At 49.7% G+C, this 57,671-nt stretch carries 55 protein-coding genes, 1 tRNA gene, 1 rRNA gene and 1 other RNA gene (1 of these 58 running past the window's edge); 37 read left to right on the forward strand and 21 right to left on the reverse strand.

Annotation, left to right across the window (positions count from 1 at the left end; all coding sequences use genetic code 11):
• Positions 1–6 precede the first annotated feature (6 nt).
• From rrf to J3L11_RS04710, 4 genes are all read left to right on the forward strand, one after another.
• Positions 7–122 (forward strand): 5S ribosomal RNA (rrf, locus tag J3L11_RS04695).
• Positions 123–177: 55 nt separating this feature from the next.
• Positions 178–254: transfer RNA gene (locus J3L11_RS04700), tRNA-Asp, on the forward strand.
• Between the two features lie 419 nt (positions 255–673).
• The gene (gene aegA / locus J3L11_RS04705) at positions 674–2,647 is read left to right on the forward strand and encodes a formate-dependent uric acid utilization protein AegA (protein ID WP_207570288.1); all 1,974 of its coding nucleotides are present in this window, start codon (positions 674–676) and stop codon (positions 2,645–2,647) included.
• A gap of 145 nt (positions 2,648–2,792) precedes the next feature.
• Complete coding sequence (locus J3L11_RS04710) at positions 2,793–4,067, forward strand: CinA family nicotinamide mononucleotide deamidase-related protein (protein WP_207570289.1); 1,275 nt, start codon at positions 2,793–2,795, stop codon at positions 4,065–4,067.
• A 40-nt stretch (positions 4,068–4,107) separates the two neighbouring features.
• On the opposite strand, the gene J3L11_RS04715 is transcribed toward J3L11_RS04710, so the two are convergent.
• From J3L11_RS04715 to argE, 3 genes are all read right to left on the reverse strand, one after another.
• Positions 4,108–4,641 (reverse strand): DUF1439 domain-containing protein, encoded by a 534-nt coding sequence (locus J3L11_RS04715; RefSeq protein ID WP_207570290.1) that lies wholly within the window; start codon positions 4,639–4,641, stop codon positions 4,108–4,110.
• Positions 4,641–7,286 (reverse strand): phosphoenolpyruvate carboxylase, encoded by a 2,646-nt coding sequence (gene ppc / locus J3L11_RS04720; RefSeq protein ID WP_207570291.1) that lies wholly within the window; start codon positions 7,284–7,286, stop codon positions 4,641–4,643. The genes J3L11_RS04715 and ppc overlap by 1 nt, the downstream gene beginning before the upstream one ends.
• 108 nt (positions 7,287–7,394) lie before the next feature.
• On the reverse strand, positions 7,395–8,546 hold the full coding sequence (gene argE, locus J3L11_RS04725) for an acetylornithine deacetylase (protein ID WP_207570292.1): 1,152 nt from the start codon (positions 8,544–8,546) through the stop codon (positions 7,395–7,397).
• 255 nt (positions 8,547–8,801) lie between these two features.
• Between argE and argC the strand changes: the two genes are divergently transcribed.
• From argC to argH, 5 genes are all read left to right on the forward strand, one after another.
• A complete protein-coding gene (gene argC / locus J3L11_RS04730) occupies positions 8,802–9,782 on the forward strand; it encodes an N-acetyl-gamma-glutamyl-phosphate reductase (RefSeq protein ID WP_207570293.1) in 981 nt (326 codons plus the stop codon).
• Positions 9,783–9,819: 37 nt separating this feature from the next.
• The gene (gene argB, locus J3L11_RS04735) at positions 9,820–10,602 is read left to right on the forward strand and encodes an acetylglutamate kinase (protein ID WP_207570294.1); all 783 of its coding nucleotides are present in this window, start codon (positions 9,820–9,822) and stop codon (positions 10,600–10,602) included.
• A gap of 13 nt (positions 10,603–10,615) precedes the next feature.
• On the forward strand, positions 10,616–11,521 hold the full coding sequence (locus tag J3L11_RS04740; RefSeq protein WP_207570295.1) for an ornithine carbamoyltransferase: 906 nt from the start codon (positions 10,616–10,618) through the stop codon (positions 11,519–11,521).
• Positions 11,522–11,554: 33 nt separating this feature from the next.
• Entirely contained in the window at positions 11,555–12,781 is a 1,227-nt protein-coding gene (locus tag J3L11_RS04745; protein WP_133040324.1) for an argininosuccinate synthase, read from the forward strand.
• A 62-nt stretch (positions 12,782–12,843) separates the two neighbouring features.
• Positions 12,844–14,208: an argininosuccinate lyase gene (gene argH, locus J3L11_RS04750; RefSeq protein WP_207570296.1), complete on the forward strand. Its 1,365-nt coding sequence runs from the start codon at positions 12,844–12,846 to the stop codon at positions 14,206–14,208.
• Between the two features lie 62 nt (positions 14,209–14,270).
• On the opposite strand, the gene J3L11_RS04755 is transcribed toward argH, so the two are convergent.
• Entirely contained in the window at positions 14,271–16,841 is a 2,571-nt protein-coding gene (locus tag J3L11_RS04755) for a PBP1A family penicillin-binding protein (protein WP_207570297.1), read from the reverse strand.
• Between the two features lie 183 nt (positions 16,842–17,024).
• Between J3L11_RS04755 and J3L11_RS04760 the strand changes: the two genes are divergently transcribed.
• The 9 genes from J3L11_RS04760 (at position 17,025) to J3L11_RS04800 (ending at position 26,108) form a co-directional block, all read left to right on the forward strand.
• A complete protein-coding gene (locus J3L11_RS04760) occupies positions 17,025–18,104 on the forward strand; it encodes a pilus assembly protein PilM (protein ID WP_207570298.1) in 1,080 nt (359 codons plus the stop codon).
• The gene (locus J3L11_RS04765; protein ID WP_133040320.1) at positions 18,092–18,685 is read left to right on the forward strand and encodes a PilN domain-containing protein; all 594 of its coding nucleotides are present in this window, start codon (positions 18,092–18,094) and stop codon (positions 18,683–18,685) included. Before J3L11_RS04760 ends, J3L11_RS04765 begins: the two co-directional genes overlap by 13 nt.
• The gene (locus tag J3L11_RS04770) at positions 18,682–19,308 is read left to right on the forward strand and encodes a type 4a pilus biogenesis protein PilO (protein WP_133040319.1); all 627 of its coding nucleotides are present in this window, start codon (positions 18,682–18,684) and stop codon (positions 19,306–19,308) included. Before J3L11_RS04765 ends, J3L11_RS04770 begins: the two co-directional genes overlap by 4 nt.
• Complete coding sequence (locus J3L11_RS04775; RefSeq protein WP_133040318.1) at positions 19,305–19,820, forward strand: pilus assembly protein PilP; 516 nt, start codon at positions 19,305–19,307, stop codon at positions 19,818–19,820. The genes J3L11_RS04770 and J3L11_RS04775 overlap by 4 nt, the downstream gene beginning before the upstream one ends.
• Before the next feature lie 21 nt (positions 19,821–19,841).
• Complete coding sequence (locus J3L11_RS04780; RefSeq protein ID WP_207570299.1) at positions 19,842–21,893, forward strand: type IV pilus secretin PilQ family protein; 2,052 nt, start codon at positions 19,842–19,844, stop codon at positions 21,891–21,893.
• A gap of 212 nt (positions 21,894–22,105) precedes the next feature.
• The gene (gene aroK, locus J3L11_RS04785; protein ID WP_133040316.1) at positions 22,106–22,621 is read left to right on the forward strand and encodes a shikimate kinase AroK; all 516 of its coding nucleotides are present in this window, start codon (positions 22,106–22,108) and stop codon (positions 22,619–22,621) included.
• A gap of 4 nt (positions 22,622–22,625) precedes the next feature.
• A complete protein-coding gene (gene aroB / locus J3L11_RS04790) occupies positions 22,626–23,708 on the forward strand; it encodes a 3-dehydroquinate synthase (RefSeq protein ID WP_207570300.1) in 1,083 nt (360 codons plus the stop codon).
• 24 nt (positions 23,709–23,732) lie between these two features.
• Positions 23,733–25,202 carry an AAA family ATPase gene (locus J3L11_RS04795; protein ID WP_207570301.1) on the forward strand — a complete coding sequence of 490 codons (1,470 nt, stop codon included), beginning with the start codon at positions 23,733–23,735 and terminating at the stop codon, positions 25,200–25,202.
• Between the two features lie 60 nt (positions 25,203–25,262).
• The gene (locus J3L11_RS04800; RefSeq protein ID WP_189618888.1) at positions 25,263–26,108 is read left to right on the forward strand and encodes a Dam family site-specific DNA-(adenine-N6)-methyltransferase; all 846 of its coding nucleotides are present in this window, start codon (positions 25,263–25,265) and stop codon (positions 26,106–26,108) included.
• A gap of 36 nt (positions 26,109–26,144) precedes the next feature.
• Here J3L11_RS04800 and J3L11_RS04805 read toward each other — a convergent pair whose 3' ends face one another.
• Positions 26,145–26,504, reverse strand: a complete 360-nt coding sequence (locus tag J3L11_RS04805; protein WP_207570302.1) for a hypothetical protein — start codon at positions 26,502–26,504, stop codon at positions 26,145–26,147.
• Between the two features lie 189 nt (positions 26,505–26,693).
• Between J3L11_RS04805 and rpe the strand changes: the two genes are divergently transcribed.
• Genes rpe through trpS form a run of 3 tightly spaced genes read left to right on the forward strand, consistent with a single transcriptional unit; the run spans position 26,694 to position 29,072 of the window.
• Positions 26,694–27,362, forward strand: a complete 669-nt coding sequence (gene rpe / locus J3L11_RS04810; RefSeq protein ID WP_189618886.1) for a ribulose-phosphate 3-epimerase — start codon at positions 26,694–26,696, stop codon at positions 27,360–27,362.
• Between the two features lie 2 nt (positions 27,363–27,364).
• On the forward strand, positions 27,365–28,045 hold the full coding sequence (locus tag J3L11_RS04815) for a phosphoglycolate phosphatase (RefSeq protein ID WP_207570303.1): 681 nt from the start codon (positions 27,365–27,367) through the stop codon (positions 28,043–28,045).
• A gap of 19 nt (positions 28,046–28,064) precedes the next feature.
• Complete coding sequence (trpS, locus tag J3L11_RS04820; protein ID WP_207570304.1) at positions 28,065–29,072, forward strand: tryptophan--tRNA ligase; 1,008 nt, start codon at positions 28,065–28,067, stop codon at positions 29,070–29,072.
• 74 nt (positions 29,073–29,146) lie between these two features.
• Here trpS and dolP read toward each other — a convergent pair whose 3' ends face one another.
• From dolP to J3L11_RS04840, 4 genes are all read right to left on the reverse strand, one after another.
• Positions 29,147–29,731, reverse strand: a complete 585-nt coding sequence (gene dolP, locus J3L11_RS04825) for a division/outer membrane stress-associated lipid-binding lipoprotein (RefSeq protein ID WP_207570305.1) — start codon at positions 29,729–29,731, stop codon at positions 29,147–29,149.
• Positions 29,728–30,321 carry a phosphoheptose isomerase gene (locus tag J3L11_RS04830; protein WP_133040307.1) on the reverse strand — a complete coding sequence of 198 codons (594 nt, stop codon included), beginning with the start codon at positions 30,319–30,321 and terminating at the stop codon, positions 29,728–29,730. Before J3L11_RS04830 ends, dolP begins: the two co-directional genes overlap by 4 nt.
• A gap of 96 nt (positions 30,322–30,417) precedes the next feature.
• On the reverse strand, positions 30,418–30,744 hold the full coding sequence (locus tag J3L11_RS04835; RefSeq protein WP_189618881.1) for a YraN family protein: 327 nt from the start codon (positions 30,742–30,744) through the stop codon (positions 30,418–30,420).
• Positions 30,745–30,759: 15 nt separating this feature from the next.
• On the reverse strand, positions 30,760–32,646 hold the full coding sequence (locus tag J3L11_RS04840; protein ID WP_207570306.1) for a penicillin-binding protein activator: 1,887 nt from the start codon (positions 32,644–32,646) through the stop codon (positions 30,760–30,762).
• Positions 32,647–32,734: 88 nt separating this feature from the next.
• On the opposite strand from J3L11_RS04840, the gene rsmI reads away from it, so the two are divergent.
• Both rsmI and rnpB read left to right on the forward strand, forming a co-directional pair.
• On the forward strand, positions 32,735–33,577 hold the full coding sequence (gene rsmI / locus J3L11_RS04845; protein WP_207570307.1) for a 16S rRNA (cytidine(1402)-2'-O)-methyltransferase: 843 nt from the start codon (positions 32,735–32,737) through the stop codon (positions 33,575–33,577).
• Positions 33,578–33,620: 43 nt separating this feature from the next.
• Positions 33,621–33,981, forward strand: an RNA gene (gene rnpB / locus J3L11_RS04850) — RNase P RNA component class A.
• 319 nt (positions 33,982–34,300) lie between these two features.
• Here the strand turns inward: rnpB and J3L11_RS04855 are convergent.
• The 3 genes from J3L11_RS04855 to J3L11_RS04865 form a co-directional block, all read right to left on the reverse strand.
• On the reverse strand, positions 34,301–35,398 hold the full coding sequence (locus J3L11_RS04855) for an NADH:flavin oxidoreductase/NADH oxidase (protein WP_207570308.1): 1,098 nt from the start codon (positions 35,396–35,398) through the stop codon (positions 34,301–34,303).
• Positions 35,399–35,502: 104 nt separating this feature from the next.
• Complete coding sequence (locus J3L11_RS04860) at positions 35,503–37,113, reverse strand: POTRA domain-containing protein (RefSeq protein WP_242695094.1); 1,611 nt, start codon at positions 37,111–37,113, stop codon at positions 35,503–35,505.
• Between the two features lie 88 nt (positions 37,114–37,201).
• Positions 37,202–38,422, reverse strand: a complete 1,221-nt coding sequence (locus tag J3L11_RS04865; protein ID WP_207570344.1) for a threonine/serine exporter family protein — start codon at positions 38,420–38,422, stop codon at positions 37,202–37,204.
• A gap of 167 nt (positions 38,423–38,589) precedes the next feature.
• Here J3L11_RS04865 and J3L11_RS04870 point away from each other — a divergent pair, with 167 nt between their 5' ends.
• Together J3L11_RS04870 and J3L11_RS04875 are read left to right on the forward strand one after the other, a co-directional pair.
• Complete coding sequence (locus tag J3L11_RS04870; RefSeq protein WP_133040102.1) at positions 38,590–38,985, forward strand: MAPEG family protein; 396 nt, start codon at positions 38,590–38,592, stop codon at positions 38,983–38,985.
• A gap of 155 nt (positions 38,986–39,140) precedes the next feature.
• Positions 39,141–41,408, forward strand: coding sequence for a YgiQ family radical SAM protein (locus J3L11_RS04875; RefSeq protein WP_207570309.1), 2,268 nt, complete (start codon positions 39,141–39,143; stop codon positions 41,406–41,408).
• Between the two features lie 22 nt (positions 41,409–41,430).
• Here the strand turns inward: J3L11_RS04875 and J3L11_RS04880 are convergent, their stop codons facing one another.
• Together J3L11_RS04880 and J3L11_RS04885 are read right to left on the reverse strand one after the other, a co-directional pair.
• Entirely contained in the window at positions 41,431–42,078 is a 648-nt protein-coding gene (locus tag J3L11_RS04880; protein ID WP_207570310.1) for a glutathione S-transferase, read from the reverse strand.
• A gap of 30 nt (positions 42,079–42,108) precedes the next feature.
• Positions 42,109–42,618 carry a GNAT family N-acetyltransferase gene (locus J3L11_RS04885; RefSeq protein ID WP_207570311.1) on the reverse strand — a complete coding sequence of 170 codons (510 nt, stop codon included), beginning with the start codon at positions 42,616–42,618 and terminating at the stop codon, positions 42,109–42,111.
• A 310-nt stretch (positions 42,619–42,928) separates the two neighbouring features.
• Between J3L11_RS04885 and J3L11_RS04890 the strand changes: the two genes are divergently transcribed.
• On the forward strand, positions 42,929–44,449 hold the full coding sequence (locus J3L11_RS04890; RefSeq protein ID WP_207570312.1) for a flavocytochrome c: 1,521 nt from the start codon (positions 42,929–42,931) through the stop codon (positions 44,447–44,449).
• A gap of 13 nt (positions 44,450–44,462) precedes the next feature.
• The gene (locus J3L11_RS04895) at positions 44,463–44,852 is read left to right on the forward strand and encodes a cytochrome c3 family protein (RefSeq protein ID WP_229800147.1); all 390 of its coding nucleotides are present in this window, start codon (positions 44,463–44,465) and stop codon (positions 44,850–44,852) included.
• Positions 44,853–44,906: 54 nt separating this feature from the next.
• Here the strand turns inward: J3L11_RS04895 and J3L11_RS04900 are convergent, their stop codons facing one another.
• A complete protein-coding gene (locus tag J3L11_RS04900) occupies positions 44,907–45,770 on the reverse strand; it encodes a LysR family transcriptional regulator (protein ID WP_207570313.1) in 864 nt (287 codons plus the stop codon).
• 108 nt (positions 45,771–45,878) lie between these two features.
• On the opposite strand from J3L11_RS04900, the gene J3L11_RS04905 reads away from it, so the two are divergent.
• The 3 genes from J3L11_RS04905 (at position 45,879) to J3L11_RS04915 (ending at position 48,252) form a co-directional block, all read left to right on the forward strand.
• A complete protein-coding gene (locus J3L11_RS04905) occupies positions 45,879–46,568 on the forward strand; it encodes a TetR/AcrR family transcriptional regulator (RefSeq protein WP_229800148.1) in 690 nt (229 codons plus the stop codon).
• 108 nt (positions 46,569–46,676) lie between these two features.
• Positions 46,677–47,006, forward strand: a complete 330-nt coding sequence (locus tag J3L11_RS04910) for a YkvA family protein (RefSeq protein WP_189619016.1) — start codon at positions 46,677–46,679, stop codon at positions 47,004–47,006.
• Between the two features lie 208 nt (positions 47,007–47,214).
• Positions 47,215–48,252, forward strand: coding sequence for an acyltransferase (locus J3L11_RS04915; RefSeq protein ID WP_189619008.1), 1,038 nt, complete (start codon positions 47,215–47,217; stop codon positions 48,250–48,252).
• Between the two features lie 48 nt (positions 48,253–48,300).
• On the opposite strand, the gene J3L11_RS04920 is transcribed toward J3L11_RS04915, so the two are convergent.
• From J3L11_RS04920 to J3L11_RS04935, 4 genes are all read right to left on the reverse strand, one after another.
• Positions 48,301–48,879 carry a lipid-binding SYLF domain-containing protein gene (locus J3L11_RS04920; RefSeq protein WP_189619009.1) on the reverse strand — a complete coding sequence of 193 codons (579 nt, stop codon included), beginning with the start codon at positions 48,877–48,879 and terminating at the stop codon, positions 48,301–48,303.
• Positions 48,880–49,070: 191 nt separating this feature from the next.
• A complete protein-coding gene (locus J3L11_RS04925; RefSeq protein WP_189619010.1) occupies positions 49,071–49,934 on the reverse strand; it encodes a hypothetical protein in 864 nt (287 codons plus the stop codon).
• Between the two features lie 67 nt (positions 49,935–50,001).
• Positions 50,002–50,376, reverse strand: a complete 375-nt coding sequence (locus tag J3L11_RS04930) for a nitrous oxide-stimulated promoter family protein (RefSeq protein ID WP_207570314.1) — start codon at positions 50,374–50,376, stop codon at positions 50,002–50,004.
• Between the two features lie 124 nt (positions 50,377–50,500).
• Positions 50,501–50,860: a DsrE family protein gene (locus J3L11_RS04935; protein WP_207570315.1), complete on the reverse strand. Its 360-nt coding sequence runs from the start codon at positions 50,858–50,860 to the stop codon at positions 50,501–50,503.
• Between the two features lie 232 nt (positions 50,861–51,092).
• Here J3L11_RS04935 and J3L11_RS04940 point away from each other — a divergent pair, with 232 nt between their 5' ends.
• The 6 genes from J3L11_RS04940 to J3L11_RS04965 all read left to right on the forward strand — a co-directional run bounded on the left by J3L11_RS04940 (position 51,093) and on the right by J3L11_RS04965 (position 55,650).
• Positions 51,093–51,785 (forward strand): hypothetical protein, encoded by a 693-nt coding sequence (locus tag J3L11_RS04940; protein ID WP_242695097.1) that lies wholly within the window; start codon positions 51,093–51,095, stop codon positions 51,783–51,785.
• 83 nt (positions 51,786–51,868) lie between these two features.
• Entirely contained in the window at positions 51,869–52,162 is a 294-nt protein-coding gene (locus tag J3L11_RS04945; RefSeq protein WP_207570316.1) for a hypothetical protein, read from the forward strand.
• Entirely contained in the window at positions 52,162–53,610 is a 1,449-nt protein-coding gene (locus J3L11_RS04950) for a protein adenylyltransferase SelO (RefSeq protein WP_207570317.1), read from the forward strand. The genes J3L11_RS04945 and J3L11_RS04950 overlap by 1 nt, the downstream gene beginning before the upstream one ends.
• A 13-nt stretch (positions 53,611–53,623) precedes the next feature.
• Positions 53,624–53,932: a DUF3630 family protein gene (locus J3L11_RS04955; RefSeq protein WP_242695098.1), complete on the forward strand. Its 309-nt coding sequence runs from the start codon at positions 53,624–53,626 to the stop codon at positions 53,930–53,932.
• Positions 53,929–54,924: a serine/threonine protein kinase gene (locus J3L11_RS04960; RefSeq protein ID WP_207570318.1), complete on the forward strand. Its 996-nt coding sequence runs from the start codon at positions 53,929–53,931 to the stop codon at positions 54,922–54,924. The genes J3L11_RS04955 and J3L11_RS04960 overlap by 4 nt, the downstream gene beginning before the upstream one ends.
• 114 nt (positions 54,925–55,038) lie before the next feature.
• Positions 55,039–55,650 (forward strand): thiol:disulfide interchange protein DsbA/DsbL, encoded by a 612-nt coding sequence (locus J3L11_RS04965; protein ID WP_133040086.1) that lies wholly within the window; start codon positions 55,039–55,041, stop codon positions 55,648–55,650.
• 46 nt (positions 55,651–55,696) lie between these two features.
• On the opposite strand, the gene J3L11_RS04970 is transcribed toward J3L11_RS04965, so the two are convergent.
• Entirely contained in the window at positions 55,697–57,016 is a 1,320-nt protein-coding gene (locus J3L11_RS04970) for an IS4 family transposase (protein ID WP_207570319.1), read from the reverse strand.
• A gap of 382 nt (positions 57,017–57,398) precedes the next feature.
• Between J3L11_RS04970 and J3L11_RS04975 the strand changes: the two genes are divergently transcribed.
• The gene (locus J3L11_RS04975) at positions 57,399–57,611 is read left to right on the forward strand and encodes a DUF1107 domain-containing protein (RefSeq protein WP_133040085.1); all 213 of its coding nucleotides are present in this window, start codon (positions 57,399–57,401) and stop codon (positions 57,609–57,611) included.
• Here the strand turns inward: J3L11_RS04975 and zapB are convergent, their stop codons facing one another.
• Positions 57,612–57,671, reverse strand: the end of a protein-coding gene (gene zapB, locus J3L11_RS04980) for a cell division protein ZapB (RefSeq protein ID WP_207570320.1). 144 nt of this gene lie beyond the right edge of the window; the window shows 60 of its 204 coding nt (coding positions 145–204); the start codon falls outside the window, past its right edge; its stop codon occupies positions 57,612–57,614.

Genomic DNA, 57,671 nt, shown 5'->3' on the forward strand with positions numbered 1-57,671 from the left:
AATTTGCTTGGTGACAATAGCATTGTGGTACCACCTGACTCCATCCCGAACTCAGAAGTGAAACACAATCGCGCCGATGGTAGTGTGGGGTCTCCCCATGTGAGAGTAGGTCATCGCCAAGCGCCTATTTAGCCAGATGCACAGCGTCTGATAGTAAGAATTGGGCTTCGGCCCAGTGGGGTGGTAGTTCAGTTGGTTAGAATACCGGCCTGTCACGCCGGGGGTCGCGGGTTCGAGTCCCGTCCATCCCGCCACTAATAGCAAGACCTCGTCAACAGACGAGGCCTTTTGCTTTTTATCTCTGAAATTCCTTTTCGTTATCAATAACTCTATAACTGCTTAAGCGCCGTGTTTCGTTTTCTAATACTGCGGAAAGCTGCGATATTCGCCGTTTGTTTTCTGTAGAACTTCGCAGCAAGATTGTCAGTTTAAATTGCTATCTCTTCCCTCTTTATAACTCCGATCCGATTGCGTTTATGTCATCGGATGAGTGCTTTTCTGCGCTTTTATCGCGCCCCAAACCGTCAGGTTCCTGTCCGGCATCAAGTTTTCACTCCAGTTTAGCAGGTTAGAATATTCAAATGTGCAACAGCTTGTTGCGCTGTTTCAGGTGAATACTGTTGGGGAACGGATATTTGCCTGAGGTGCTTAGCAGTTCTATTGGGGAGTTCTAATGAATCAGTTTGTTATCGCCAACGGCAATGATTGTATTGGTTGCCGGGCCTGTGAGATTGCCTGTGTCTTGTCGCATAATGGCGGGCGTTATCCCGATAGTGCTGAATCATTCCACCCTCGGATTAAAGTTGTCAGAGGGGCGTCACGGATCTCGGCCGCTGTCTGTCGGCATTGTGAGGATGCGCCTTGTGCTAATGCGTGCCCTGTGCGAGCACTGTCGCGTCAGGATGGTAGTATCCAACTGCAGCAAGATAAATGTATTGGCTGTAAAAGCTGTGTGCTGGCCTGTCCGTTTGGTGCCATCAATATGGTTTATGAAGAAACTAATGGCACTGAAGTTAAAGCTTATGCCCACAAGTGTGACTTATGCCATGACAGTGAACAGGGGCCTGCCTGTGTATCAGCATGTCCAACTAAAGCGTTGCGATTACTGGACGATCAAGCGTTAGTTGCGTTACGGCGGCAGAAGCAATTACGCAGTGCAGGCGTAGCATATGATTTAGGTTCTCCTCGTATTCATCGGTTGACACCGATTCTAGCCTCATTACCTCAACGGCCGCGCCAGGAAGCGCTGAAAACGCCTTTGGCCTTACGTAAAATTACCTTTGTTGAAACCTATCAGCCTTTTTCGGCGAAGCAGGTGGAGGATCAGGCCGACCGTTGCCTGAGTTGCAGTGATCGCTCTGTGTGTGAATGGACTTGTCCCCTACACAACAATATTCCTAGGTTATTGGAGTTGGCAAAACAAGGCCGTATAAATGAAGCAGTGGAGCTGTCCCATAAAACCAGTTCATTGCCGGAAGTCTGTGGCCGGGTATGCCCGCAGGATCGTTTGTGTGAAGGTTCGTGCACACTGAAAGATAAATATGGTGCGGTCACTATAGGGAACGTCGAACGTTATATCACTGATACCGCGCTAGCTAACGGTTGGAAACCTAATCTGCAACATGTGAAGGCTACTGGCAAACGGGTTGCGGTCATCGGTGCCGGACCTGCAGGCCTTGGATGTGCAGATATTCTCAGCCGCAACGGTATAAAGGCTGTGGTGTTTGATCGCCATCCCGAGATTGGCGGCATGCTGACATTTGGTATTCCGGCTTTCAAGCTGGACAAGCAGGTATTAATTAATCGCCACCAGCTGTTTGCTGACATGGGGATCGAGTTCCGTCTGGAGACCGAAGTCGGTCGTGATATTTCATTGCAACAACTGTTAGAGGAGTTTGATGCAGTGTTTGTGGGAACAGGCACTTACCAGTCGATGCAAGCGGGGTTGGAGCATGAAGATGCCCCGGGCGTCTATGAAGCGTTACCTTTTTTGATTGCCAATACCAAGCACGAGATGGGTTTACCTGCGTTAGTTGATGAACCCTATATTAATCTTGCTGGGAAAAGGGTGGTGGTATTAGGTGGTGGGGACACTGCGATGGATTGCCTGCGCACATCTTTGCGGCAGGGGGCGGCTGTTGTGACGTGTGCCTATCGTCGCGACGAGGCTAACATGCCCGGCTCCAAGAAAGAGGTAAAGAATGCCCGCGAAGAGGGAGCTGAGTTTCTCTTTAATGTGCAACCACAGTTTATCCAACTAGATGCGCAAGGGCATTTTGCGGGTATTGGCCTTATCCGTACCGAATTAGGCGAGCCTGACAGCAGTGGTCGGCGGCGACCACAGGTAGTTGCTGGCTCAGAATTTGTGCTGGAAGCTGATGCGCTGATTATTGCTTTTGGTTTCAGTGCCCACTCAATGCCTTGGTTGGACGCCGCTAAAGTGAAATGTAATCGATGGGGGCTGATAGAAGCACCCCGTAATAGTCGCTTCCCTTGCCAAACCAGTCATCCCCAAATATTCGCTGGCGGTGATATTGTCCGTGGCGCAGATCTGGTGGTGACCGCCATGTCAGACGGCCGCAAAGCGGCGTTGGGGATTATTGCCTCGCTGGGATTAGAACTGCAGTCAGCTCCCCTAATTCAATAGTGTTTAGCCTTAAACAGCCCGTAGCCACGGGCTGTTTAATTTTATTGTCAGCTATCAGCTCTTATCCGTCCTTTTCGTACCCTTATCTGTTGATTTAGCGTAATCTTGTGTACGTTGAAGGAGCTGAATAGGAACAGGTGCGTTAATGAAATTGGAGATGATTTGTACCGGTGAAGAGGTGCTCTCTGGACAGATAGTGGACACCAATGCCGCCTGGTTTGCCAATCTGATGATGGAGCACGGTATAGAAGTGCAACGCCGGGTGACGGTAGGCGACCGTATGGATGATTTGATTGCCGTTTTCCGTGAGCGCAGCATGCATGCCGATGTGATTCTGGTAAATGGTGGTTTAGGGCCGACGTCGGATGATCTGTCTGCAGAAGCGATGGCCCGAGCCAAAGAAGAACCTTTGGTAGATAACCCAATATGGCGTCAGCGTATCACCGACTGGTTTGCACGCAATAATCGTCCTATGCCTGCTAACAACCTTAAGCAGGCACTATTACCCGCATCGGCCATTATGGTTGATAATCCGGTGGGTACTGCTTGCGGATTCCGCGTTAAACTCAACCGCGCTTGGCTGTTCTTTACGCCGGGGGTGCCCTTTGAATTAAAACATATGGTGCAGCAGCAGTTCCTACCGTTTATCCGTGATGAATTTGCTATTCAATCCGATATTGCCGTAGAGAAACTGCTGACGATTGGGCATGGCGAATCGTCACTGGCGGCAAAGCTGGAACCTCTGAGTTTGCCAGACGGAATTACTCTTGGTTACCGTTCATCGATGCCTCACATCGAGATTAAGATTTTTGCCAGAGGAGCTGCCGCCATTGCACAACTTGCCGCGGTGACGGCAGAGGTTAAGCAAGCCTTGGGAACGGCTGTCGTGGCGGAAAATCGTCAATCACTGGCGGAGGAGATCCATCAGCGCTTATATCAATCTGGATTGAGTCTCAGTGTGGCCGAATCTTGTACTGGCGGCATGATCACCAGTCAGTTGGTTGCCTTCCCGGGAAGCTCCTCATATTTACATCAGGGGTTGGTCACTTATTCCAACGAAAGCAAAGTGCGGGTTCTTGGTGTTAAGCCGCAGACCCTCGATGACTACGGCGCCGTATCTATTCCGGTGGTGGAAGAGATGGCGCGCGGTGCCCGTGAGTTGCTTGGCAGCGATTTTGCCTTGGCAACCAGTGGTATAGCAGGGCCTGATGGCGGCACTGCAGAAAAACCGGTGGGAACCGTTGCCATCGCTCTGGCGACCCGTAATGCGGTATATAGCCAGATGATCCTGCTAGCTGGCCGCTCGCGAGAACTGGTACGCAGTATCAGTTCTGCGGTGGCGTATGACATGTTGCGGCGGGAATTGCTGAATGAAGCGGTCATTGTTGACTACTCCTTCATTCAGCGCTATCCAAAGTGATGCTGCGTGTGAGTAGTCACTATCAAATGGTGATAGATGACTACTCAAACTGTAACACCAGTTCGCCTCGCTCTACTTTGATGTCTTTGGTTATTTCAGCCAGTTTTGCCTGGGTGCTGTTGTGAGTATTCAGTACATAAACTGGCTGGTTTTCCAGCAACGTCCTTGCCATATCCATTAATTGCGGGGTCACTCCGCCGAGTAAGCGTTGTAGTTTTGCCGGTGTTGAGCTCAACTGTACCAGCTGCAGATCTTTGAGAAAAACACTATGGCTGGTATGGTCATATACGGGCTTAGCCTCAAATACTGCCTGTAATTCCGCCTTAATGGGGATGATGGGCGTGGCAATTTTCATTTCTGCCGCGGCCGTTACCGCCATGACCCCCGGCTTTGCCCCAAGGGTGACCGAAACGCTGCGAAAACCCAGCGACAGCGCCGACGATCCCTCCTTTACCTGATACGGTTTGGCGAGTTTATCGTTGAGATAGTGCTCGACTTGTTGTTCGCTGATGCTGTACTGGCTGGCACACCCACCTAGGTACAGAGTTGCGACTAATAACAGTAAGTATTTCATCAACCTGTGTTCCTCATCCCGGCGGCAACACCCGCAATGGTTAGCATCAAGGCGAGTTCCAGCGTGGTAGATGTCTGCTGCTCTTTACGTGTACGCGCTAACAGTTCTGCCTGCAAGAAATTCAATGGGTCGATATAGGGGTTACGTAGCTTGATGGACTCACGATTCCACGGCGTATGTGCCATCAGCGTATCGCTACCCGTGAGTTCTAGTACCACTTTTATACCCAGTTGCAGCCGGTTGATCAGTTCCTCGCCCAGGTGATGTAGTGTTGGCGGCACTAAGCAGGTTTCATAATAACGCGCCAGATTGGGTTCAGCTTTGGCGTAGACCATTTCCATCATCGAGATCCGGGTACGGAAAAATGGCCAGTGTTGCTCCATTTCCTGCAGCAAGTTCTTTTCACCACGATCGATTGCGGCTTGTAGTGATTCTCCCGCACCGAGCCAGGCAGGTAACATCAAGCGATTTTGTGACCAGGCAAAGATCCACGGGATAGCCCGCAGGCTCTCAATACCGCCATCAACACGACGTTTAGCTGGGCGACTGCCAAGGGGGAGCTTGCCGAGTTCAACTTCGGGAGTGGCTGCCCGGAAATAGGCAACAAAGTCTGGGTCTTCACGCACCACTTTACGATAAGCTGTTACCGAATCAGCGGCAATTCGCTCCATGCATTCACGCCATTGTGGTTTGGGTTCAGGTGGTGGCAGCAAGGTAGCTTCCATAACCGCTGAGGTATAGAGCGCCAGCGATTGCACCGCCTGCTTGGGCAAACCGAATTTAAAGCGGATCATCTCCCCTTGTTCCGTCACCCGAATGCGGCCATCAACGGAGCCTGGCGGTTGCGACAGAATGGCATCATGGGCTGGTGCCCCGCCGCGGCCCACCGTACCACCTCGGCCGTGGAACAAGATCAATTTGACGTCGGCATTACGACAGACAGCTACTAACTGCTCTTGTGCCCGATACTGCGCCCAAGCGGCAGCCATCACCCCGGCATCTTTGGCGGAATCGGAGTAACCGATCATCACTTCTTGTGTACCTTTGGTGTAGTTGCGATACCAGTCGATATTCAGCAGTGCTGTTATACAACTGGCGGCATGGTTCAAATCATCCAAGGTTTCAAATAGCGGTACTACCCGCATGGGATGTGGACAACCGGTTTCCTTTAACAGCAGCAGCACCGCCAGCACGTCAGAAGGTTTGCCCGCCATAGATATGACATATGAGCCCAGCGCTTTCGCCGGTTGTTGAGCGATCAGTCGACAAGTTGCCAGCACTTCGGCAACATTGTCCGATGGTTGCCAGTTGACGGGTAGCAGTGGCCGACGGTTAGTGAGTTCCTTTAGCAGAAATGCCTGTTTCTCCGACTCTCCCCAATGGGCATAGTCACCAATGCCTAGGTAACGGGTAAGTTCGCCCAACACTTCGGCATGTCTGGCGGCATCTTGGCGAATGTCCAATCTGAGCATGTGGATGCCAAAGCAGGCAAGGCGTCGCAGCATATCCAACAATAGGCCGTTGGCTATCAGCCGCATGCCGCAATCACACAAGCTGCGATACAGCAGCATCAGTGGTGCTTGTAAATCTTCTTCTTGCCAGATAATGCTGCGGTAGTCCACTTCTGGTTGGTGGCCTTCAATGCGGGCATTAAGAAAGTCGATGGTGTTGCGCAGTTTCTGCCGCAGATCCCGCAGTACATCACGATAAGGCTCACGGCTGTTGTGGGTATATGCCATCAGTTCAGCATTGGCATCTTCCATTGACAGCTCGGCCACTAACTCAACAATATCTTTCAGATGCAGCCTTGCGGCCGCGTGGCGATTGCGGTCTAGGACTTCCTGTGTCACTGTGGCGGTAACAAATGGGTTGCCATCACGATCGCCCCCCATCCAGCTGGAAAATCGCACTGGCGCGATATCAATGGGAAGCTGTTTCCCAGTGCGCTCTTCTATCTGATCATTGAGTTGTCGCAGAAAGTCCGGCACCGCTTGCCACAGCGAAGCTTCTATCGTTGCCAGCCCCCAGCGGGCTTCATCAACCGGCGTTGGCCGGATGCTGCGGATTTCGTTGGTATGCCAGATTTGTGATACTAGTTGTCGCAGTCGCAACGTTAGCTGTTTCATCTCTCGTTGGCCGAGTTTGTCGTTCTCTAGGGCTGCCAGACAATCAACCACTGCCGCATATTTCTGGATCAGTGTGCGCCGTGAGATCTCGGTGGGATGTGCCGTTAGTACCAGATCGATGTCCATGGTTTTCAGGCAGTTGAGCATCTGTTGCTGATCGATAGGTCCATTGAGCATACGCCCTAGTAACAAATCGACAGGGTCCGGCACACATACCAATTCATCACAATTACGACTGATGGTATGAAACTGCTCTGCGATGTTGGCCAGATTGAGAAATTGGTTAAAGGCTTTGGCAACTGGGACCAATTCATCGTCAGGCAATGCGTTCAGCAGTGCTAGCATCTGTGTCCGGGCCCCGCTATCACCATTCCGAGAGCGCTTGGCCAATTGCCGGATTTGTTCAACCTTCTCTAAAAAAGACTCGCCTAGATGATCACGCATGGTATCGCCAAGGATTTGCCCCAGCTTACTGACATTGGCCCGTAGTGCGGCATACATATCTGTCGTTTGTTCCATTGTGACTCCCATTCCCCAAAATGTGTGACGATACCAAAACCACTGCCTGTCACCCTACCCAGCGAGAGGCTTGGTGGTCAATGCAGTGATACCATGGTTAGGTGTATCTTATTCGATACAGGCGTGATAAATCAGCTGTTTTAACAGGGATATCGTCGGTTTGACCTGCGCCAGATCCAAAAATTCATCGGGTTGGTGGGCCTGATCGATACTGCCTGGGCCAAGGACCAGCGTATGACAACCGAGACTGCGAATATAGGGTGCCTCAGTGGCATAATTCACCACTTCCGGTGCGTTACCCGATAGTTTGGCTACCAACTGACTCCAAGCAGAATCTGCGGTATCAGCGAAAGGCTCGGCACCTGGATATAAGGTGCTGATACTGACAGCTCCCGGATATTTTTCACTAATAGGCAGCAGATACTGCTGTGTCATCAGTTGTAAATCCGCAATAGCAATGCCGGGCAAAGGGCGAATATCCAGATGTAGATCGCAGCAACCGCAGATCCGGTTAGCGGCATCACCGCCGTGGATGTGACCAAAATTCATGGTCGGGTAGGGTACGCTAAAAGCGTTTTCCCGATAATTGTCGGCCAGATGCTGCTTTAGTTTCAGTAACTGTCCGATTACCTGATACATGATGTCGATGGCATTCAGCCCTTTCGATGGATCGGACGAATGACCGCTGCGACCGGTGATTCGAATGCCTTGTGCCAGATGGCCTTTATGCATATAGACCGGACGCAGACTGGTTGGCTCTCCGATGATGGCATACTCGGGACGAATGGCAGCATTGGCTGCAAAGGTTTTTGCGCCACTCATGGTGGTTTCTTCATCCGCACTGGCGAGAATGTACAGCGGCCGTTTAAATTGCTGTAACGGCATGTCTTTCAGCGCTTCCAAAATCAGTGCGAAAAACCCTTTCATGTCGCAGGTGCCGAGCCCGTACCAGCGGCCCTCTTTTTCTGTCAGCGTAAATGGATCCTGGTGCCAGCGACCCTCATCGAACGGAACCGTATCAGTATGCCCTGCCAGTAACAGACCACCGCTGCCAGATCCCAGCGACGCCAGCAAATTATATTTATTACGACTATTGGCCACAGCCTGTTGCTGACACTGAAACCCCAATTCAGTAAACCAATTACTGAGCAGATCCAGTACCCCTTTGTTGCTCTGATCCTGTGCAGCCTCAATAGCGCTGATTGATGGTGATGCGATAAGCGCGCCGAAGCTGCACTTGAGTTCCGGTAGTTTGGTCATAATTCCGCCAAAATAGTAAATATAAATATTCACATATATTGCATAAATAAACTTATATGGTAGTCTAGCAAACAGCTAAGACTGGTGTCACCAGACAAAAGCCGACACCCGCTTAAAATACCCTGTTTTTGTTCTATATTGAGCTTAATACAGATAAAAGCTGCATATAATCCCTGCAGCGTTAAACTTGTCATCAGGCATTCTGCCCGGGCATGACTTTAGCCCTTCCTTTTGACTAGATATAGATTTGAGATCATGAAAAATATTGCCATTATCGGTGCCAGTGGCTACACCGGAGCCCAGATAACCGCGTTGATTGAAAATGACCCCGGGCTCAGTGTGCAGGGATTGTATGTCTCCGAAAACAGTCTCGACAAAGGCAAAGCGCTGGCCGACCTTTATCCTGTATACCAGCAAATCCCCTATGTATTGCAACCGCTAACAGCTGCCGCCAAAGCTCAGATCGTCGCTGAATCCGATGCGGTGGTGTTGGCAACGGAACATGCCGTGAGTCTGGAACTCGCTGCTTGGTTTTATGCGCAAGGGCTGAGTGTGTTTGATCTCAGTGGCGCCTATCGTTTTGCAGACGCTGCCCAGTATCCAAAGTGGTATGGTTTTGAACATACACAACCCGAAGTATTAGCGCAGGCCATCTATGGTCTAGCAGAGTGGAATGCGGACAAGATTGCCGCGACACGGATGATTGCGGTGCCGGGCTGCTACCCAACGGCATCTTTGCTAGCACTCAAACCTGTGAAATCACTGCTTACTACCACTTGGCCGGTGATCAATGCGGTCAGCGGTGTTACCGGTGCTGGCCGCAAGGCGCAGTTACATACCAGTTTTTGCGAAGTCAGCCTGACCCCTTATGGTGTGCTCGGACATCGTCATCAACCAGAAATCGCCACACATTTGGGGCAGCAAGTAATTTTTACGCCGCATTTGGGTAATTTTAAGCGAGGTATTCTGGCAACTATTACCGCGCAACTGCAGCCAGGGATCACCACTGAACAAGTGGCGCAAGCTTATAGTGTCTACGATGATTCACCTCTGGTAAAGGTAACGCACAACCGTTTCCCGAAAGTGGATGATGTGGTACTGACGCCTAACTGCCATATTGGCTGGAAGTTTGATGAGGCAAGTGGCTATCTGGTGGTCGCTAGCGCTATCGACAATTTGATGAAAGGTGCTGCCAGCCAAGCGCTGCAGTGCATAAAGATTCATTTTAATCTGTGAATTAACCGGCCCTTGAGGCGTTTTGAGAGTTTTCTTTATGAGCACAAATGACAGTGTGTTGGTTCTGAAAGTCGGTGGCGCGTTGATGCAGTGCGAAATGGGCATGGCACGGCTGATGGAAACGGCAGCCAAGATGTTGTCCCAGGGACAGAAGGTGGTATTGGTCCATGGTGGCGGCTATCTGGTAGATGAACAGTTGCAGGTTAATGGTATGGAAACCGTCAAGCTGGACGGCTTGCGGGTAACACCAGCCGAGCAGATGCCAATCGTGGTTGGCGTGTTGGCCGGCACTTCCAACAAAATTTTGCAGGCTGCCGCCGTAAAAGCTGGCGTGGTGGCGGTAGGGATGAGCCTGGCAGACGGCAACCTAGTAGATGCTCGTATCAAAGATGAACGCCTGGGGTTGGTGGGTGAAGTCTCTCCTAAAGACGGCGCTTATATCAACTTTGTGCTGGCACAAGGCTGGATGCCGATCGTCAGTTCCATTGCGGTGTCGGCAACTGGCGATTTGCTGAATGTGAATGCCGATGAAGCCGCTACTGTATTGGCAAAACTGGTGGGCGGTAAGTTGGTATTGCTGTCTGATGTGTCTGGGGTTTTGGATGGCAAAGGTCAATTAATTCCACAATTGAACCGGGAGCAGATCCAGCAGCTGGTGAAACAGGGCGTTATTGAAAAAGGCATGAAAGTTAAAGTAGAAGCTGCGCTAGATGTGGCGGAGCAGATGGGGCAGCCAGTACAGGTTGCCTCATGGCGGGATGCAGCCCAGTTGGCTGCCCTTGCCCGAGGAGAGAACATCGGAACTCAAATTCAACCGTAAGTAAGGATTAGTTATGAAGCACCTGTTGTCCCTTAAAGACCTGAGCCAATCGCAACTGTTGGCATTGCTGGAGCTGGCGCTAAAAATAAAAGCCAATCCAGCCGAATATCGTCACGCACTCGATGGCAAGAATGTGGTGATGCTGTTCGAAAAGCCCTCACTGCGTACCCGAGTAAGCTTTGATATCGGCATCAACAAACTCGGTGGGCACTGTGTCTACATGGATCAGCAAAATGGTGCTTTAGGTAAGCGGGAATCGGTGCGCGACTTTGCTGGCAATATCTCTCAATGGGCCGATGCCATTGTGGCGCGTACCTTCAGTCATGTGACGGTGGAAGATTTGGCAGAATACGCCACTGTGCCGGTGGTTAATGCATTATCGGATCTGTATCACCCCTGTCAGGTGCTGGCCGATTTGCTGACGCTCAAGGAAGTATTAGGAAGTTTGCAAGGTCTGAAACTGGCCTATATCGGTGACGGTAATAATGTGACCAACTCCTTGATGCTGGGTGCTGCGATTGTTGGGGCGCAGATGACGGTGATCTGTCCTGAAGGACATTTCCCTGATGGTTTCGCAGTGACTCAGGCGCAGCAATTGGCGGCTGTTCATGGCGGTAGTTTATTGCTGACGCCAGATGTGAGTGCGCTCGAAGGTGTCGATGCGGTCTACACTGATACGTGGATCTCTATGGGCGATAGCACCAAGTTGTCAGATATTGCGGCTAAATTTGCCCAATATCAGGTCTCAAAAGAATTGATGGAAAAATATAAGGTCAAGTATTTCATGCATTGCTTGCCCGCTCATCGCGGGGTGGAAGTGACGGATGAGGTAATGGACGGTGAAGGTTCGTTGATCCTGCAGCAGGCGCAAAACCGGATGTACGCCCAAAATGCGGTACTTGTCACTCTGTTAAATTGATGGCCAACGGCCTTTTAATCCAGGAAATATAAGATGTCTATTGCACAGAAAAACACTCAAGTGAAAAAAGTGGTGCTGGCTTACTCCGGTGGTTTGGACACCTCGGCCATCATCCCATGGTTGAAAGAAAACTATAACAACTGCGAAATTGTGGCCTTTTGCGCCGATATCGGCCAAGACCCCGCAGAACTGGTAGGGTTGACTGAAAAAGCCCTAGCATCAGGCGCTTCAGAATGTCATATCGTTGATTTAAAAGAAGAGTTTGTTAAAGACTACATCTACCCAACGATCGCTACCGGTGCCATTTACGAAGGTACTTACCTGTTGGGTACCTCAATGGCTCGCCCTATCATTGCTAAAGCACAGGTTGAAGTTGCCCGTAAAGTGGGTGCCGATGCACTGGCCCATGGTTGTACTGGTAAAGGTAACGACCAAGTGCGGTTTGAAGGCTGTTTCGCCGCCTTAGCTCCTGATCTGAAAGTGATTGCGCCGTGGCGTGAATGGACCATGCAGAGTCGGGAAGATCTGCTGGCCTATCTGGCGGAACGCCATATCAAAACTTCAGCATCAGCAACCAAGATCTATAGCCGTGACGCCAACGCTTGGCACATCTCTACCGAAGGCGGTGAGCTGGAAAGTCCTTGGAATGAACCCAGCAAAGCGGTGTGGACTTGGACCGTTGATCCAGAAGATGCACCAGATGCGCCTGAATATGTCACTGTAGAAGTGAAAGATTGCCGTGTGACTGCCGTTAACGGTGAGCAACTGGCACCTTATGCTGCCTTGGTGAAACTCAACGAAATCGCGGCGGCGCATGGCGTTGGCCGTGTTGATATTACCGAAAACCGCTTGGTGGGCATGAAGTCCCGTGGCTGTTATGAAACGCCCGGTGGCACCGTGATGATGGCGGCGTTGCGTGCCGTGGAAGAGCTGGTACTGGACAAGACCAGTCGCGCCTGGCGTGAACAGGTTGCAGCGCAGATGGCGCATCTGGTGTACGACGGTCGCTGGTTTACCCCACTGTGTGGTTCGTTGTTGGCTGCATCCGAAGCGCTGGCGAAAGATGTCAACGGCGAAGTGGTGATCAAGCTTTATAAAGGTCAGGCGACTCCAGTGAAAAAACGTTCGCCTAACAGCCTCTACTCGGAAGCATTTGCCACCTTTGGTGAAGATACTGTATACGACCAGAAACATGCAGAAGGCTTTATCCGCCTGTACTCTCTGGCAAGCCGTATCCGTGCCATCAACAGCAATAAGTAAGCCTGTGATTTATGGGGCGCCCCGGCGCCCCTTTTGTTTATCAGTAACAGAGGAATTTCAACATGGCATTATGGGGCGGCCGCTTCAGTGGCCCGAGCAGCGAACTTTTCCAACTCTTCAACGACTCATTGCCGGTAGATTATCGTCTGGTAGAACAGGACATTCAGGGCTCAATGGCTTGGGCGACTGCGATTGCCAAGGCTGGGGTGTTAACTGAGGCGGAACTGGCGTCATTGCAACATGCGCTGCAAGAATTACTGGTTGCAGTAAAAGATCAGCCACAGCAGATCCTGAGTTCCGGTGCTGAAGATATTCACAGTTTCGTGGAACAAAAGCTGATCGAAAAAGTCGGCGATCTCGGCAAAAAACTGCATACCGGGCGCTCTCGTAACGATCAGGTTGCCACCGATCTCAAACTGTGGTGCAAAGAAGAAGGTGAGCATTTGCTTTCTTTGCTGACCCAGTTAAAACAGGCGATGTTGGCACTGGCCGAGCGGGAACTGGACGCAGTGATGCCGGGATATACCCACCTGCAACGGGCACAGCCGATCACGATGGGACATTGGGCTTTGGCTTATGTGGAGATGTTTGAGCGCGACCTCAGTCGCTTGCAAGATACCATGACTCGCCTTAACACTTGCCCATTAGGCAGTGGTGCACTGGCAGGCACGGCTTATCCGATTGACCGTAAAGCCTTGGCGCTAAGCTTGGGGTTTGCGGCACCGACACTGAACAGTCTCGACAGTGTCTCTGATCGTGATCATGTGGTGGAGCTTTGCAGTGATGCCGCTATCAGCATGATGCACCTTAGCCGCATGGCGGAAGATATGATTTTCTTCAATTCCGGCGAAGCTAATTTCATTGAGTTGGCGGATAACGTCACTTCTGGTTCCTCCTTGATGCCGCAGAAAAAGAACCCGGATGCACTGGAGTTGATCCGCGGTAAAACCGGCCGGGTATATGGTTCCTTGACCGGTATTCTGACCACCATGAAAGCGTTGCCGCTGGCGTACAACAAGGACATGCAGGAAGACAAAGAAGGCTTGTTTGATGTGATGGACAGCTGGAGTCTGTGTCTGAGAATGGCAGCTTTGGTGCTGGAAGGCGTGAAGGTGAATCGTAATCGAGCCTTACAGGCGGCACAGCAAGGCTATGCTAATGCCACCGAATTGGCCGATTACTTGGTCTCAAAAGGCATGCCATTCCGTGAAGCACACCATGTGGTGGGTGAAGTGGTTCTAAGAGCGATTGCTGAAGCTAAACCAATAGAACAGTTGCCATTGGCGACTTTACAGTCCTATGCTGCGGTAATAGCCGAGGATGTTTATCCCAATCTCACCATTGAAGCGTGTCTCGATAAACGGAATGTACTTGGTGGCACTGCCGTGGCGCAGATCCAGGCTGCATTGGCTACCAAGAAATACTGATCAGTGCGTCCCATAAAAAACGCGCCTTTTCGGCGCGTTTTTTATAGTCATCAGTTCAAGAATCAGTGAAATAACTCTTCTGGCGATTTGCCAGAGTCCAAGAAAATATTGCCATCTTCCGTGCTGTCATTGGCATATTCTTTGGGCTCAGTTCCTTGAATAAAGTATTCAAAGTCACTGGTGTAGTCATTCTTCCTTGATAACTTGCCGGTTGCCAGATCAATACGCACCGAGACAATTCCGGGAGGGGGCGTTATTGCAATCTCTGGTGTGCCCTCTAATGCATCGTGCATAAACTCATTCCAGGCTGGCCCGGCGGTTTTAGCACCAGATTCTGCACCTGAGATCTGATCTTTGGCACCGTTTGGATTCCAGGCCACACGTCCTAATTCGCGGCTGTGGTCATCAAATCCAACCCAGGTCGTAGTGACCAGACTAGGATTAAAACCGCTGAACCAAGTGTCGCGGGATTCGTTGGTCGTCCCGGTTTTACCCGCAATATCATGGCGTTTGATGACGCGTGCGGCCCGCCAGGCAGTACCATTCCAGCCGGTACCATGATTCCAGTCGCCGCCACCCCAAATCACGCTCTTGAGCGCATCGGTGATCAGAAACGCAATCTGTTTGGATATCACTCGCTTAGCATGGCGCGCCTGAGGATTTTCACAGGTGTAAGGCAAGTTATTACCAATATCGGTGACTGGCATCGGATGGTCAGCCGCTTGTTCTAGCGTGGTGACTGTGGCAGCGGCTGGTGAGGCCGCCAAACTTTCCGTCTCGGTTGTTGAGGCTGGGGTATCACAGGCCAATGTCGGTTCGGCGCGTTCTACCGTCTTACCGTAGGCATCTTCTACTCGTTCAATAAAATAAGGCTCCAGCAACAATCCGCCGTTTGCAAAGCTTGAGAAGGCAGTCACCACTTGCAACGGTGTGACAGACGGTGAACCAAGCGCTAGTGACTCATTACGATTGAGGTCACTTGGATCAAAACCAAACTGACTTAATTTGTCGATAGCTGCATCCAGCCCGATATAACGCAATGTTCTTACTGCCATTACGTTCACGGATTGCGCTAATCCCACGCGCAATCGAGTCGGGCCGCCATAAACATCCGGCGAGTTCTTAGGACGCCAAGCGATGCCCTGGCTCAAGTCTGGTTTGTTAATGGGGGCATTATTGATCAGGGTTGCTAGGGTGTAACCTTTCTCCAACGCTGTGGCATAGAGGAACGGCTTGATATTGGAGCCCAACTGCCGTTTGGCTTGTACCACTCGATTGTATTGGCTCTGGGTGAAGCTAAAGCCGCCAACCAGCGTGCGGATCGCACCATCATGGGGATCCAATGACACCATAGCGCTGGCAACTTGCGGTACTTGCGACAGCTGCCAGCTATCGGCCATTGGTCGAACCCAGATCTGTTCACCGATTTTTACAACGTCGGCAGCTGATTTTGGTGCTGCACCCTGACGGCGATCAGTGATAAAGCTGCGTGCCCAATTCAGCCCTTGCCAGGGGATAGTGACTGTATGACCATTGGCCAGCAACACATCTGCCTGTTTATCTTCAACCTTCACCACTGCCGCGGGTTGCAATTCTTGCAGGGGATCGGTTTTTCTCAGTGTATCCAGAATTTCGCTCTGTGGCGGTGGTGTATTGGTCCACAATACGGCGACCGGACCACGGTAGCCATGTCGCTCATCGTAAGCATACACATTATTGCGCAGCGCCTTTTGCGCCTTTTGCTGTAAATCAGAGTTAATAGTGGTATAGACGTTATAGCCGCCAGTATAGGCTTCCTCTTCGCCATACTTTTGCACCATATAATCACGCGCCATCTCTGAAATATAAGGCGCGTATAGGTCGATCTCTGCACCATGATATTTCGCCGTGATGGGGGCCGCCGCCGCAGTCTGATATTCGTTCTGGGTGATATAGCCCACATCTAGCATACGTCTTAGCACTACATTACGGCGTGCCATGGCGCGTTCTGGTGAGGTAATGGGATTCACGGTTGACGGCGCTTTTGGCAAACCGGCAATCACTGCCATTTCTGCCAGTGTCAAATCCTGCACATCTTTGCCGTAATATACCTGTGCCGCAGCACCTACACCGTAAGCACGTTGGCCGAGATAGATACGATTGACATAGAGTTCCAGAATTTCATCTTTGGTCAATAGTTGTTCTATGTGAAGTGCAATAAAGATTTCTTTGATTTTTCGAATAAACTTCTTATCGCGGGTCAGGAAGAAGTTTCGCGCTACCTGCATTGTAATGGTACTGGCGCCCTGGCGTTTTTGCCCCGTGGTGATCATCACCAGTGCGGCACGTAGCACCCCAATAGGGTCAACACCGTTGTGCTCATAAAAACGAGAATCTTCTGTTGCAATAAATGCCTGTAATAACGGTTTAGGCACATCGCTCAGTTGTAATGGAATACGGCGCTTCTCGCCGAATTGCGAAATAAGTTTGCCATCACTGGAATATATCTTCAGTGGTGTCTGCAGTTTTACTGTTTTTAGTGTGGTTACGTCAGGGAGATCTGGCAAAACGTAAAAATAAGCGCCAGCAATCGCAATGATTCCCAGTAGCGCCAGACTAAAAACAGCGATGAGTATACGTTTTAACCACTTCACCGGATTATTCCATAACCTGTTGAGGGTTCAATAGTATATAAGGCGTCGCGGTCGGGGTGAAGTGAATTACAAGTATTAAAAATAAACAGTGCAAAAATGTTAATAGAATATTATATAAAGGTCACAAGTGAACTATGTTTATGCTACGCTTTGGTTCAACAATAACAATAAGGCACTGGGACAATGCTTGCTAATCTATGGAAGCGTCAAGCCCCTCAAATGGTCGGAATAGACATCGGCTCGCACGAGGTCAAGGCCGTTTTACTGGGGAAGATTGCTGAAGGTTATAAAATACAGGCTTACGCCGTGGTTCCTGTGAAAAAGGGCGCTGTCAGCGACCATGATATCCGGGACGCAGACGCTGTTATTGAATCATTGAGGCAACTTAAGCGCCAGTTACCTAAATCCTCTAAATATGCGGCAGTGGCAGTTTCCGGGTCGGCGGTAATGACCAAAGTGATCTACATGGATGCCGCGCTAACAGAAGCTGAAATGGAAGCCCAGATCGAGATTGAAGCCGATAATCTTATCCCCTATTCCCTTGACGAAGTTTCCATCGATTTCGAAACACTTAATGTTAACAAAGCTGATCCGTCCAAGGTGGAGGTATTGCTCAGTGCTTGTCGTACTGAAAATATCGATTCTCGGGTCGATGTCCTGGATGCGGTAGACCTTGAAGCTAAAGTGGTTGATGTTGAAGGCTACGCGCTGGGCCGCGCTTATGAACTTATCGCTGGCCAGCTACCGGCAGAGATTGCCAAAGGTGTGGTGGTGCTGGTGGATATTGGTGCCAATATGACAACGTTTGCGGTAGTAGAACACGGTGAAACCACCTTTATCCGCGAACAAGCCTTTGGCGGTGAAAGCTTCACCCAGTCAATTCTTTCTTTTTATGGTTTGCCGTATGAACAGGCAGAGAAGGCTAAAGTCGAAGGCGATCTGCCGCGAAACTACATGTTTGAAGTGCTCTCTCCCTTCCAGAATCAACTGCTTCAGCAGATCAAGCGTACCTTGCAGATCTATTGTACTTCTAACGGCAAAGATAAAGTTGATCAACTGGTGCTGTGTGGCGGCACCTCAAAGCTGGTCGGCATGGCCACGCTACTCACTAATGAATTGGGCGTTCCCGCGATTATCGCCGATCCTTTTAAAGGGGCTCTGTGGGCAGATGACAGTGTGCAGAAGCAACTGCAGCCTAATATCGGCAAATATATGATTGCTTGCGGTCTCGCATTAAGGAGCTATGGGCAATGGCGAACATAAACCTGCTGCCTTGGCGTGATGAAGCGAGGGAAAAGCAAAAGCGAGACTATATAGGTATCTTGGTCGCGGTATTTATTGGTGCGGCAGTGTTGGTTTACTTGGCATTGCAGTTTATTGGATTGATGACCGATGATCAGCGTGGACGTAACGCTTACCTGCAAAATGAGATTCAGCAGCTTGATAAGCAAATTGCCGAAATAAATAAGATCAAGCAACGTAAAGCCGATATTGAAAAACGCACTGAGATCATTTTGGATCTGCAGCAATCGCGCAATCTGCCTACGCATATTCTGGATGAACTCGTAAGGGTTATTCCTGCGGGGGTCTACCTGTCCAGTGTAGAGAAGAAAGGCAGCATTATATGGATTGAAGGGCGCAGTGAGTCCAATAACAATGTGGCCAATATGATGCGAAAAATAAAAGCGTCTGAATGGCTGCAGGACCCCACCATGCAGTCGATCGTATCGCAAAAGGATGACATTCGCGAGTTACAGCACTTTAGTCTCAAAATTACCATTAAAGGTGGAGAGCCAGCACCCGCAGGTCCGACCCAGACGACTAAAGGGGGAACTGCCAAATGAAATTTGATTTAAGTCAGTTCAACGATCTGGACATGGAAAATATCGGTGGCTGGCCAACACAGGTAAAAGCGGTTTTTGCACTGATATTGGCGATTCTGGTGTTTGTTGCTGGTTACTTTTTAGTTGTCTCTGACGCTATCGATGTATACAAGGTGGAGCAGGGCAAAGAGCAGCAGTTACGCGAGGATTTTCGTAGCAAGTACCAGTTGGCTGCTAATCTTGAACTTTATCGGGAGCAGTTGAAACAGATGGAGGCTCAGTTTGCAGAGTTGCTAAAGATGCTGCCTTCGCAAAATGAGATGCCGGGATTATTGGACGATCTGACCTTTGTGGCCACTGACTCAGGACTCCGTATTCGCAGCATTGACTGGGATGCCGAAATTCAGCGCGATTTCTATATTGAGTACCCTATACGCATGTCGGTGACTGGGGATTATCACCAGATGGGACACATGGTCAGTGGTGTTGCCAAGTTGCCCCGTATTGTCAGTTTGCACGATTTTGTGATTAAGCGTGAAGCCGACGGTAATCTGTCAATGGAAGTGCTAGCCAAAACCTATCGCTTTAAAGAAGGTGCTGAAGTGCCGGCAAATAATGCCAAGGCTAAGGGGAAGAGCAAATGAGATGGATATTGCCCCTGATGCTAATGATGTTGCTGGCAGGGTGTATTGGTGATCGTGCTGATTTGCAGCAGTTTGTGGCAAGTGTGAAACAACAACATGTTGCGCGTATTCCGCCTTTAAAAGAACCACCTAAATTTGAACATTTTCAGTATGCGGCCGACTTGCTGCGCAGTCCTTTTGTGCCACCATCACGGGAGCTGACTGCCGAAGCTGTGGATACCACAAAGGACTGTTTGCACCCAGATCTTAAGCGGCGTAAAGAGCGGCTAGAAGCGTATGCCTTAGATAATTTGAAAATGCGCGGCACGCTGAGTGATGGTGGTGTTATCTGGGCATTAATTGAAACCTCCGATGGTAACGTTTATCGCCTTGGGGTTGGCAACTATTTAGGGCTATTCAGTGGCCACATTACTAAGATCACTCCCAGCAGTATTGACATTACAGAATTGATTCCAGACGGTTCCGGTTGTTGGACCGAACGCAGCAGCAGTCTGGATTTGACCGGCGAATAATAAGCAAAGGAAGAGAGAACAATGAGATTTTCTTTGGTGCATAAACCCCATAAGACAGCAGGCAACTGGTGGCGAGTCGCGTTGGGCTGCGTGTTGATGGTGAATCTGGTTCCTTGTGCTTTGGCTGCGAACAAGCTCGTCGATGTCAAATACCACACTATCATAGATCACCAATTGGAGCTGGAGCTGGTATTTGACAGCCCAGTCTCTGAGCCGGAAATCAAACTCAGTGCTGATCCTGCAAGTATTAAGCTCAATTTCCGCGACACAGTCTCAGCACTGCAACAGTCGGTGCTCCCCATTAAACAGGTAGGGGTTGAGCAGTTGGCAACGGAACAGCAACCGGACGCATTACAGGTAGCACTAAAGCTAGACAAAGTCCGTCCGTATCAGGGCAAAGCTATTGGTAGCCGCTATCGCCTGACCATTAACGACGAAACTATGAATGCTGCGGATAAAGCCTCTAGCCCATTCGTCAATAAAATCAAGAATATTGATTTCCATCGCGCCGGTGATAAAGGTGGAGAATTGTTGGTTCAACTCGGAAATGCATCTGTTGCCGCAGACGTCAAACAAGTTGGGGCAAAATTGGAAGTGAAGTTTTATAACACGGATATTCCTGACGACATGCTGTACGTGATGGATGTGCAAGATTTTGCCACGCCGGTGCGCAGTTTCGAGACTTTCCGTGATGATTTGACCACCCGTTTTCTTATCGATATCAAAGGTCCGTACAAATACGATTATAAGCAGGACGGAAACCTGTTTACGCTGACCATGAGCGAGGATGAAAAAGCGACCGTGGTTGAGCCCGAGAAAAAATATACCGGGAAAAAACTATCGCTGGACTTCCAGAATATCTCTGTGCGTACCGTGTTACAGATCCTCGCGGATTACAACCACTTCAACTTAGTGACCAGCGATACGGTAGAAGGTAGCATCACCTTGCGCCTGGATAACGTACCCTGGGATCAGGCCTTGGATCTGATCCTGAAGACCAAAGGTTTGGATAAGCGCATCGAAGGTAATATTCTGATGGTAGCGCCCGCCGACGAAATCGCTATTCGTGAAAGTCAGGATTTGAAAAATAAACAGGAAGTACAGAAGTTAGCGCCATTGTACTCAGAGTATCTGCAGATCAATTACGCCAAGGCGACAGATGTTGCCAAATTACTCAAAGGTGAAGGGACCAGTTTGTTAACAGATCGTGGTTCTGTTGCGGTAGATGAGCGTACCAATACGCTGTTGGTGAAAGACACGGCTGAAACCCTAGAGAATGTTCATCGTCTGGTCGACGTATTAGATATTCCCATCAAGCAAGTGCTGATTGAATCGCGTATGGTGACTGTGAGTGATACGGTTGCACAGGATTTGGGGGTGCGCTGGGGTATCACCGATCTGCAGGGTAACAAAGGGACTTCAGGCACGCTGGAAGGTGCTTCATCGCTGGTGTCGGGGACGACACCTTCCTTGGATGATCGTCTGAATGTGAATCTGCCTGCGGGTGCTAACAACGCTGCCAGTATTGCGTTTAATGTATCTAAACTGGCCGATGGCACTATACTCGACCTAGAACTGAGCGCGCTGGAACAGGAAAACAAAGGCGAGATTATCGCCAGTCCGCGTATCACCACCTCGAACCAGAAGTCTGCCTATATTGAACAAGGGGTGGAAATCCCGTATGTTGAGTCGGCATCTAGTGGTGCGGCAACTGTACGCTTTAAAAAGGCGGTATTATCGTTGCGGGTGACTCCACAGATCACGCCGGATAACAAGGTTATTCTGGATTTGGAAATTACTCAGGACTCCAAGGGTGAAGTGGTTACAACCCCACTGGGAGAAGCCGTGTCAATCAACACTCAAAAAGTGGGGACTCAGGTGTTGGTAAACAATGGTGAAACTATCGTTCTGGGTGGGATTTATCAGCAGCAGTTAATAAATAGTGTTAACAAAGTGCCAGTATTAGGGGATATTCCGGTGCTGGGAGCGTTGTTTCGTAACACTTCAGATTCCAACGAACGTCATGAGCTGCTGATATTTGTGACTCCCAAGATTGTGACTGAAAAATTCTGATGCTGCGGTTCTATCTGGAATGCCAGTGCTAGCCACTGGCACCACTTTCAAGGAAGAATTTTGGCTTTAATGGAGGGGTGAGCTTGCCTAAAGCCTCCATTAGCTGAGATAATCCCCGGTCAAGTCTCATTAGAGCAAGGTAAAACAATCCTGTCGGTTTGACCCTAAACCGACTTTCGGCAAACTTTTCATAAGATTCAGACGTATAAGAAATGGCTGAAAAACGTAATATATTTTTGGTAGGTCCTATGGGCGCAGGCAAAAGCACTATAGGCCGTCACTTAGCACAAATGCTGCACCTGGAATTCCACGATTCTGATCAGGAAATTGAAAGTCGCACCGGCGCAGATATTGCGTGGGTTTTTGACGTAGAAGGCGAAGAGGGGTTTCGCCGTCGTGAAGCTCAGGTCATCTCCGATTTAACTGAAAAACAGGGTATTGTACTGGCGACTGGTGGTGGTTCGGTTCAGAGCAAGGATATCCGTAACTATCTCTCTGCTAGAGGTATCGTGGTTTATCTTGAAACAACTATCGACAAGCAAGTGGCGCGTACTCAACGTGACAAACGTCGACCATTGTTGCAAGTGGATAACCCACGTGAGGTTCTGGAAGAGTTAGCTGAAATACGTAATCCGCTGTATGAAGAAATTGCGGATATCGTTGTGAAAACCGATGAACAGAGCGCGAAAGTTGTCGCGAACCAGATCATTGAACAGTTAGGTTTTTAAGCTTATGACGCAACAGATCCAGGTGGAATTGGGCCAACGTAGTTACCCCATTTATATCGGCCAGGATCTGTTATTGCAGGCTGATAAACTGCTGGCAATGTTCGCTGGCAAAACACTGTTTATTGTCACCAATGACACGGTTGGTCCCCTGTATCTACAGCAGGTGACCGACGTGTTATCTAGCTTAGCCATACAGGTGCACGCAGTTGTGCTGCCTGACGGCGAACAGTTTAAAACGCTTACCCATCTGGAGACTATCTTCACCGCGCTACTGCAGCATAACTGTGGGCGAGATGTTGTCATTGTTGCACTCGGTGGCGGTGTTATAGGTGATATGGCGGGTTTTGCGGCGGCCAGTTACCAGCGTGGCGTTGCATTTGTGCAATTACCCACGACGCTATTGGCCCAGGTTGATTCTTCCGTCGGCGGTAAAACTGCGGTCAACCACCCATTAGGCAAGAATATGATCGGCGCTTTCTACCAACCGAAAGCCGTGCTGATTGATACTCATTGTTTAAAAACGCTACCGGTACGTGAATTTGCTGCCGGGATGGCCGAGGTGATCAAATACGGCATTATCTGGGACGGTGAGTTTTTTGAGTGGATTGAACAACATGCCGATGCGTTAAAGGCGTTAGCGCCCGATGCTTTGTCCTATGCCATTCGCCGTTGCTGTGAGATTAAAGCGGAAGTGGTCGCCGAGGATGAAACCGAGCATGGGGTTAGAGCGCTGCTCAATCTAGGGCATACCTTTGGTCATGCGATTGAGGCGGAGATGGGCTACGGTAACTGGCTTCATGGGGAAGCGGTTGCCGCTGGCACGGTCCTTGCTGCTGAAACGGCTAAGACTATGGGATTGCTGGATGAGTCAATTGTTTGTCGCATTCGTCAACTGCTGGCAACTTTCGAATTACCCGTTAAGGCTCCGCAATCCATGAGTTTTGACAATTATATCAAGCATATGCGGCGAGATAAGAAAGTCCTGGCTGGTCAGATTCGTTTGGTACTACCTACTGCGTTAGGGCGTGCCGGTGTCTTTGCCGACGTCAGTGATTCACTGCTGGAGCAGGTTATCCGCCAACATTAATCACACGTGTGATACGGATTAGCGGTGGCTGGCGAACAACTTCTTTTGCCTTCTCAAGAGGCACTTCTATACAGATTGCAGCACCTTGCCTGTTATGGTGAGCAACTGGTGTTGCTTACTGGGACTGTTGGGGCCGGAAAAACGACACTCATTACGGCTTTAGCTAATGAGTTGGAAGACTACAATCTGGCATTGGTGGCCTGTCCTCAGCATGCCAGCGCTGCAGAAATTCGGCGCAAAATCATTATGCAGTTGTTACCAGATCCATTATTTGATGATGAAACGCCGCTGGTGGACACCTTGTTGCGTTTTGTGCCGCAACTGCAAAAGCCACTGCACATCCTGTTGGATGATGCCGATAATCTGCCTTTGACGTTATGGGCTGAATGCTTGTTGTTAACGCAACTTCAGTGTGCGGGTATGGCCGTGACCCTGACGCTTACCGCTTCCCCGGAGTTTACCAAACAGTTGTTGCCACAGTTGCCACAACAGCAACGCCAATGGTTACTCCCCGTCAACCTCGAGCCGTTATCATTAGCGGAACGTGAAGGATTATACCAAACACTGCTGGCTCGGTCTCAGCAACAGACGTTTACCCCCAGAAGTATAGTGATAACGCAGTTGGAGCAGCAGCGTGGAACTCCTGCGGAGGTGTTGCAACTGTTACAGTTGGCACTGCAGGGTGAACCGAAAGCTGTACCGCCTAAACCTTGGCACAGGATAGTGTTGGTCGCGCTGATAGTTGTGTCAATGTTGGCCGCCGCTATCTGGTATACCGATAAGATAACAACGCCTTTACCAAAACAGCAGGTCGCCAGTTTGGTGGTAAGTAACCAAATTCCATTATCCCAAAATCTGTTGGATTGGCTGCCTCCCGCTTGGCGACCAAGCAGTAAAACAGCGGCGGTCGCTGTGACAATACCTTGGCGAGAAGGGCACATTGAGGTAACAGCGAAGGCGATAAAAACCCCTGAGACCGTGGTTGCCGCTGAAGACAGTGAATTATTGCGGGATGCTGCCGCAACCGCCGATGTTACGACGTCTGATTTACCTGTGGTAAACAATGCTCAAACAGTGGAACTGGGCGAATCATCTGCCTCCGCGCCAGTTAAAACTGTTGCCGCTCACCGACCGACGGCGATGGCCGATGCTGAGAATACCGCAGGTAGCAAACCTCGTAACACGACAGTGACAAAGGCTGCAATGCCGACGAATGCAAAAACAACGCTCCCCAAGGATGGCTACACCCTACAGATCGCCAGTGTTAAACAGTTGCAATCTGTGCCGGGACAATTATCAGTCTTACCTGAAGACAGTCAGGTCTGGCTGTGTCGTAACGGGCCGTGGTGGGTGATTTTTAACGGTCATTTCAGTTCCCGCCAGCAAGCATTAAAAGCCGCAAAAATCATACAGCAACGTGGTGGTGCTGAACCGTGGATTCGGCCTTGGAAAACCTTGCAAAATTACCAACCCCAGCCATTGCCTCAGCCGTGATATTTGCGAACAAACAGGGTACAATCCTGAGCTTTGTATGAGCTGGCATCAAACGAATAAATGAATAAAAAACAACGGGCCTTCCTCAAATGGGCGGGTGGAAAATTCAAGCTGGTTGATGCCATTACCCGTCACTTACCGCCAGGACAACGCTTGGTTGAGCCCTTTGTTGGGGCCGGCTCAGTATTCCTGAATACCGATTACCCCAATTATCTGCTGTGCGATATTAATCAGGACCTCATCGACCTGTATCAAATCATTCAGCGAGAGCCTGAACGCTACATAGGTGCGGTGGGCGAGCTGTTTATACCCGCGATGAATGCCAGCGAGGCATTCTATCGGGTGCGGGACAAGTTTAATCGTAGCCGCAGTGCTTTTGATCGTGCGGTAAGTTTCTTGTATCTCAATCGTCATGGTTTTAACGGACTTTGTCGTTACAACCGTCGCGGTGCGTTCAATGTGCCTTTCGGCTCATATAAAAAGCCTTATTTTCCAGAGCAGGAAATTCGGGCGTTTGCGCAAAAAGCCGCCCGGGCGGAGTTTGTTTGTACTGGCTATGAGCAGGCGTTTGCACAGATCCAATCTGGCGATGTGGTTTATTGCGATCCGCCCTATGCTCCGTTGTCTACCACCGCCAGTTTCACGACCTATGTCGGCGCTGGTTTCAGTTTGGATGACCAGGCAATTCTGGCGCGATGCTCTCGCACGACCGCATTGGATAAGGGGATACCCGTTGTCATTAGCAATCACGATATCGCCTTGACACGGGAACTGTATCGCGGCGCTAAAATGGAGACCGTCAGCGTTCAGCGCAATATCAGTCAGAAAGGCAGTGCCAGAAATAAAGTCAACGAATTAATCGCGTTATATGATCACACCTACCCAAGGGAGCTAGCGGAGTTGTAATCGCGATGGGGTTAATGTTGCTGCTGGTACGCAGAGTTACAGCCCAGAAGTGGAACGGCCAGTATTCCTTGGTGTCATATCATCCAATGGCTTACGTTCATGTCCATGCAATAGTTCCAGCAAATCAATAAAATGGAACTGTCCAGAACGGCTTTTACCACTGAGCCAACTGCTCCAACTGAGATCGTCATCTTGCATGGCACAGCGGTTGTTGGGATGGCTGCTGGGAAGTTTGGAATTATATTCAGTAACACTGGCACAGTTTTGCGAAAGGCTATCATCGGCGGCAGTCAACACCTGCATCACCAGCGCAGCAATACTCACAGTACCGGCAACACTTGCCAGTATCACTGCGGATTTTATGCTGGAGACGCAATGCTCAGATCTTGAGGCCATTTTCCTTTGCCGAAGATGTTACGACTTTTGGAGTATAGCAAAACTGCTGTTAAATTAAACAGCTTTTTGACAGCATAGAAAAATTCCGGCTTTGTCGGCATTTTGCCGCAGAAATAGTGTGCTTTTGCTAGAGCCGAGCGGCTACGCCGGGTAAAATGGGCGACTTCTTAAACATCCCGTGAGAATCTTATGCGACCTTTTCTGATAGCCCCTTCTATCCTGTCGGCTGACTTTGCCCGTTTAGGCGAAGAGGTTGACGCAGTGTTGGCGGCAGGAGCAGATGTCATTCACTTTGATGTGATGGATAACCATTATGTGCCCAATCTCACTTTTGGCCCGATGATCTGTAAAGCATTGCGTAAATATGGGGTTACTGCGGATATTGATGTCCATTTGATGGTAAAACCCGTCGATAGCCTGATCCCGGATTTTGCCAATGCTGGCGCTTCCATTATCACGTTTCACCCGGAAGCCACCGAACATGTCGATCGTTCATTACAACTGATCCGCTCTTATGGCTGTAAAGCCGGGTTGGTATTTAACCCCGCGACACCACTGACTTACCTTGATTATGTTATGGATAAACTGGATGTGATCATGTTGATGTCGGTGAACCCCGGCTTTGGTGGGCAATCATTTATCCCGGCGACCATGACCAAGTTGGCTCAGGTACGCAAATTGATCGATGACAGCGGCTACGATATCCGTCTGGAAGTGGATGGCGGCGTCAAGGAAGAGAATATCGCGGAGATTGCTAAAGCGGGTGCCGATATGTTTGTGGCTGGCTCGGCAATTTTTGGACAGGATAATTACCGCGCCGTGATTGAGCGGATGCGACTGGCATTAACAGGGCTGTAAGGATGACGGATTTTAGTAAGATAAAAGGGATAGCATTTGATTTGGATGGCACGCTGGTGGACAGCGTGCCTGATCTTGGCGCCGCTTGTCGGGCGACATTGCTTGAGATGGGCTTGAGTGAATGCAGTGATGCGCAGGTGCGCAACTGGGTCGGCAATGGCACCACAATGCTGATGCGGCGTGCGCTGCATAGCAGCCTCGGTGATGAACCCTCAGAAATACAAATGCAGCAGGCAATGCCTTTGTTTACGCAACACTATGAAACTTGCCTCAATCAATACAGTCAGTTGTACCCTGGCGTTGCTGACGTTTTGCCACAGCTGCATCGACAAGGCTATCAGCTAGCAGTCGTGACCAATAAGCCCTATAAATTCACTAAGCCACTGTTGGAATTTTTTGGTATTGCACCGCTGTTTTCTGTAGTACTTGGTGGTGATAGTCTGGCAAAGATGAAGCCAGATCCGTTACCGTTACAGCATGTGCAGCAGCAATGGCAACTGAGTAGCGAGCAGTTGCTGATGGTGGGTGATTCCCGCAACGATATTCGGGCGGCGAAAGCGGCAATGCTAGCCTCAGTTGGCTTGACCTACGGTTATAACTACGGTGAAGATATCAGTCTTAGCGGCCCGGATGCCGTCTGTGATCATTTTGAACAAATTCTGACGTTATTGGCGTCTAAATAAACGGAGCATATAAAACATCATGAGCAGTAACAGTAAACCTATTGTATTCAGCGGTGCTCAGCCTTCTGGCGAGTTGACTATCGGCAACTATATTGGAGCGCTGCGGCAATGGGTGAACATGCAGGAAAGTCATGATTGCATTTACTGTGTGGTGGATTTACATGCCATAACCGTTCGGCAAGATCCAGAACAGCTGCGCAAAGCTTGTCTTGATACGCTAGCGCTTTATCTGGCTTGCGGTGTCGATCCTAAAAAAAGTACGGTATTTATGCAGTCTCAGGTGCCGGAACATACCCAACTGGCCTGGGCGCTTAACTGTTATACCCAGATGGGAGAGCTGAGTCGTATGACCCAGTTCAAGGATAAATCCCAACGCCACGCCAACAATGTCAACGTTGGTCTGTTTGATTACCCAGTATTGATGGCCGCGGATATTTTGTTGTATCAGGCTAACTTGGTGCCAGTTGGGCAGGATCAGAAACAGCATCTAGAACTGACGCGTGATATTGCCATCCGCTTCAATAATGCTTACGGCGATACCTTCACGGTTCCCGAGCCATTTATTCCTGAACTGGGCGCCAAGGTAATGGCACTGCAGGAACCGACTAAAAAGATGTCCAAGTCAGATGACAACCGCAATAACGTGATTGGTCTGCTAGAAGATCCCAAAGCGGTAATGAAAAAGCTCAAAAAAGCCATGACAGACAGCGAAGAGCCGCCAGTGGTGCGTTTTGATGTGGAAAACAAACCTGGTGTTTCTAATCTACTGAGCCTGATGTCCGGTGTTACCGGTGAAAGCGTGCAAACGCTGGAAGCACAGTTTGAAGGCAAGATGTATGGTCACCTGAAAACCGCTGCTGGTGAAGCGGTTGTGGCGATGCTAGAACCATTGCAACAGCGCTATCAGCAATACCGGCAGGATACCAGTTTCCTTAACCAGATCTTGCATGAAGGTGCTGAAAAAGCTCGGGTGCGCGCCAACGCTACGCTGAAAAGCACATATGATAAGTTAGGTTTTTTGCTCTGATAAGCGAGTAAACAATGTATAAAAGCCGGATGCTCACTCGCTTCCGGCTTTTTTACAACCGTCTACCCCGTTGGTTACGGCTTTGATTCCACCTTTGGCTCTACGTAGTCAAACATGCGAATGACTTTACGCACGCCAGAGGTGTTGCGGGCAATATCGGTTGCCAGATCCGCCTGCTCGCGGCTGATAACTCCCAGTAGAAACACCTCGCCATTTTCGGTAACCACCTTAATGCGAGTCATATCCAAGTTTTTATCATTCAGCATACGCCCTTTCACTTTAGTGGTGATCCAGGTGTCATTGCTGCGGGTAGTAAACGAAACCGGATTACCGATACGGATCTGATTGTGTATTTTGCCGCCCAATTTCAGATTCTGCACCAGTTGTACTGCCTTATCACGCAGGCGTGAATTAGGGGCTTGGCCAATCAGCAGTACATTGCCATTCATACTAATACCGCTGATATTGCACTGGGACTTAAGTTCTTCATCGGTGGAGAAGACGCTACTGATACGGAATTCGGTATTGGTATCATCCAACTGGGTGCCAATCGGCCGCTCATCGTTAAGCATGACCGCGCCGCTTACTGTGCCAGCCATCATGGCACCCGCACAACCATTAAGCAGCCATATCAGTCCCAGCAGGAGCAGATATTTCATTGATTATCGTCCTGTGGAAACAGGGTGCGATCGATACTGTCACACAGACAGTGGATCACCAGCAAATGTACTTCTTGGATGCGGGCTGTGACATTTGAGGGTACGCGGATTTCCACATCATTAGCACTCAGCAATCCGGCCATGGCGCCGCCGTCTTTACCGGTCAACGCTACTATGGTCATATCACGGCTCAAGGCTGCTTCCATTGCTTTAATGACATTGCGTGAATTACCGCTGGTGGAGATCGCCAGCAAAATATCACCCGGCTGGCCTAAGGCTAGCACTTGCTTGGAAAACACTTCATCGTAGCTGTAATCGTTGGCGATGGCCGTGAGGGTAGAGCTGTCAGTTGTCAGCGCAATGGCTGGCAAAGGGGGGCGTTCAATTTCAAAACGATTCAACAATTCTGCTGAAAAGTGCTGGGCATCACCAGCGCTGCCACCGTTACCACACGCCAGTATTTTATGACCACCCAACAGGCAGTTGACCATCATGGCTGCGGCCTTTTCAATATCATCAGGCAAGGCCTCGGCTGCATCGATTTTGGTCTGAATCGACTCGGTGAAACAGTCTTTGATACGTTCTAACATCCGTTTATCCTTCACTGACAAGAGTCACTATCATGCCACATTCGCCGTGATTTTTCAGACATGAAAAGTGTAAAAATAATGTTAATCAATGGCTTGCTAAAATGCTCCGGCGAGCCAATTCACTTCAGTACCGTCAATGGCTACCACATCGAAGCGGCAACTGTCTCTGATATTGTGTAGCTGCAGATATAAGCTGGCCGCCTTGCGGATACGTTGCCGTTGGGCGGCCGAAAGTGCCTGCAGTGCGCCACCAAACCCCTTTGTTGCGCGGTATTTTACCTCAACAAATACCCAATCGCTGCCCTGTTTCATCACCAGATCCAGCTCTCCGAATGGATAGCGGACATTCTGTTCGACAAATTTTAAGCCCTGGCGTTCCAGAAAACGACGGGCGAGTTGTTCGGCATCCTTGCCTGTGGTCATGTGTTGACTCCTTGATTACTGCGGACGCAGTACTCCATGCCAATATCTGCCCCATTTTAACTGCCGGTTTAACACGCCATCGCTGTCAACGGACAGTTGACCTGTGCGGCCATTGAACTGGTAGCCGGGAAAAGCCCGCATCTGTGCCAGTTTGTTCACCAGTTGCAGTGAATCATAGCCCATGGCGTACAGCCGTTTCTGCGTATTGCCCCAAGATGGCCAAAGTGCCGCCACATTGCTGTCGGCGCTGTTTTGCAACAGCCACGGGATGTCACTCATGGTGATGTTGTTTAATTCCTGTACCGTCTGATGGCTGTCATCCTGGCGTGCGCGACTGCTGGTGTATATTGGTACAGGTTCTGCAAACACACTGAAATTCACGTCAATGTAGGGCTTGAGTAACGGTAATGACTGGTTACTGCAGATCATGTAGATGGCATCAATATCACGCCGTGAGCGGAAGTCGGCTTTAATCTGATTTCCCAGTAAATTCTTAATCTGGTTGATGCGGGTCTGGCTATCGCTGACGCCTAAGGCATCCTGCACTGTGTCACGCATTTTATCGGCAGAGAAATAATGTACCTCAGCGGCTTCGTTGGTGAGCGATTGCCAACTGACGTTGAAACTTTCCGCCATGCGTCGGCCGATGTTATCGTCACTCACTAGCAGCAAAGGCCGTTCGATACCGTCTTGGTACATACGTTGAGCGGCATCGGCAGATTCTTGTGTGGGCGACAGCGCAAAATAGTAGTTGTCTTTGTTGATGACCAGTCTGCTGGTGTGGTTCAGAAATAGCTCTGGTGGTTTGGGCTGCGCTGTCACAACAACATTGGGCTGTGATGTCGGGGCCACTGCGGCCGTTTGTGGCTCGGCAACTGACGGCTGTTGCAGCTTCAATACTTGATCGACTTCATTGGGTAACAACGGCCCAATGATAAAGTCGGCACCATTTTGTAATGCCTGCTGATAGGCGCTGTCTGCCCCTGCGGCAGTATCGTAAAAATTGAGGCTGATATTCTCGTCTGGTTCTGCCAAGTATGCTGCCACAATGCCTTGCCGCAGTGGTTCAGCAATATCTGCTCGCTCGCCACTAAGGGGTAACAATACCGCAATACGTTGTGGGTGATAGGGTTTGGTACTCAGCGCCCGCTGCAGATCTGCCGGTAACTGCAATGCCGCCGGGTGCGAAGGATTGGCTTTTTGCCAACTGTCGAGGTGACTGACTAAACTGGCGGGATCCACCGCATAATGTTTAGCCAAGTAGGCCAATTGCAGCCAGCCTAGATACATGACGTCATGACTCTTGCTGGCTTGGGCTTCTAACGCATTTTCTGGCTGAGATTTTAACAGCGTCCAGATCTGCTGATAAAGATTTTGGGCGTCCTTGGCAGACAGATATTGACTCCAGTCACTCAGTTCCCGCGCTTGCAACATCGGTTGCTTGGTTTTTTCATACAGCCGTACCCGCATCTGGTGGTAATTGTTCCACTGCCATTGCGGTAACTGCCAATCTGAACTGAATTGCAATTTGGCTAGCGCATCGCCAAAACGGCCCTGTTGTTCCAATACCCGTGCCCCAAGATAACGGTATTCCGCTTGCAGTTCAGGTTCTGCTAGCAGATTTTTTTGCAACGAGGCGAGGATTTCTGCGGCAGATTCTGGCTGATTATTATTCAGGTAGGCCTTGGCCGCCAGCAACAGCAACCGTTGCTGCTGCAGCGGTGTCGTCGCTTTCGCGGCTTGGGCCATATAAGCCGTAGGGACGGCATCAGCCGTTGCCAATGAGCTCGTTACACTCTCGGTTATCGCAGTCGGTTGTGATGGACTGCTGCCACAACCCCAGAGGCTGACCAGCAGCAGGACGGCAATTGTAGGCTTGATGATATTCTGGCTTTTCAACACAAGGCGTTACTCTGGTAAGATGCTGGCCTTAGTTTAACCTTCTATGTTGTCCAGTGAAAGACCGGACAATCTGTTCGCTGAGGTAGTTATGAGCGTGCCCGTCGCACTTTATATCGTTCCAACACCGATCGGTAATCTGGGGGATCTGACACCGCGAGCGGTGGAAGTGTTATCAGCGGTAAGCTTGATTGCCTGTGAAGATACCCGTCATAGTGGTAAGTTACTGAGTCATTTCAATATTACCACTCGCACTATGGCTCTGCATGATCACAACGAGCGCGCTAGGGCGCAATGGTTTATTGAAAAACTGCAAGCGGGTGAGTCGGTAGCGCTGATCAGCGATGCGGGGACACCGTTAATCTCCGATCCTGGCTATCATCTGGTATCACAAGTGCGTGAAGCGGGTTTTCAGGTGAGCCCGTTACCGGGGGCTTGTGCCGCCATTACCGCGTTATCGGCGTCTGGGTTGCCTTCCGACCGCTTTTCGTTTGAAGGCTTTCTGCCTGCCAAAGATAAAGCACGCTTGGATAAACTTGAATCACTCAAAGAAGACAGTCGCACGCTAATTTTTTACGAATCGCCTCATCGTATTTTGCCAAGCTTGGCGGCGTTAGAACAGGTGTTCGGCGCCGAGCGTCCGATGGTGATGGCGCGGGAGCTTACTAAGACCTTTGAAACATTCCTGACGGGCAGTATCAGCGAGATCCGGGCGCAAGTAGAGGCTGACCCAAATCAGCAGAAAGGCGAAATAGTGCTCATGTGTCACGGTTATACCAATGCCGATGATGACGCGATACCGGCCAAAGCGCTGGATACATTGAAATTGCTGTGTACGGAATTGCCATTGAAGAAAGCCGCGGCGCTAACCGCAGAAATCCATGGCCTAAAGAAAAACGCACTCTACAAACTGGGGCTTGAACTTGACTGGTAATTAAATAGTTTGCCAGAAAGGTTGGCTAGGCTATAATCCGCGCCGAGTTGGCCAGGCAGTCGCTGCGTTCGCAAGAACGGGGAGGAAAGTCCGGGCTCCATAGAGCAGGGTGCCAGATAACGTCTGGGCGGCGTGAGCCGACGACCAGTGCAACAGAGAGTAGACCGCCAGCCTTCGGGCCGGTAAGGGTGAAAGGGTGCGGTAAGAGCGCACCGCGCGGCTGGTAACAGTCCGTGGCACGGTAAACTCCACCCGGAGCAAGATCAAATAGGGTTCCTTATGGCGTGGCTCGCGTCGGAACCGGGTAGATTGCTTGAGCCTGCGAGTGATTGCAGGCCTAGAGGAATGGCTGCCGCTCCCCTCGGGGAGAACAGAACCCGGCTTATATAGTGCCAACTCACCTCTTTTTAGGCCCAGCTAACTAGCTGGGCTTTTTCTTTTGTGGTGTTGTAAGGCGCACTCTTAAGCAAGAGTTATCGCCTAACTACGTTGGCGAAAATATTCAGCTTTCACTGCGCTTAGCTGTGCTGAATATCTTGATGTGTTAAATCGCCTGCCGCGGGCTGTATGCACATGCAGTTCACTGGCACGCTGTGAATCCATCCCTGGAAGCTCGTCGCCAGCATCCATGCTGGCAACGGCCACTGACCCGCATGTGCCGGGAATTTAGGTGTTCTCCTGAATTATTCGTGTTGGGATGCAGCTAATATCAACAGCGGCTAGCTAGCGATGCAATAATGTCTTGAGTCCATGAGGCTGACAGCGCAGGTACTGCGGTGCGGCTTGTACCTCAGCGCCCAAGGCCGCAGCGGCGTGCCAAGGCCAGCGTGGGTTGTAAAGGATGCCGCGCGCTAGCGCAATGGCGTCAGCCTGCTGCTGTTGCAGAATTTTTTCGGCTTGTAGTGGGTCGGTGATAAGCCCTACAGCAATCACTGGCATCTGTACTTGGGCGGTAATTGCGGCGGCAAATGGCACTTGGTAGCCAGCGCCGATGGCAATTTGTTGTTTTTCCGATAAGCCGCCGCTGGAAACATGAATATAATCGCAACCGCGATGATCCAGTTCCCTTGCAAATTCAATGCTTTGGGGCAGATCCCAGCCGCCATCAACCCAATCGGTAGCGCTGATGCGTACACCCACTACAAAATCCCGTGGCAGCGCTGCCCGCACGGCATCGAATATTGCCAACGGCAGTCGCATACGGTTGCTGAGGGAGCCGCCGAATTCATCATCACGTCGATTGCTTAGTGGCGACAGAAATTGATGTAACAAATAGCCGTGAGCCGCATGCAGTTCTACACCATTGATCCCTGCCACGTGCGCCCGTTTGGCGGCAGCCACAAACTGACAGATACATTCATCTATCTGGATTTTAGTCATGGCCTGTGGTGAGCGTTGACCTTCGGTGAACGGAAGGGCACTGGGGGCGATGGTTTGCCAACTGCGCTCGTCGGAGGCGGGGAGTTGTTGACCGCCGTCCCAAGGCTTATCGCAAGAGGCTTTGCGCCCGGCATGCCCTAGCTGCACCAGCAATGGCATATCTGAATCACGGCGAATATCGCCTACCAACTGTTGCAGCGCTTGCTGGCATTCATCGTTCCATAAACCCACATCGGCATAGGAAATACGGCCTTCTGGGGCCACGGCAGAGGCTTCAATAATCAGCATCCCTGCAGCGGACTGCGCCAGATTGCCGTAATGTTGCCAGTGCCAGGGCTGTAACACGCCGTTATTGGCAGAATACATACACATGGGTGCGATGATGATACGGTTTTTCAGGGTAAGAGCACCCACTGATAGGGGACTGAAGAGCTTGACCACGAAACACGCCTCCTGTTTTTCATGCTGCCAGCAATCGAATGGTGACTGGCAGAGATGAGCGTCATTGTAAGCCTCATTGACAAGGGTTTGGCAAGATGCTTGGTTCAGAAGTGGCTTTTGACTTCAAAACGCCATTCCCAACCGCTGACATGTTCGCCGTTGCTCATTGGCAAGCTGAAATCCATATGCACCACGTTGCCGTAGCTGGATCGTGAAGAGTATAGCCGCGCGCCAATACCGATGGCGCTTATGGGGTGAGAAATCTCATTATCCTCTGCCAATGGGCCACCGAAGGCATGACCTACGTCGATGAACGCGGCCCAGCCTAACTCTGCCAACTGGTACAGATTAATGTTGGGGTAATTACGCAATTCGGCGGTGACCAACCATTGTTGATCTCCATGCTGAAAGTCATTCGGGTAGCCACGCATTCCGGTTTCGTCACCCAGCGCTACAGGTAAATCACGGAAATTATGGCGAGAGCTAATCAATTGCACCCGAGAGTAAGCCGACCACTTGTGATTGAATCGGTAAAAATATTCGGTGGTTGCGGCTATCCGATAGTAGTCTGGTTGCGCGGTGGCAAAAATCCCGGTGGCTTTCAGTTCCAACAACAGTAGTTCGTGGTCATCGGCATAACCACGGTTCATCTGCCATTCTAGGTGGTAGCCGAGGCTGTCGCCATCGTTAGTTTCTAGGCCAAAACGCAGTTTATGCTGCCAGCCGAGGTTAATATCTTCATTGAAATTAATAAGATGCACATTAGTCATCACCCGATAATCATCTTGCAGATACTCCCACTCGGTCCAAGGGTAGGTAAAATTACGATCTTGTGGCAGGGGTAACATGGGTTGACCGGGAAGCGCAGTAAACGCGTGACGATCACGGGTGATACCAAAGCGTAGGCGCTGCCGGACATCGCCCTGCTGTTGCAGCAACATGCCCCAGTAAAACTCGGCAAAATCTAGACTTTCCTGATACTCCTGCAGGTCTTCACCGTTCTGGCGAAATGTATTGGTGCGGTCAACGCTTTGATATTCTCCACCGTAAGCCCGGGTGTCCATCAACGTATAGAACGGCTTGTCGAACATCAGCCAGGTGGATTTTCCGTCATCATTATCGGCAAAACTGGCGGCAACGCGGGCATTTTTAACAATAGTCAGTGGGGTTTTGAAATCAAATTTGTAACCGGTGCGGTTTTCATCAGACTGGTATTCCAGTTGGGTTTGCATCCCCAACCCCAGAATATTGTCGTCTTTAATCCCAAACGAGTAGCGGTTTTTGCCTCCGCTACGACCCCAGTCAACCGTAGGCAACAATGACCACTGATCCCAGGTCTCCACCACTAAATTCACCGGTTGTGGCTGGTCATCTTTGGCGGGAACCTGCACAATTTTGGCATCACGCAAATAAGGCTCTTTCCTTAAAATACGTTGTGCTTCTTCCAGCTGTTTTTGCGTAATCACATCGCCTTCTTTAAAACTCAGGCGATCGAGGATGACCGAATCACGGGTATTGATGTGGATGGCGTTGGCCCAATGATGCAGAAAAATGGCATTGGACGCTGATTCATCAAATATCGGGTTACTTACAACACGAATATGGCCGACGACAAAAGTACGGCTGTCGGCGCTATCGGCACTTATAGGCGTTGCATTTACCGACATACCGATAGCGGTCGTCGCCAGTAACCACAGTAGCTGATGATAATGCATTCAGCACTCCCCAAAATAACCGGACTAATTGAATCATAGTCGTTTTTTGGAAATGGCGGCAAAGCTTAGCGGAATTTACTGCGGGTACCTACAAGGTTGAACGGGGAGTTACCACCACATTTGAAAATATCAGCCCCGCCACCAGTGACATGAAAATCAGGAACAGCTGTGCACCAAGATGCGGTTGCGCCAGCAAAGTATCTCCAGACACAAAAGCATTCAGCCCGAGATAGGTTTTGCTCCCTGGCACTAAGATCACTATGCCTTGTAGTAGCGCGATAGACGCCGGAGCTTTGGTCCAGCGGGAAAACAGATTAGCGTAGATCCCCACCGCCAAGGCGCCGAAGAAAATACCGATGGAGTCGCCCAGATAGATGCCACCCAACATGGCGGCGACAAACGCTAATATCCCTGCCAGGATGCCCCAAGGTGCATCTTTCAAACGCGCTTTGAAAATAAACACCAGGGCAGATGACAGCAACGGCACCGCCAGCCAACTGGCCCAGCGCGGTAATGACGTTGGCTCAATAAACAGATCTTGTCCAAACAGCGCGTTACCAATGGCCACCCCTAAAACGGCCCCAAAGTACAGTTTGAACAGCACCATCACCGCATCCATGATGCGCATGGTACCGGACATCAGATCGCGGGCAGATAGCTCTGCCAGCCCCAGCGTCAACGCCAGCCCAGGAATAAATACAATAATGCCGGAAAGGATCACTACCGGAATATTGATGGATGGATCCAGTTGCGCTAACCCACAACTGACAATTCCCGCCACGGTTGCCGCCAACGGTTCCAGCAGCTCCGCCATCCGTTTGGAATGCTCGGCGGCAAATACCAGACCATAAACCACCATACCAACAACACCCGACCAGAATACATCATTCCAGCTGGTGGCCATCAGCATGGCAAAGGCTGCGGCTGCACAACCGTAGGCAGCAAGTGTCAGCAACGGGCCGTAGGGATTGGGCATTTCGGCTATTTGATCGAGACGTTGCAATGCTTCTGTTAGCGAGCGCTGCCCACTGCGCAACTCTTCCACCAAGGCATCAGTACGTGCCAGCGCGCCTAGATCCAGTTCCCCGGGTTTGACGCGAGCCACATGGTTATATTCCTGATCGGTATCGTGCTGCAACACAAAGGTCATGGAGGTCGGCGAAATCAGGAAGTAACCATCAAGGCCTAGGGTCTTGGCGACGGTTTGCAGGTGGGTTTCCAGCCGATAAGCGGGCGTGCCAAATTTGTGCAATGCCTTGCCTAGCTTTATGATAAAGCGGCGCTTTTCAAGAAATTCCTGATTGTCCACTCGGATGCCTCGTACTTGTGTATCAAGGTCGCCGATAAGGCAACATGCCAGTTTGGCGCGCATTGTAAAGCAAATTTATGCAAAGGGAATAATGACATAAAAAATTAAATTTCCTAAGGTTAATTAAGCCATCCAGCGATAACGATGGCGATATTCGGAGAATGATAATGACACTGTATGTATCAGGTTTTTACTGCGCGCTGACCACCTTATTAGCTTTGTTCTTGAGTGCGCGGGTAGTGCAGTTGCGGGCACGTTTTAAAGTGGGAATAGGGAACGGTGACCACCCGGAAATCTATATAGCGCGCCGTGCCCACGGTAACCTATTGGAAAACGCGCCACTGGGACTGTTGCTGTTGGCAATGGCAGAGTTAGATGGCCTACATGCAGGTTGGTTGCATCTATTTGGTACGGTGTTACTGGTGTCCCGCTTGTTACATGCGATTGGTTTGACGCAAGGCAAAGGCAAGACAAATATCGGGCGATTGTTAGGCGTTCTCGGTACCTGGGGAGTGATGGTGGCTCTGGCAGTGGTTAACCTCGTGCTGTTCCTTGAAGCATAAAGCCCTCTGGCACCATAAGGGCATTAATAAGTGTGCTTCCACAGTGTGCTTTTTTGCTGAAAAATTGTTCACACTTATTCAGCGCGTCCTGTTATACTCCGCGCCCCTGACGGCCCTGTTGCCAGAGATTGATTAACCCAGTGGGTTGGATACACATGCAAGTCGAATCCAGTTTATTTCGCTATCCTCGCTATCGTGCTGATTTGAAACCAGCACCGTTTCTGCCTATGTCTCGTAAAGAGATGCAACAACTAGGCTGGGACAGCTGCGATGTGATTGTGGTAACCGGCGATGCGTATGTGGACCATCCTAGTTTCGGCATGGCGGTAATTGGCCGCATGCTGGAAGCTCAGGGGTTCCGTGTCGGCATCATCGATCAGCCAGACTGGCAAAGCAAAGACGATTTTATGCGCCTCGGTCGCCCCAATCTGTTTTTTGGTGTCACCGCTGGCAATATGGACTCGATGATCAACCGTTACACTGCCGATCGTAAACTGCGTACCGACGATGCTTACACTCCTGGCAATGTGGGTGGCAAGCGGCCAGATCGGGCGGTAACGGTTTACACCCAGCGCTGCAAGGAAGCCTATAAAGAGGTGCCAGTGATTATCGGCGGTATTGAGGCCAGTCTGCGCCGCATTGCCCATTATGATTACTGGCAAGATAAAGTACGCCGCAGTGTGTTGTTTGACAGTAAAGCCGATCTACTGATTTATGGTAATGCCGAACGCCCCTTGGCCGAAGTGGCTCATCGCCTAGCGAAAGGCAATGATATCAGTGAGATGCAGGATATTCGTGGCACCGCGGTACTGCGTAAAACCGCGCTACCAGAATGGAAAGGCGTTGATTCGCGTAAAATCGACCAACTGCATAAAATCGACCCTATTCCCAATCCTTATGGTGCCGATGACGTTGGTTGCCAGAATCTGTCTGGCCCCAGCAACAACAAAGTGTTTGATAATGACGCCCCACAAGCCATTTCAGTGCAGCCTCCCAAACCCAAGCCTTGGGAAAAGACCTATGTGCTATTACCTGCATTTGAACGGGTAAGCGACGACCGTTTCCTGTATGCACACGCATCAAGGGTACTACATCAAGAAACCAACCCCGGCTGTGCTCGTGCGTTGTTTCAAATGCACGGCGATCGCGGTGTGTGGGTCAATCCGCCAGCGTTTCCGTTGAATACCGATGAGATGGATGCGGTGTTCGATTTGCCATATCAGCGGGTGCAGCATCCAGCTTATGGCAAGCAGAAAATCCCAGCGTATGACATGATCAAAACCTCCATCAATATCATGCGTGGTTGTTTTGGGGGCTGTTCGTTCTGCTCCATTACTGAGCATGAAGGCCGTATTATCCAGAGCCGTTCGCAAGATTCCATTATCCGGGAAATTAAGGATATCCAGCAAAAGGTGCCGGGGTTTACCGGGGTGATCTCTGATCTTGGCGGCCCGACTGCCAATATGTATCGACTGGGTTGTAAGAGCGAAAAAGCTGAAAAGACCTGCCGTCGTTTGTCGTGCGTTTTTCCGGCAATCTGTGGTCATCTGGATACGGATCATCAGCATACCATTGACCTGTATCGAGCCGCGCGCGATGTACCGGGTATCAAAAAAGTATTGATCGCTTCCGGTGTGCGTTATGACTTAGCCATTGAAGATCCGCGTTATGTGAAAGAGCTGGTGAAACATCATGTTGGCGGCTATCTCAAGATAGCGCCAGAACATACCGAAGAAGGGCCGTTGTCAAAAATGATGAAGCCCGGCATGGGCACCTATGACAAGTTTAAGGAAATGTTTGACCAGTATTCGAAAGAAGCGGGGAAAGAACAGTTCCTGATCCCCTATTTTATTTCAGCCCATCCCGGCACCACTGACGAGGATATGCTGAATTTGGCGCTGTGGCTCAAAGCCCGCAAGTTCAAGCTGGATCAGGTGCAGAACTTCTATCCATCACCGATGGCTAATGCCACGACCATGTATCACACTGGCTTGAATTCGCTGCGTAACGTCAAACATGACAGTGAAGCGGTATTTATTCCCAAGAAAGGACGCCAGCGTCGCCTGCATAAGGCGTTACTGCGTTACCATGACCCACAAGGTTGGCCATTGATCCGCGAAGCGCTGATCAATATGAAACGCGAAGATCTAATCGGTACTGGGCCACAGCATCTGGTACCACCGGAAGGACGTGCCGAGCAATTTGCCCGTAAACAAGGCAATAAACCCGCTGCTAGGGGGCAACAGGGGCTGACCCGCTTCAGCAGTAATCAGTTTGCAAGTGACGATAAACCTGCCCAGAGTAAAACAGCCAACAAGCGCCCAAATAACTCGGCGTCAGACAACAAAGGTGCCGCTAAACCTGCACGCGGTAACGGCCGACCTGGCGCGCGCCCAGTCTTTGGTAAAAAGAAACCCGCCTGAGTCGGCGGGTAATCTGTGGTTCTCAGGCGGCTTTTTGTTGTGCCAACTGGTGCGCAGGTCTGGCAGCTGTTTTTGCCAGATAGGCCTGAATGCAGGGATAGCCACTTAAATCGGTTCTCCTAGCGGCAAGCTGCAGTGCCAGTTCCATCTGAATATCTGCCCCCGAGATAGTCTCTCCGGCAAACCAAGGGTGCCTTGCTAACCAGCTTTCGATGAGATTCAATTGCGGTGTCAGGCGGGCTTGAATGAATAGCTGATCAATGCCACTTATCAATTTGCGTGCAATCGGACGGGCAAAAAAAGGCATCGGTTTTTCTTTGACCTTGCCGAGCACCAGTCGCATCACCAGCAATGGCATCAATGAACCTTCAGCAAAGTGTAACCAGTAACGGTAATCCAACAGTGCTTGCCCGCCGTGGGGGCGCCAGACATGTTCGCTATCATAACGGTCCAGTAGATACTCAATAATAGCGCCAGATTCTGCAATGGTGAGATTGCCATCGGTGAGCACAGGCGCCTTGCCCAGTGGATGTATCTGTTTTAGTGCTGCCGGGGCGGCATAGCTTGGGTCGCGTCGGTAAGTGATAACTTCATAGTCTAACCCCAGCTCTTCCAGCAGCCAGATGATACGGTAAGAACGTGATGATTCGAGATGATGAACTTGGATCATAGTGCTCCCTGAATGTTCCCTGTTTGCAGCCTAATCGGTCGTTGCTAGCTTGGCAGTCAATATATGATCCTGCCATTGTCCATTGATTTTAAGATAACGTCTAGCAATGCCTTCACGTTCAAATCCCAGCCGTTGCAACAGGTTAGCGGAACGCAAATTGGTAGGCATATAGTTAGCCATTACCCGATTCAGTCGCAGCTCATTAAATGCAAAATCCAAAGCCGTCTGACATAACTGAGGCATCAGCCCTTTTCCTTGCTGCGCGGCGTCAATGCCATACCCCATATAGCACGCCTGAAATGGCCCGTGGATAATGTTACTCAAAGTACAATGTCCGACAATCTGCAGGCCGCTGTCCAGTACAAACCAGTATTCATTAATCGGTTCGGCAAACAACAGTTGCAACCGATTTTGCCAGCTTGCAAGCGAGTGATATTCCTTGGGGCGTAGCGGTTCCCACGGCGAAAAATGTGCCTGATTACGAGAAAAATAAGCAGACAACGCCTGGGCATCATTATGGGAAATCGCTCTAGTTTTCATAATAATTATTCAATTAAATTAAGTCAGTTTAATTTATCAGATATTAAATAAGAATAAACAATTTTTAGTTGCTGACGGCGGAAATTTAATATTGAGATATTAGGATTATTTATAATAAGAAAGTGATAGAAATAGTAGGTCATAGATTGGAATTGACGCCAATGTGATATTTCATCGGCAGTTTTAAATATAAGTACCGAAAACCAATAAGATCCGCCTAAGTAATATTGAGTGATGACACCCGTTTCGTATTTTGGAACTCATTCCATTTATACACTTTCCTAAAAAGTGAGCACGGGAGCATTACTATATGAACAAAGTTGATTTTTTAACTCGCCGCAATTTTATTAAAGGGCTGGGGGCTACCGGGGTGGCGTTTGCCGCACCGGGCATGGCAAACGCAATTGTAGCCGATGATAGCATTCACTGGGATGAACAAGTGGAAATGGCAATTATCGGCTCTGGTTTCGCCGGACTGGCAGCAGGTATTGAAGCGACAAAACATGGCTGTAAGGCTGTTACCATCTATGAAAAAATGGCGGTGTATGGCGGTAACTCTGCCATTAATGGTGGCCTGTTTGCGGCACCAAATACTCCATTGCAAAAGGAAAAAGGGATCCAAGATTCCGTCGACACCATGGTAGCGGATCAACTGAAGTCCGGTCGTGGTGTCGCTGATGAAAAATTACTGCGCCATATTGCCTCGCATGCCAGCGACGCATTACAGATGACCATTGACGCTGGTGCTGAGTACTATCCCTATCTGCAGCAGTTAGGTGGCCACTCAGTTCCCAGAACCTATCAGACCAAAGTTAGTTGCGGCGCGGGTATCACCCAACCCTTAGTGCATGAGTGCCGTAAACTGGGAGTGAAACTGCAAAATCGCAGTAAATTTGAGGGGTTCATTCTCGGAAAAGACGCGGCGGTAATCGGTATCCGCATTCGCTATCCCTACTATTTTGAAGATGAAAATAGCGGCAAGCTCCTGCATATCCGCGCCAGTAAAGGGGTGTTGATGGCAACAGGGGGCTTTGCACAGAATGTTAATTTGCGTATGGCCCAAGATCCAACGCTGACAGCAGAAGTCGGCTGTACTAATGCTAAAGGCGCAACTGGGGAAGGTATGTTGGAAATGTTCCGTCTGGGGGCGATTCCCGTGCATCTGGCCTACATTCAGTCTGGTCCTTGGGCATCGCCGGATGAAGGGGGATTCGGCTATGTGTCTAATTATGCGATTTTTAATTTCCCTCATTCCATCGCGGTTAACTGTTTGACTGGTAAGCGTTTCATGAATGAAATCGCCGACCGTAAAACTCGGGCAGATGCTGAGTTGGCATGTCGGGATTCCGCTGGAAAACCGCTGCCCCCTATTATGATCACCAGCTATGCCCACGCCAAGGAACATCCGACCTGTGAAAACGTTTTGAAGTACGGTGTGGGTTGGAAGTTTGACGACCTGCAGTCTATCGCCAAACGCTTCAATATTCCGCTGCAACCACTGCAGCAGCAGGTGGATGAGTACAATGCTTATGTGAAAGACGGAGAAGACAAGCAGTTTGGCAAGAGTATGGCTAAGGCTAAGGGCATGTACATACAGGCACCTTATACCGTTGTGCGCCTGTGGCCGAAGGTTCATTACTGCCAGGGCGGTGTGCAGGTGAATGCCAATGCCGAAGTGCTAGATAGCAACACAGGTAAAGCGATTAAGGGGTTGTATGCCGCTGGGGAGGTCTGTGGCGGTATTCACGGTGTCAGTCGACTCGGTAGCTGTGCCATCCCTGAATGTATGGTGATGGGAATGACCGCTGCTCGCAGCATTATGGGCGCATAAAGGAGGACCGACAATGAAATCACTTATTTCCTGTTCAGCCGTGATGGCAATGCTGCTGGCGTTTTCTTCCGCTGTTATGGCGGGTGACACGCTTGTGTCTCAAGGCAAGATGATGGGTCGTAGTTATCATCAACAGTTATATACTAAACATCAATGTGCCACCTGTCATGGTGTTGATAAACCCGTCAGCCGTGCGGCAGACGACAGTTGCCTGAAATGCCATTCCGTCGACAAGCTGGCGCAGCAAACTGCCAGACAGGGCGATGAGCAGTGGCAGAATCCCCATAATAATCTGCATTATGGTAAAGATGTCCCTTGTACTGAATGTCATGGTGAACATGCGGTAAAACAACCAATCTGTAAAGATTGTCACACCTTCAAATTCAGTAAGTTCCAAGAGTAGTCACGCTTAGTGATGGCTTGAGGTGGTAACCCCCAATTACGGGTTACCACTTTTTTATTGGTGCTGAAGAGATAACCGAGAGAGATTAGCTTTGAGCAGCGCTCGAAGCTGTTCAATCGCTTCAGATTCAGATGCTGGGTTAACGTACAGCGATTCGTTGAACAGCGGTAGTGGCGGTAGCCCATGCGTGTCTGGATCCAATACCTGCATCTTATCGTTGACACGAAACTCTGCCAGTGGCGCAATCACTAGATCATTTTCCACGGCACTGCAGATTGCCTGTGGTGAGGGCGTGGTGAGTAGCACATGCAGTGGCCGCATCAATAGGTTGTGATTGGCAAATACTTGAACTCTGATAGGGCAGTTTTCTGGATACAAGGCCACCGGGATCACTGACCGTTTATGCGCTTGACCGTGTTTGGCCGCACTCCAGACAAACCGCCGTTCAAATAATAACTCGCCATTGGGTTGTGGTTTCCAGTGCGTCGCAATGATAGCGTCAAACTCGCCATTTTGCAGGCGTCGGAACAGATTGCCGGACACATCGGTATCTATGACCAACTGCAGATGAGTGAATTCACGGATAAATTCGATCAAGCCGCTTTCTAGGTACCATTTGACATAATCGGTGGGGATCCCAAGACGAATGGTCTGCTGCGCGTCTTCCTTCAGCTCATCTATAGCCTGGCTGTTGAGCTGCAACATTTTATAAGCATAATTCAGCAGTTTCTCACCAGCGTCAGTGAGCTTGGCGCCTTTGTTATCGCGTAATAGCAATACCTGACCAACGCTTTCTTCAAGCTTTTTGATTTGTAAACTGAGTGCCGACTGAGTACGGCACAGGCGTTCAGCGGCTTTTGACAGATTACCGGTTTCGGCAACGGCAATCAGACTTTCTAACAATTCTAATTTCAGCATCGAATATTGCGGTTGCTTATGGTGCTCTAATTATTACTCAATTGGGATTAACTCCCTAGGCTGGTATTATCAGACTGTGAAGACAGGCTATTATTTTGGAGGCCAAAAGTGAGTAGCTGGCAACAGCGCTGTAATTATTTAGTGTCATTGGCACAGAATAGTTTACGTGGCCATAAAATATTTGATCTTTGTCGTTCCCATCTCGTTGAAATTAGCCAGATCTCAAGAGGAACTGTATATAATCATTTCCCCAATGAGTCAGATTTAATCGTGGCGGTTGCCGCCGCAGAATTTAATGACTTCTGGCTGCAGACCCAAAGTATCACCTTATATCCAGATAATCCCTTATATCAGTATCTGTATCATTATTGCTGGCGTTTACATGAGGTTACTTGCCGTAAGCGCTTTGTCATATCTAGGGTGATGCCAAATACCGAGCTGCTATCACAGGCCAGTGTTGATTATCAGGCGGCGTTTACTCAGGCATATGCGCGTTACCAGCACTGGAACCAGCAGCAAATCCAGCAAATGGGCGAAGTAAGAGGCTTTGACCGTTGTGCTTTGGTACGGGACTTTATTCGTGGCACCATGATCAATGTTAGTGAAGAAGCCGTCGATGCTCATGATGTGCAGCTTTACTACCAATACTGTTATGCGTTGACACAGCTGCTGGGACAATCAGACAAACGTGTGCCGAACCGAGACTGTATCAGCCATTGGCTGCAATTGATGACCCCATCCCCAATGCATGCTGACCAACGAATGCGATTTGCCTTGGAACATCTGATGACGGTTTGAAATGTAATGTTTCTGAATTGTTATTGTGTGGTTGCCATGTGCTGACGGCGCTGCAGATAACTGGTAAGTTACCGCCGGGAACGATATAACACTGGGCAATGGGAGTTCATTATGCAGCAGGAATACAGTGAACAGGGATTTTGGGACAAGCTCAAGGGGTTCGCGCTAAAGGCTGGCAGGGAAGTTGTGGAAAATGCATTGCTGCTGTACTACGCCGCTAAGCGTGAAAACACACCCAAATGGGCGAAAACAGCGATATTCGGCGCCCTTGCTTATTTTATCTCGCCGTTAGATGCCATACCGGATCTGACGCCTATTGTTGGCTTCAGTGACGATCTCGGGGCTTTGGCCGCGGCATTGGCGATGGTCAGTATGTATATTGACGATAGCGTGCATGCCGAAGCCACCTCAACCCTGAAACGCTGGTTTGGTGATTGATGTAATAGGCTGATATTTATCAATGTTTTTGTTTTTATCGGTCGATATAAAATATTTTCGATGGCCTATTCCGCTTTCCCTGCATTACGGATATGCTGACGGCGTTTTTTATCCTGAAGATCATGTCTGCTGTCAGTATCCGGTATCTTAAATCTCCGGCTGCAAAACTCCCCTAGTATTTAATCCCTGTTAGTTGCGAGAGGCCTTTATGCGCCAGAAACAAGCCGAATTTACTTATATGCGTGGTATTGCCATTTTGCTGATTGTGGCAGGACACAGCGTTTACAACTCAGGCGAAGGTTTCCCGCTGATGCTGGAAAACTTGGTCCGAGGTGGTACGGCCTTATTCGTATTCATTTCCGGTTATTTTTTCCACCGAGTGTTTTATCCAAGATTTGAATATCAAGGATTTATGCGCTCCAAGATCCGTAATGTGCTGTTGCCATTTTTATGGGTTTCGCTGGCGGGTTTAATGCTGTTGCTGGTGGAATGGTATTGGTTACAGGGACATGCGGCGTCACAGCTATTACTCGATGTCTGGTACACAGTTCGCAATGGTTATGTGCTGTTTCCACACTGGTACGTGCCTTTTATCATGTTGGTGTTTGCGCTGTCGCCGGTTTTTCTGTTTTACATTCACCTGTCTCGCTCATGGCGTATGACACTGTTGTTGCTTTCAATGTTGATTTCGATGTTGCTACATCGACCGATAGGCAATGTTAATGTGTTGCAATCATTGCTGTATTTCACGCCCTTTTATCTGTTGGGGATGTTGTATTCACAGGAGCAAGTGGTGGTGAAGCGATTGACAGTTGCGCTGAATATTCTGGCGTGGCTCGGGCTGTTTGTTAGTTTATGGGTGCAAACTAACATTGAAGGACATGTCGGTAACTATCATAAAGATGCCCTAAGTTATGGCGGCATAGACTGGCAATTTGTGCAGAAGTTCTGTTTATGTATCTTGGTGCTGAAAGGCTGTGAAATATTGGCCCGCTGTGGTGAATTTCCTTGGTTGGAGCGGGTAGCGGATATGAGCTTTGCTATCTTTTTCCTGCATCCGATCTTTTCAATGTTATTTGCCGACGCCTGCAAGTTGTTACATTTTAAATTGGCTCCTGGTTCGGCGCTGACATCCATTGCGTTATCGGTGGGGATCTTCCTGTTATTGCTTTACGGCAGTATCTGGCTTGCCGATATTATTAAAAAAGGGCTCGGAGACAGATCCCGCCAGTGGATTGGCTGGTAATAATAAAGGCGACTCAATGTCGCCTTTATTGTCAGCCTTGGCTAATCACTATTTTGCATCAAAGGTAAAGGATTGTCCGGCTAAAGCCGCTTCAAACATCAAGCCGCCTTTGGCCGCAGTAAATACCGCCATACCATTGATATAGGCTGCAGTAGCTGATTGGTTGCCACCATGTTGTCCGGCGCCAGCGGAATTGCCAGTGGTGCCTGCTTGGGCGTTTGCACCAAGATTGATGGCCACGGCAGAAGCTTGTGCTCCAAATTCAAAACTGCCACTGGTAAAGTCGTTGTAAGCTTTAGCATCTTTAAAGAAGATAATTTCACTGTAGGCCTGACCTCCAAGCTGGAAACCAATGGACACTTGAGTCAGTGATGAATCACCGGTATAAACACCACCGCGGTATACCCGGCCCTTGCCATAAGCAGCACCTATGCCAATGCCACCTTTGCCTACAGTCGGAAATATCGCATAGCCATAGGCAGTATTAAAGAATTTATGAGTTTCGCTAGCCTTCTGAAAGGTTGCCAATGCATCGTTATAGCTGTCTTCTGCCAACGCTCTGCCTGAAAAGCTCAGACTGGCGATTAACGTGGCTGCTGCAAGTAAAATACTATTAAAGGTTTTCATCGGAACCTCCATCTATCTGTTTAACGGCAGGTGTCCCTGTCGATTGAGCATTAGCTTAACGTCCAATGCTGAAAAATACAGAGTAACAAAATAAAAAAGCGTTCTTTTGTGGCTACTTGTCAGCTTAGGTTCAGATAAAACGCTGTACGGAATAGCGCTGTTGCATAGCTTAACAGATGTAACGTTGACCGTTACTGACGATCTTTAGATTGCTTTAACAGTTGGCGAATAAACAGCTTCTCTTCATCGCTCAACACATCGTCCTGAGTGGCCGCTTGTTGGGTTCCTCGTGCTGCCTGCCCCCGTAGGTAGGCAATATGGGTAAGTTGTTTTAAGCCATAGAGTGCTAGCGCATAAAGTGTCAGTAACAGTATGGCATGCGGGAATGTCCGAGTGACGGGAGCCAGTTGATCACCAAATATCAGCGGCAATACGAACGCCAGATTCCGCACCAACCAGTTGATAATAAGCGCTGTTGTCAGCAACAGTAACCAACGGAAGCGTAGTTGTAACAGTGGGTTATGACTTTGTTCTAATTGACTGCGATGTTGTATCAGCAACCGTAGGATCAGCCATAGATAGACTAACGTCTGTAAACTGAGAGCCAGTGGCAGCAACAGTGCCAGACCTTTAAGTGGGTTTCTGGGGCCAATCAGCAGTATTTCCGTCACGTTGGTGCGGTGGAACAGTAGCGCCAGTATTACCAGCAACATCGCCAGCAGCATCGGCAGCAGATGACGCATCGGCAATTGAATGCCGAGATGGGGGTAACATAAGCGGCGGCAGTATAGGTATAGCAGCGGTAAGAGCAGAAAATAAGTAGGTTGTAACAGGATAAACAGCAGATGTAACGGGGTGGGGATGTTATCCCTGTTGAACATGCCGGTAAAAAAGTACAGCGCCATCAAGGCAAACATGCCAGTTAATAGCCATTTTTGCTCACTGCGTTCGTTATAGAAAAACAAGGCATAGCCCGCCAACATCAGGCAGTGCAGACCCCCAATGAGTGATAACCACCAGTAGGCATTTGTAAAAAAATCACCAAGTGCGGTCATGGCGATCTCCGCCAGCTCTACTTAGCTCATTGTTAACACAGCGGACGACAACTGCAATAAAAATGTACTACGGTGCTTTTTGCCGCTTGGCACGATTGGACGCGTTATGTGGGGGCTTATCAGGAAATGGTTTACGTTCGTTCAGCAAATGGCGGATTGCCAGTAATGGATGTTGCCACAGCATTCGCGGACCGCCATAACGCATGATCTGCCTGACTTGCTCTTTCGGCTCGGCTTTATAGCAGTGTACTGGGCAATGTTTGCAGGCAGGCTTTGTTTCTCCATAAGGACAACGATCCAGACGAGTTTCAGCGTAATCCAACAGCGCCTGACACGCTTGGCACAATCCTTCATCACTATGATGATGAGCGCGGCAATAGATCTGTACCATCGCCGTAATTGTTTGCAATTCAGTTTGTAGCTTACCTTGTAGCAGTGACATAACGGCTCCTACGAACAGCCCATGTCACAAGTTTAGCGAAGGGCGATGTAGAGCAGTAGTGACAGTCGTGGAGAGTTTGAAGGTGCGCACAAAATGCAAGTTATCATGCGCACCCTTAAGGCATTTAGATATGCATGACTTTATCGGCTTCTAGCGTCCAGCGCGTTAGATCTCCGAGCGTGCCGATAGCTGCACCATCAACCAGCATCTCCTGGGTGACGCCCCGAGACTCAGCACAAGTTTTACAGAGTAACAGCGGTACATTCTGCGCTGTCAGAATTTCCAGCATCTGTTGCAGGTTGTAGCTGAGATCTGGGGTTTGCTGTCCTTTGACCGCGCTGAATACGGCATCTGACATCAGGAACAGTTTCAGTTCCGCCTCATTTGCCGCAAATTCTTTCATCGCTACGGCAATACGCAGCGTGTTAAACATTTTTTCTGAGCCATAAGGGCTGGCGTGGGCCACAATCAATATTTTTTGCATAACCGATATCCTTATTTGCCTCAATTAAGTTGGCAGTTACATGACCGAATTACCCGCTAGACGTTACACAGGTCACAGGTTTGGGGACCGACAGGGTAAATACGCAAAGTTAAATACTTGATTTTTACGGAGAGAATACATTAAATCTATTCTTGGTAACACAATTGGATCGGCAAACCTTGTGTTGTGTCTTGTCGGTCATGCCACCCTCCCAGTCAAACGGTGAAACAACATGTTGAAATTGATAGCCATCATTGCCCTGATCGGCGTGGGGATATTTTTATACCGGCGAGCACAGACGCTAGCAGCGAATGAGCGTTCTCGACAACCACGAGATATCGCCCCCGTTAAACGTCACCAAGATGCCGATTTTGCAGAAACGGCGGTGACAGCGGATACTCAGCTGCCAGAGCCAGAGCCAGAGCCAGAGCCAGAGCCAGAGCCAGAGCCAGAGCCAGAGCCAGAGCCAGAGCCAGAGCCAGAGCCAGAGCCAGAGCCAGAGCCGCAAGTAGTATCCCAAGACGATATCAGTTGGGGCAATGTCACACTCAAACGGGCCATGGCACAATATGCCGCCGCCGATGGTGTTGTTGCCCGTCATGAAACGCTGCTAGCAGTGGTTGCTGAGTGTTACAAACAACGTAAAAACAACCATTATCTGCAGTTTGGACAACGTTTTGCTGAGACTTACCCGCAACTCTATCGCGAAAGTCTGGCAGCATTACAAAAAGCTGATCCCAAGGCCGAATTAAAAGGGGTTGGATTTATGCAACTGTCAACCTTGTGTACCGATAGCGGTCACTATGAATTGGCTATCGACTTGTGCCAACAGGCGCTGGAGCTGGGCTTAGATGACGGCACGGTGACCGGTTTTGATGGCCGCATCAAGCGCATCGAAAAGACCCGGCTTAAAGCTGGTGGCTGAAAGCCGTCAGTGAGTCTTCCAATATCATAATGTCAGACCCGGCCCTATGACGGCCGGGTTTATTTTCTCAGTCGGAGGTAGCGGTGCGACGTTTAATCATCGGATTATCAGGGGTGTTGGCTTTTACCGGGTGTACTCAGGTGCCTGAATGGACGCTGTTCTATTACCCGCAACAGCAGCAACTGCCTCAGCCTGCGCACCATTATGCCGCCATCAACGGTTATTATGAGACGCTGCAGCAATGTGAAGCTAAAGGCCGCGGCATGCAACAGCTGGCAGAGGCCCCGGCAGTATTCCAGTGCGCGCATCGCTGCCGCCTGGATGACGCGAATATGGTAACCTGTGATCAGTGGCACACTTTTAACCCTGAACCTTAATGCATTTTAAACAGGACTTTTTTGAGCAACTACCAGATTTTTATGAAGCGGTAATGCCTAGCGGATTGCCGTCGCCCCACTGGTTAGCTTGGAGCGATGATGCCGCATCAATGCTGGGGCTAACACAACCAAATGAACAGTTGTTGCAACAGTTGGCTGGCAATCAACGAATGCCTGGGGCGACCTATTATGCCCAGATCTATAGTGGTCATCAGTTTGGCGGATACAGTCCACAATTGGGTGATGGTCGTTCAATTATTCTCGGTGAAGCTGCGGGCCCGCAAGGCTATTGGGATGTGGCGTTAAAAGGGGCGGGGCCAACCCCTTTTTCCCGTCATGGTGATGGCCGGGCGGTGGCCCGTTCTGCTATTCGGGAATTTCTGGTGTCAGAGGCATTATTTCATCTCGGTGTTCCTACCACCCGGGCGTTAGCCGTGATCGGCTCTGAACTGCCAGTTTGGCGGGAAACATTGGAAAAAGGGGCAATCACCGTACGCTTGGCGCGCAGTCATATCCGCTTTGGGCATTTTGAGCACAGTTACTACAGCACTGGCGGCAGTGCGGAACGGGTAACGCGGTTGGCTGACTTTACCATCCGTCAGCATTTCCCCCATCTTCACTGTGATGCTGCGGGTTATCGACAGTGGTTTGTCGAGGTCGTAGAAGCCACCGCCAGACTCATCGCCAGTTGGCAGGCTATCGGCTTTGCCCACGGGGTTATGAATACCGACAATATGTCGATTGTCGGCGACAGCTTTGATTTCGGCCCGTTTGCGTTTCTTGACACCTTCAAAGAAGACTTTATCTGTAACCACTCCGATCCCGAAGGCCGCTATGCTTTCGGGCAGCAGCCAGGTATTGGTTTATGGAACCTGCAATGTCTGGCACAAGCGTTAACTCCCATAATCTCCTCTGATGCATTGTTGGCAGCATTGCAGCATTATCAGCCAACACTGGTGCAACATTATCTGCAATTGATGGGACAAAAACTGGGGTTGCCTGCCACCGAGGATGAAACGCGGTTGTCTGATGATTTGGCACTTATCGGCGCTTTCACCACTATGCTGGAACAGCAAGGGCTGGACTACACCTTAACACTGCGGCATTTTGCAGCATTGGACCCCAGCGCAACCCACTCCACATTACGCGATCAGTTTGTTGATACAGCGGCTTTTGATCACTGGTTGGCACAATACCGTCAGCGCCTAGGGACGATTCCCGACATCGGTTTGTGGCAGGAGCAGCGGCGCCAGCAGAATCCGCAATATATTTTGCGTAACTATCTGGCTCAACAGGCAATAGCGGCTGCAGAGCAGGGCGATACTGAGCCGCTACAGCGATTGTATCAGGCACTGCGAACCCCTTATGATACTCATGCAGAATTTACTGACTTAGCCTGTCGACCACCAGCTTGGGGCGAAGGGCTGATTATGTCATGTAGTAGTTGATGGAGCGCTTGACTTGCAACAACTTAACGTGGGTATTGGCAGTGCCACACTCAATAATTCAGAGTATACGTTGATGTTCGCGCTGACCTGTGACTTTGAACAATTTCCACAGTTGGCAATGCAGTTGTGCCAACGGCTGGATTTGCAGGTGCGTGAACGTAATTGGGGGGCAGATCGCCATCAGTGGCTGGTGGAATTTGAAGGCACGCTCTTATGGCTGCAGTTTGAATTCTACAGTGGTAGTTGTTGGCTCAGTTGTCAGCAACCGCAGGATTTTGAAGTGTTGCAATATCTCAAAAAATTATGGGAGTCACAACCATGAGTAATACCAGTGCCGCGTTTCATTTCAGCGGGCTGACACCGGAACTGATCCTAGATGCCATTGAAAGTATTGGTATCTATCCTGAAAGTGGGTTGTTACCGCTCAATAGCTACGAAAATCGTGTTTATCAATTCCGTTGTGACCGTGGTCAACGTTATGTGGTGAAGTTTTATCGACCCGAACGTTGGAGTGATGCGCAAATTCTCGAAGAGCACGCGTTTACCTTTGAACTGCAGGAAGCTGAAATCCCGCTGGCGGCACCGCTTAAAATAGAGGGCATTAGCTTGCATCACTATCAGGGATATCGCTTTGCACTGTTTCCATCTATTGGTGGCCGCAGTTTTGAAGTGGATAACCTGGAACAATTGGAAGCGGTTGGTCAGTTTATTGGCCGTATGCACCAGTACGCCAAAGGCAGCCGTTTTCAAGCGCGTATTGCAATGAGCCCCCAGTCTTTTGGCGACACCGGACTGGCAGAGATGATGGCATGTGAGTTGATCCCAGTAAAACTGCTATCACCGTTGCGGGAAGTGACTAGCGCGCTGTTGCAGCAGGTCAAGGCTATATGGCAACAGCAAACGCCTTCAAAAATACGACTGCATGGAGACCTGCATCCAGGAAATATTTTATGGACACCTGATGGCCCCGGTTTTGTTGACCTGGATGATGCCTGCAATGGCCCGGCGGTACAGGATTTGTGGATGATGCTGAATGGCGATCGCAATCAGCAACAACTGCAATTGGAGGTGTTACTGGAGGCTTACAGCGAGTTTGGGGATTTTCATCCGGCGGAATTGAAGTTAATTGAATGTCTGCGGGCATTGCGATTGCTGCATTATAACGGCTGGTTATCCAGACGCTGGCAAGATCCGGCCTTTCCCAGACATTTCCCGTGGTTTGCAACGGAAGATTACTGGCGGCAGCAGTTACAACTGTTTACGGAGCAGCAGCAACGGCTGCTGCAGCCACCCCTAAGCCTGATCCCGTATTGATTTCGGCGATTTTCCGGGAAATTGGAACTCCGGGCTTGAGTTGGACTCGAAAAGAAGATTATTTTAGTCGGCGACCAGTCATTCCGGTCCAGAATAATAAAGCAAGGAACCCCAATGAAAAAATTACTGATTTTGGCTGCGGCGTTGTTGTTGCTGCCACTCGCGGCAAACGCTACTGAGTTTAAAGAAGGTGTCAACTACAAAATTATCTCTGACAAGCCAGCGTCAGTGAAACCTAATCTCACAGAATACTTCTCGTTTTACTGTCCGCATTGTTATCACTTTTCCAAAACTTTCCTGCCAAAGCTGAAAGCTGATATGCCAAAGGATATGACATTCAAGCAGATCCATGTGGAGTTTATTGGGCGTGAGATGGGGGTGGTGATGTCTCGGGCATGGGCGATTTCGGAGCTGCTGAACGTCAGCGATAAAATCGAACCGGCCTTGTTTGCCGCTATTCATGAAAAACATCAGCGCTTTACCAGCATGGAAGACGTAAAACAGTTCTTTGTTGCCGAAGGCGTAGATGCTAAAGAATTCGAAGCTGCTGCCAACTCTTTCATGGTTAACAGCATGGTTGCCAGCATGAAGCGCAGCACCGAAAACGCCAAAATCGAAGGCGTTCCCGCATTGGTGGTGAACGAGAAATATCTGATTGATACCGCCTCGCTGAAGTCATTTGAGCAGCTTGCAGAAATCATCAAGTATCTTAGTAAACTGGAATAACAACTGCTGCTGGTGAAACCGGGCCTAGGTGCCTAACGCCACTCGCTTAAGAGCGAGTGGCATTCTTATCTCTAGAGCGTGAAGGATATTTCGCCGCTTTTTTTAATACGGCTCTTGGGTAAGGCTGTCTTTTCCTTTTCTCTGGCAAAATTAGCCGCTTACCATTATCTCTAAGCGTTTTCAGTGCCTTAGGAATTGCTCCCGGGGCTCCAGTATCTGACCAAATAAACTCATCCTGTATCAGATAAAGCGCATTGACGAAACTAATACGTAACGGCTCCACTTGATGTTGTTTGGCCATTTCAGCCATTTCTAGGCGAATAATGTTGTATGACGTCAGTATTCCCCAAAGCTCCTGGTATATCCCATCACTCTTAAGACTTCTCAGCAGCGGTTTATTCACCAGTTGATATTGTTTCAGCTCTCCATAACCACGTTCGATTTCCCAGCGTTGCCAGTAAACATCTACGAGTTCTTTTAACGCATATGTCTCTGGGCATAAGCAAGACGTGATAAATCCTTTTATCTCGCCTTTCGGTGATGGAATGAGCACAAGCCTCGCTTTCCAGGTTTTTCCTAAATGGGGATATTGCGCTTGTGCTTGAGGTGAAACAGGCATTTCAATGAGGTGCTCATAATCGCTGTACGACGCCAGAATGTTATATCTAATGGGCGTGAGCCAATGGGTATTTTCGCCACCGCCTTGCCAGCTTGAAAAGAGTTCTGCGGACATAAAGCCGCGGTCAAACAGCGTTAAAGAGTTTTCTGGTGCAGAGCCGACAAGTTGTTGTGCATAAGAGATTTCACTTTCTGTCACAGGGCCAAAAGCCGCATCGGAGACTAAATGTGTTTTAGTGGACATCAATGTGACTGCAAGCACTGAAGGAAATGACGCAGATTTTTGAGCATAGCCAAAGGTACGATTACTTTCAGTATCGTGCGTTTTGAAGTACGTTCCGTCCACGCTCATCAGTTTCAAACCACAGCACTGCGCGAATTCACTTTGCTTATCCCATTGAGCCGCCGTGAGCTTGAACAGATAACGCATGGGTTCAAAGCCCAGTTTTTCTTTGCCCTTAATGATGCTACTTGTCGCCAACGGAGGAAGTTCGCCTTTGGCATCAGGGAACGCAAGTTCAAGTCTGTCACAAACCGTTTGAATAGAGCGGTCTCGTAATAGACCAATCCCTAACACAAGCCATACTGCTTGCTCAGCAGGGAAACGGCGCTTACGGACAGAAGCTCTGCCTGTTTGTTTAACCGCCTCTTCCACCCACGCTAGAGGAATATGTTTAGCAAAGGCGTTGAGATGATACTCTTGGCAAAACTCGGCGGTAATCTGCAACTCTTTAGAAAATTCGGACATAAAAAATCGGCCTCAACAATGTTGAGGCCGATTATGAAGTCTGCTCAAGATCGTTCAATTACTTAAAGCGATCGGCATTAGCCTAGGTGCCCAGTTTTTTTCTGCTGTTTCGCAAAGGAGCAGCCGAGCATCTGGAATTACAGGCAAAAAAAACCGTACTTCTCATAAAGAGACGTACGGATTTAGAGCCAGAGGCTCAGTTTTTACCCTGAGTAACGTCAATAATATATCGCGGCGTCAAAAAATTGGCAATCATTGATTTTATTTATTTTTTCACATACACATTGCGCGGGCACTAAAAAAACGCTGGGCAGATGAAACTCCGCAGGGCGGCTGCTTGTCCAAGCATAGGGTCAGATAACAAAATGAAGAAGGAGGTCCCGTGCGCGTATTTCCCGTTTATGCTCCTAAACTCATCGCTAAACATGCGCGGATTTTTCTAAAAGGTGCGGTCTGGGTGAAAGATCTTGGACGGCTTGAATTTGAAAGAGGACGTTTTCTGCTACCGGGAAAAGGCCTGCCCAAAGTGAAGCAGGCGGTCATTGAACTCAACCAGCTATTGGATCAACAGACGCATGAGGCGTCATCGGTATAATCACTCTACTTTATCAGTGAGCAGTCCTACCAAGCCAGAGACTTTGTCGTTCCAAGTATT

Origin of the sequence: Shewanella sp. 4t3-1-2LB, from assembly GCF_017368415.1 — a bacterium.
GTDB classification, from domain to species: Bacteria; Pseudomonadota; Gammaproteobacteria; order Enterobacterales; family Shewanellaceae; genus Shewanella; species Shewanella fodinae.

What these genes read in the sequence shown, in the direction of transcription:
- J3L11_RS04930 (WP_207570314.1), bottom strand. Translation starts at nt 50,376, where the DNA reads ATGTCACTGCTACAAGGTAAGCTACAAACTGAATTGCAAACAATTACG.
- J3L11_RS04875 (WP_207570309.1), top strand. Translation starts at nt 39,141, where the DNA reads ATGCAAGTCGAATCCAGTTTATTTCGCTATCCTCGCTATCGTGCTGAT.
- J3L11_RS04760 (WP_207570298.1), top strand. Translation starts at nt 17,025, where the DNA reads ATGCTTGCTAATCTATGGAAGCGTCAAGCCCCTCAAATGGTCGGAATA.
- J3L11_RS04880 (WP_207570310.1), bottom strand. Translation starts at nt 42,078, where the DNA reads ATGATCCAAGTTCATCATCTCGAATCATCACGTTCTTACCGTATCATC.
- J3L11_RS04765 (WP_133040320.1), top strand. Translation starts at nt 18,092, where the DNA reads ATGGCGAACATAAACCTGCTGCCTTGGCGTGATGAAGCGAGGGAAAAG.
- J3L11_RS04805 (WP_207570302.1), bottom strand. Translation starts at nt 26,504, where the DNA reads ATGGCCTCAAGATCTGAGCATTGCGTCTCCAGCATAAAATCCGCAGTG.
- J3L11_RS04960 (WP_207570318.1), top strand. Translation starts at nt 53,929, where the DNA reads ATGAGTAATACCAGTGCCGCGTTTCATTTCAGCGGGCTGACACCGGAA.
- argC (WP_207570293.1), top strand. Translation starts at nt 8,802, where the DNA reads ATGAAAAATATTGCCATTATCGGTGCCAGTGGCTACACCGGAGCCCAG.
- J3L11_RS04835 (WP_189618881.1), bottom strand. Translation starts at nt 30,744, where the DNA reads ATGACCACAGGCAAGGATGCCGAACAACTCGCCCGTCGTTTTCTGGAA.
- J3L11_RS04965 (WP_133040086.1), top strand. Translation starts at nt 55,039, where the DNA reads ATGAAAAAATTACTGATTTTGGCTGCGGCGTTGTTGTTGCTGCCACTC.
- argE (WP_207570292.1), bottom strand. Translation starts at nt 8,546, where the DNA reads ATGACCAAACTACCGGAACTCAAGTGCAGCTTCGGCGCGCTTATCGCA.
- J3L11_RS04915 (WP_189619008.1), top strand. Translation starts at nt 47,215, where the DNA reads ATGCGCCAGAAACAAGCCGAATTTACTTATATGCGTGGTATTGCCATT.
- J3L11_RS04745 (WP_133040324.1), top strand. Translation starts at nt 11,555, where the DNA reads ATGTCTATTGCACAGAAAAACACTCAAGTGAAAAAAGTGGTGCTGGCT.
- J3L11_RS04970 (WP_207570319.1), bottom strand. Translation starts at nt 57,016, where the DNA reads ATGTCCGAATTTTCTAAAGAGTTGCAGATTACCGCCGAGTTTTGCCAA.
- aegA (WP_207570288.1), top strand. Translation starts at nt 674, where the DNA reads ATGAATCAGTTTGTTATCGCCAACGGCAATGATTGTATTGGTTGCCGG.
- J3L11_RS04925 (WP_189619010.1), bottom strand. Translation starts at nt 49,934, where the DNA reads ATGACCGCACTTGGTGATTTTTTTACAAATGCCTACTGGTGGTTATCA.
- rpe (WP_189618886.1), top strand. Translation starts at nt 26,694, where the DNA reads ATGCGACCTTTTCTGATAGCCCCTTCTATCCTGTCGGCTGACTTTGCC.
- aroK (WP_133040316.1), top strand. Translation starts at nt 22,106, where the DNA reads ATGGCTGAAAAACGTAATATATTTTTGGTAGGTCCTATGGGCGCAGGC.
- argH (WP_207570296.1), top strand. Translation starts at nt 12,844, where the DNA reads ATGGCATTATGGGGCGGCCGCTTCAGTGGCCCGAGCAGCGAACTTTTC.
- J3L11_RS04920 (WP_189619009.1), bottom strand. Translation starts at nt 48,879, where the DNA reads ATGAAAACCTTTAATAGTATTTTACTTGCAGCAGCCACGTTAATCGCC.
- ppc (WP_207570291.1), bottom strand. Translation starts at nt 7,286, where the DNA reads ATGGAACAAACGACAGATATGTATGCCGCACTACGGGCCAATGTCAGT.
- J3L11_RS04890 (WP_207570312.1), top strand. Translation starts at nt 42,929, where the DNA reads ATGAACAAAGTTGATTTTTTAACTCGCCGCAATTTTATTAAAGGGCTG.
- J3L11_RS04900 (WP_207570313.1), bottom strand. Translation starts at nt 45,770, where the DNA reads ATGCTGAAATTAGAATTGTTAGAAAGTCTGATTGCCGTTGCCGAAACC.
- J3L11_RS04710 (WP_207570289.1), top strand. Translation starts at nt 2,793, where the DNA reads ATGAAATTGGAGATGATTTGTACCGGTGAAGAGGTGCTCTCTGGACAG.
- dolP (WP_207570305.1), bottom strand. Translation starts at nt 29,731, where the DNA reads ATGAAATATCTGCTCCTGCTGGGACTGATATGGCTGCTTAATGGTTGT.
- aroB (WP_207570300.1), top strand. Translation starts at nt 22,626, where the DNA reads ATGACGCAACAGATCCAGGTGGAATTGGGCCAACGTAGTTACCCCATT.
- J3L11_RS04815 (WP_207570303.1), top strand. Translation starts at nt 27,365, where the DNA reads ATGACGGATTTTAGTAAGATAAAAGGGATAGCATTTGATTTGGATGGC.
- J3L11_RS04740 (WP_207570295.1), top strand. Translation starts at nt 10,616, where the DNA reads ATGAAGCACCTGTTGTCCCTTAAAGACCTGAGCCAATCGCAACTGTTG.
- J3L11_RS04935 (WP_207570315.1), bottom strand. Translation starts at nt 50,860, where the DNA reads ATGCAAAAAATATTGATTGTGGCCCACGCCAGCCCTTATGGCTCAGAA.
- J3L11_RS04780 (WP_207570299.1), top strand. Translation starts at nt 19,842, where the DNA reads ATGAGATTTTCTTTGGTGCATAAACCCCATAAGACAGCAGGCAACTGG.
- J3L11_RS04895 (WP_229800147.1), top strand. Translation starts at nt 44,463, where the DNA reads ATGAAATCACTTATTTCCTGTTCAGCCGTGATGGCAATGCTGCTGGCG.
- J3L11_RS04800 (WP_189618888.1), top strand. Translation starts at nt 25,263, where the DNA reads ATGAATAAAAAACAACGGGCCTTCCTCAAATGGGCGGGTGGAAAATTC.
- J3L11_RS04870 (WP_133040102.1), top strand. Translation starts at nt 38,590, where the DNA reads ATGACACTGTATGTATCAGGTTTTTACTGCGCGCTGACCACCTTATTA.
- J3L11_RS04770 (WP_133040319.1), top strand. Translation starts at nt 18,682, where the DNA reads ATGAAATTTGATTTAAGTCAGTTCAACGATCTGGACATGGAAAATATC.
- J3L11_RS04830 (WP_133040307.1), bottom strand. Translation starts at nt 30,321, where the DNA reads ATGTTAGAACGTATCAAAGACTGTTTCACCGAGTCGATTCAGACCAAA.
- J3L11_RS04775 (WP_133040318.1), top strand. Translation starts at nt 19,305, where the DNA reads ATGAGATGGATATTGCCCCTGATGCTAATGATGTTGCTGGCAGGGTGT.
- rsmI (WP_207570307.1), top strand. Translation starts at nt 32,735, where the DNA reads ATGAGCGTGCCCGTCGCACTTTATATCGTTCCAACACCGATCGGTAAT.
- J3L11_RS04860 (WP_242695094.1), bottom strand. Translation starts at nt 37,113, where the DNA reads ATGCATTATCATCAGCTACTGTGGTTACTGGCGACGACCGCTATCGGT.
- J3L11_RS04715 (WP_207570290.1), bottom strand. Translation starts at nt 4,641, where the DNA reads ATGAAATACTTACTGTTATTAGTCGCAACTCTGTACCTAGGTGGGTGT.
- trpS (WP_207570304.1), top strand. Translation starts at nt 28,065, where the DNA reads ATGAGCAGTAACAGTAAACCTATTGTATTCAGCGGTGCTCAGCCTTCT.
- J3L11_RS04940 (WP_242695097.1), top strand. Translation starts at nt 51,093, where the DNA reads ATGTTGAAATTGATAGCCATCATTGCCCTGATCGGCGTGGGGATATTT.
- J3L11_RS04885 (WP_207570311.1), bottom strand. Translation starts at nt 42,618, where the DNA reads ATGAAAACTAGAGCGATTTCCCATAATGATGCCCAGGCGTTGTCTGCT.
- argB (WP_207570294.1), top strand. Translation starts at nt 9,820, where the DNA reads ATGAGCACAAATGACAGTGTGTTGGTTCTGAAAGTCGGTGGCGCGTTG.
- J3L11_RS04950 (WP_207570317.1), top strand. Translation starts at nt 52,162, where the DNA reads ATGCATTTTAAACAGGACTTTTTTGAGCAACTACCAGATTTTTATGAA.